The organism is Chitinophaga sancti (assembly GCF_034087045.1).
Lineage (GTDB): Bacteria > Bacteroidota > Bacteroidia > Chitinophagales > Chitinophagaceae > Chitinophaga > Chitinophaga sancti_B.
The window spans coordinates 6,795,255-6,852,925 of record NZ_CP139247.1 but is presented as its reverse complement, the minus strand read 5'-3'; the positions used below and the strand labels follow the sequence as shown (position 1 = coordinate 6,852,925).

58 protein-coding genes (2 of these 58 cut by a window edge) are annotated in these 57,671 nt (G+C 43.8%); 35 read left to right on the top strand and 23 right to left on the bottom strand.

Annotated elements, in window-relative coordinates; all coding sequences use genetic code 11:
* From coaE to nusB, 4 genes are all read right to left on the bottom strand, one after another.
* On the bottom strand, positions 1–175 hold the beginning of the coding sequence (coaE, locus tag SIO70_RS27550) for a dephospho-CoA kinase (protein WP_320576283.1). It extends 419 nt beyond the left edge of the window; 175 of the gene's 594 nt are visible here — the first part of the coding sequence; the start codon lies at positions 173–175; its stop codon lies beyond the left edge, outside the window.
* Positions 176–248: 73 nt separating this feature from the next.
* Complete coding sequence (yajC, locus tag SIO70_RS27545; protein WP_235643737.1) at positions 249–593, bottom strand: preprotein translocase subunit YajC; 345 nt, start codon at positions 591–593, stop codon at positions 249–251.
* Positions 594–637: 44 nt separating this feature from the next.
* A complete protein-coding gene (locus SIO70_RS27540; RefSeq protein WP_320576281.1) occupies positions 638–1,072 on the bottom strand; it encodes a DUF1573 domain-containing protein in 435 nt (144 codons plus the stop codon).
* A gap of 14 nt (positions 1,073–1,086) precedes the next feature.
* Complete coding sequence (gene nusB, locus SIO70_RS27535; RefSeq protein ID WP_320576279.1) at positions 1,087–1,983, bottom strand: transcription antitermination factor NusB; 897 nt, start codon at positions 1,981–1,983, stop codon at positions 1,087–1,089.
* 356 nt (positions 1,984–2,339) lie between these two features.
* Here nusB and groES point away from each other — a divergent pair, with 356 nt between their 5' ends.
* From groES to SIO70_RS27510, 5 genes are all read left to right on the top strand, one after another.
* Positions 2,340–2,621 carry a co-chaperone GroES gene (gene groES, locus SIO70_RS27530; RefSeq protein ID WP_072356767.1) on the top strand — a complete coding sequence of 94 codons (282 nt, stop codon included), beginning with the start codon at positions 2,340–2,342 and terminating at the stop codon, positions 2,619–2,621.
* 55 nt (positions 2,622–2,676) lie between these two features.
* Entirely contained in the window at positions 2,677–4,311 is a 1,635-nt protein-coding gene (gene groL, locus SIO70_RS27525) for a chaperonin GroEL (RefSeq protein WP_320576274.1), read from the top strand.
* 279 nt (positions 4,312–4,590) lie between these two features.
* Positions 4,591–4,788 carry an RNA polymerase sigma factor gene (locus tag SIO70_RS27520; RefSeq protein WP_320576272.1) on the top strand — a complete coding sequence of 66 codons (198 nt, stop codon included), beginning with the start codon at positions 4,591–4,593 and terminating at the stop codon, positions 4,786–4,788.
* A gap of 15 nt (positions 4,789–4,803) precedes the next feature.
* The gene (locus tag SIO70_RS27515) at positions 4,804–5,703 is read left to right on the top strand and encodes a FecR family protein (RefSeq protein ID WP_320576270.1); all 900 of its coding nucleotides are present in this window, start codon (positions 4,804–4,806) and stop codon (positions 5,701–5,703) included.
* On the top strand, positions 5,675–7,132 hold the full coding sequence (locus SIO70_RS27510; RefSeq protein ID WP_320576268.1) for a hypothetical protein: 1,458 nt from the start codon (positions 5,675–5,677) through the stop codon (positions 7,130–7,132). The genes SIO70_RS27515 and SIO70_RS27510 overlap by 29 nt, the downstream gene beginning before the upstream one ends.
* Before the next feature lie 240 nt (positions 7,133–7,372).
* Here SIO70_RS27510 and SIO70_RS27505 read toward each other — a convergent pair whose 3' ends face one another.
* Positions 7,373–8,158 (bottom strand): 2OG-Fe(II) oxygenase, encoded by a 786-nt coding sequence (locus tag SIO70_RS27505; RefSeq protein ID WP_320576266.1) that lies wholly within the window; start codon positions 8,156–8,158, stop codon positions 7,373–7,375.
* Between the two features lie 152 nt (positions 8,159–8,310).
* Here SIO70_RS27505 and SIO70_RS27500 point away from each other — a divergent pair, with 152 nt between their 5' ends.
* From SIO70_RS27500 to SIO70_RS27490, 3 genes are all read left to right on the top strand, one after another.
* A complete protein-coding gene (locus SIO70_RS27500; protein ID WP_320576264.1) occupies positions 8,311–8,796 on the top strand; it encodes an FKBP-type peptidyl-prolyl cis-trans isomerase in 486 nt (161 codons plus the stop codon).
* Between the two features lie 150 nt (positions 8,797–8,946).
* Positions 8,947–10,377 carry an L-serine ammonia-lyase gene (locus tag SIO70_RS27495; RefSeq protein ID WP_320576262.1) on the top strand — a complete coding sequence of 477 codons (1,431 nt, stop codon included), beginning with the start codon at positions 8,947–8,949 and terminating at the stop codon, positions 10,375–10,377.
* A 198-nt stretch (positions 10,378–10,575) separates the two neighbouring features.
* Positions 10,576–13,365, top strand: a complete 2,790-nt coding sequence (locus tag SIO70_RS27490; RefSeq protein WP_320576261.1) for a hypothetical protein — start codon at positions 10,576–10,578, stop codon at positions 13,363–13,365.
* 115 nt (positions 13,366–13,480) lie between these two features.
* Here SIO70_RS27490 and SIO70_RS27485 read toward each other — a convergent pair whose 3' ends face one another.
* From SIO70_RS27485 to SIO70_RS27475, 3 genes are read right to left on the bottom strand one after another with little or no spacing between them, the layout of a single operon-like run.
* Entirely contained in the window at positions 13,481–13,978 is a 498-nt protein-coding gene (locus SIO70_RS27485) for a hypothetical protein (RefSeq protein WP_320576260.1), read from the bottom strand.
* A gap of 58 nt (positions 13,979–14,036) precedes the next feature.
* A complete protein-coding gene (locus SIO70_RS27480) occupies positions 14,037–16,688 on the bottom strand; it encodes a valine--tRNA ligase (RefSeq protein ID WP_320576258.1) in 2,652 nt (883 codons plus the stop codon).
* 45 nt (positions 16,689–16,733) lie between these two features.
* On the bottom strand, positions 16,734–17,756 hold the full coding sequence (locus SIO70_RS27475) for a GntG family PLP-dependent aldolase (protein WP_320576256.1): 1,023 nt from the start codon (positions 17,754–17,756) through the stop codon (positions 16,734–16,736).
* 328 nt (positions 17,757–18,084) lie between these two features.
* Here SIO70_RS27475 and SIO70_RS27470 point away from each other — a divergent pair, with 328 nt between their 5' ends.
* From SIO70_RS27470 to SIO70_RS27435, 8 genes are all read left to right on the top strand, one after another.
* Positions 18,085–18,942: an RNA polymerase sigma factor RpoD/SigA gene (locus SIO70_RS27470; RefSeq protein ID WP_012793808.1), complete on the top strand. Its 858-nt coding sequence runs from the start codon at positions 18,085–18,087 to the stop codon at positions 18,940–18,942.
* Between the two features lie 167 nt (positions 18,943–19,109).
* Positions 19,110–20,063, top strand: a complete 954-nt coding sequence (gene trxB / locus SIO70_RS27465) for a thioredoxin-disulfide reductase (RefSeq protein ID WP_320576244.1) — start codon at positions 19,110–19,112, stop codon at positions 20,061–20,063.
* A 60-nt stretch (positions 20,064–20,123) separates the two neighbouring features.
* Positions 20,124–20,474: a dihydroneopterin aldolase gene (locus SIO70_RS27460; protein ID WP_179091158.1), complete on the top strand. Its 351-nt coding sequence runs from the start codon at positions 20,124–20,126 to the stop codon at positions 20,472–20,474.
* 56 nt (positions 20,475–20,530) lie between these two features.
* A complete protein-coding gene (locus tag SIO70_RS27455) occupies positions 20,531–21,286 on the top strand; it encodes a hypothetical protein (RefSeq protein WP_320576241.1) in 756 nt (251 codons plus the stop codon).
* Positions 21,287–21,355: 69 nt separating this feature from the next.
* Complete coding sequence (locus tag SIO70_RS27450; RefSeq protein WP_320576238.1) at positions 21,356–22,231, top strand: DUF3822 family protein; 876 nt, start codon at positions 21,356–21,358, stop codon at positions 22,229–22,231.
* Between the two features lie 44 nt (positions 22,232–22,275).
* A complete protein-coding gene (locus tag SIO70_RS27445) occupies positions 22,276–22,773 on the top strand; it encodes an RsmD family RNA methyltransferase (protein ID WP_320576237.1) in 498 nt (165 codons plus the stop codon).
* A 7-nt stretch (positions 22,774–22,780) separates the two neighbouring features.
* Positions 22,781–23,251 carry a pantetheine-phosphate adenylyltransferase gene (coaD, locus tag SIO70_RS27440; RefSeq protein ID WP_320576235.1) on the top strand — a complete coding sequence of 157 codons (471 nt, stop codon included), beginning with the start codon at positions 22,781–22,783 and terminating at the stop codon, positions 23,249–23,251.
* Positions 23,252–23,269: 18 nt separating this feature from the next.
* Positions 23,270–23,701, top strand: a complete 432-nt coding sequence (locus tag SIO70_RS27435; RefSeq protein WP_320576233.1) for a hotdog fold thioesterase — start codon at positions 23,270–23,272, stop codon at positions 23,699–23,701.
* A 76-nt stretch (positions 23,702–23,777) separates the two neighbouring features.
* Here SIO70_RS27435 and SIO70_RS27430 read toward each other — a convergent pair whose 3' ends face one another.
* Entirely contained in the window at positions 23,778–24,404 is a 627-nt protein-coding gene (locus SIO70_RS27430) for an NUDIX hydrolase (protein WP_320576231.1), read from the bottom strand.
* Positions 24,405–24,550: 146 nt separating this feature from the next.
* Between SIO70_RS27430 and pyrE the strand changes: the two genes are divergently transcribed.
* Together pyrE and SIO70_RS27420 are read left to right on the top strand one after the other, a co-directional pair.
* On the top strand, positions 24,551–25,189 hold the full coding sequence (pyrE, locus tag SIO70_RS27425) for an orotate phosphoribosyltransferase (RefSeq protein WP_320576229.1): 639 nt from the start codon (positions 24,551–24,553) through the stop codon (positions 25,187–25,189).
* Positions 25,190–25,228: 39 nt separating this feature from the next.
* Positions 25,229–25,606, top strand: a complete 378-nt coding sequence (locus SIO70_RS27420) for a heavy-metal-associated domain-containing protein (protein WP_320576227.1) — start codon at positions 25,229–25,231, stop codon at positions 25,604–25,606.
* A gap of 68 nt (positions 25,607–25,674) precedes the next feature.
* Here the strand turns inward: SIO70_RS27420 and SIO70_RS27415 are convergent, their stop codons facing one another.
* Entirely contained in the window at positions 25,675–26,085 is a 411-nt protein-coding gene (locus SIO70_RS27415; RefSeq protein ID WP_179091155.1) for an LEA type 2 family protein, read from the bottom strand.
* 370 nt (positions 26,086–26,455) lie between these two features.
* Here SIO70_RS27415 and SIO70_RS27410 point away from each other — a divergent pair, with 370 nt between their 5' ends.
* Positions 26,456–27,088 carry a WbqC family protein gene (locus SIO70_RS27410; RefSeq protein ID WP_320576223.1) on the top strand — a complete coding sequence of 211 codons (633 nt, stop codon included), beginning with the start codon at positions 26,456–26,458 and terminating at the stop codon, positions 27,086–27,088.
* Positions 27,089–27,325: 237 nt separating this feature from the next.
* Positions 27,326–28,723, top strand: a complete 1,398-nt coding sequence (locus SIO70_RS27405) for an arginine decarboxylase (protein ID WP_320576222.1) — start codon at positions 27,326–27,328, stop codon at positions 28,721–28,723.
* A 396-nt stretch (positions 28,724–29,119) separates the two neighbouring features.
* Here SIO70_RS27405 and SIO70_RS27400 read toward each other — a convergent pair whose 3' ends face one another.
* Positions 29,120–29,959, bottom strand: a complete 840-nt coding sequence (locus SIO70_RS27400; protein WP_320576220.1) for a hypothetical protein — start codon at positions 29,957–29,959, stop codon at positions 29,120–29,122.
* 123 nt (positions 29,960–30,082) lie between these two features.
* Positions 30,083–30,550, bottom strand: coding sequence for an Hsp20/alpha crystallin family protein (locus SIO70_RS27395; protein WP_320576218.1), 468 nt, complete (start codon positions 30,548–30,550; stop codon positions 30,083–30,085).
* A gap of 231 nt (positions 30,551–30,781) precedes the next feature.
* Here SIO70_RS27395 and SIO70_RS27390 point away from each other — a divergent pair, with 231 nt between their 5' ends.
* The 14 genes from SIO70_RS27390 (at position 30,782) to SIO70_RS27325 (ending at position 43,521) form a co-directional block, all read left to right on the top strand.
* Positions 30,782–31,195, top strand: coding sequence for a BrxA/BrxB family bacilliredoxin (locus SIO70_RS27390; protein ID WP_146966214.1), 414 nt, complete (start codon positions 30,782–30,784; stop codon positions 31,193–31,195).
* Positions 31,196–31,385: 190 nt separating this feature from the next.
* Positions 31,386–32,684, top strand: coding sequence for a prolipoprotein diacylglyceryl transferase (locus tag SIO70_RS27385; RefSeq protein ID WP_320576213.1), 1,299 nt, complete (start codon positions 31,386–31,388; stop codon positions 32,682–32,684).
* A gap of 2 nt (positions 32,685–32,686) precedes the next feature.
* On the top strand, positions 32,687–33,115 hold the full coding sequence (locus tag SIO70_RS27380; RefSeq protein ID WP_320576211.1) for a hemerythrin domain-containing protein: 429 nt from the start codon (positions 32,687–32,689) through the stop codon (positions 33,113–33,115).
* A 279-nt stretch (positions 33,116–33,394) separates the two neighbouring features.
* Positions 33,395–35,842 carry a TonB-dependent receptor domain-containing protein gene (locus SIO70_RS27375; protein WP_320576209.1) on the top strand — a complete coding sequence of 816 codons (2,448 nt, stop codon included), beginning with the start codon at positions 33,395–33,397 and terminating at the stop codon, positions 35,840–35,842.
* A 173-nt stretch (positions 35,843–36,015) separates the two neighbouring features.
* Positions 36,016–36,588: an RNA polymerase sigma factor gene (locus SIO70_RS27370; protein WP_320576207.1), complete on the top strand. Its 573-nt coding sequence runs from the start codon at positions 36,016–36,018 to the stop codon at positions 36,586–36,588.
* Complete coding sequence (locus SIO70_RS27365; RefSeq protein WP_320576205.1) at positions 36,588–37,139, top strand: hypothetical protein; 552 nt, start codon at positions 36,588–36,590, stop codon at positions 37,137–37,139. Before SIO70_RS27370 ends, SIO70_RS27365 begins: the two co-directional genes overlap by 1 nt.
* Positions 37,123–38,211 (top strand): hypothetical protein, encoded by a 1,089-nt coding sequence (locus SIO70_RS27360; protein WP_320576203.1) that lies wholly within the window; start codon positions 37,123–37,125, stop codon positions 38,209–38,211. The genes SIO70_RS27365 and SIO70_RS27360 overlap by 17 nt, the downstream gene beginning before the upstream one ends.
* Positions 38,212–38,235: 24 nt before the next feature.
* Positions 38,236–38,952, top strand: coding sequence for a head GIN domain-containing protein (locus tag SIO70_RS27355; RefSeq protein ID WP_320576201.1), 717 nt, complete (start codon positions 38,236–38,238; stop codon positions 38,950–38,952).
* 170 nt (positions 38,953–39,122) lie between these two features.
* Positions 39,123–39,614, top strand: a complete 492-nt coding sequence (locus SIO70_RS27350) for a YajQ family cyclic di-GMP-binding protein (RefSeq protein ID WP_320576199.1) — start codon at positions 39,123–39,125, stop codon at positions 39,612–39,614.
* 160 nt (positions 39,615–39,774) lie between these two features.
* Complete coding sequence (locus SIO70_RS27345; protein WP_083723668.1) at positions 39,775–40,026, top strand: type B 50S ribosomal protein L31; 252 nt, start codon at positions 39,775–39,777, stop codon at positions 40,024–40,026.
* 72 nt (positions 40,027–40,098) lie between these two features.
* Positions 40,099–41,352 carry a putative sugar nucleotidyl transferase gene (locus SIO70_RS27340; protein WP_320576196.1) on the top strand — a complete coding sequence of 418 codons (1,254 nt, stop codon included), beginning with the start codon at positions 40,099–40,101 and terminating at the stop codon, positions 41,350–41,352.
* A gap of 36 nt (positions 41,353–41,388) precedes the next feature.
* Positions 41,389–42,150, top strand: a complete 762-nt coding sequence (gene tpiA / locus SIO70_RS27335) for a triose-phosphate isomerase (protein WP_320576194.1) — start codon at positions 41,389–41,391, stop codon at positions 42,148–42,150.
* A 214-nt stretch (positions 42,151–42,364) separates the two neighbouring features.
* Positions 42,365–42,976: a 2'-5' RNA ligase family protein gene (locus SIO70_RS27330; RefSeq protein ID WP_320576192.1), complete on the top strand. Its 612-nt coding sequence runs from the start codon at positions 42,365–42,367 to the stop codon at positions 42,974–42,976.
* Between the two features lie 266 nt (positions 42,977–43,242).
* Positions 43,243–43,521, top strand: a complete 279-nt coding sequence (locus SIO70_RS27325) for an acylphosphatase (RefSeq protein ID WP_320576190.1) — start codon at positions 43,243–43,245, stop codon at positions 43,519–43,521.
* A 146-nt stretch (positions 43,522–43,667) separates the two neighbouring features.
* Here the strand turns inward: SIO70_RS27325 and SIO70_RS27320 are convergent, their stop codons facing one another.
* From SIO70_RS27320 to SIO70_RS27290, 7 genes are all read right to left on the bottom strand, one after another.
* Positions 43,668–44,801 (bottom strand): C1 family peptidase, encoded by a 1,134-nt coding sequence (locus SIO70_RS27320; protein WP_320576188.1) that lies wholly within the window; start codon positions 44,799–44,801, stop codon positions 43,668–43,670.
* Between the two features lie 277 nt (positions 44,802–45,078).
* Positions 45,079–47,067, bottom strand: a complete 1,989-nt coding sequence (locus SIO70_RS27315) for a M56 family metallopeptidase (RefSeq protein WP_320576186.1) — start codon at positions 47,065–47,067, stop codon at positions 45,079–45,081.
* Positions 47,068–47,078: 11 nt separating this feature from the next.
* Positions 47,079–47,471, bottom strand: a complete 393-nt coding sequence (locus tag SIO70_RS27310; protein WP_083723654.1) for a BlaI/MecI/CopY family transcriptional regulator — start codon at positions 47,469–47,471, stop codon at positions 47,079–47,081.
* A 254-nt stretch (positions 47,472–47,725) separates the two neighbouring features.
* A complete protein-coding gene (locus SIO70_RS27305) occupies positions 47,726–48,361 on the bottom strand; it encodes a hypothetical protein (protein ID WP_320576183.1) in 636 nt (211 codons plus the stop codon).
* Between the two features lie 90 nt (positions 48,362–48,451).
* Complete coding sequence (locus SIO70_RS27300; RefSeq protein WP_320576181.1) at positions 48,452–49,330, bottom strand: DUF4249 domain-containing protein; 879 nt, start codon at positions 49,328–49,330, stop codon at positions 48,452–48,454.
* Positions 49,331–49,335: 5 nt separating this feature from the next.
* Positions 49,336–51,714, bottom strand: a complete 2,379-nt coding sequence (locus SIO70_RS27295) for a TonB-dependent receptor (RefSeq protein ID WP_320576179.1) — start codon at positions 51,712–51,714, stop codon at positions 49,336–49,338.
* 130 nt (positions 51,715–51,844) lie between these two features.
* On the bottom strand, positions 51,845–52,060 hold the full coding sequence (locus SIO70_RS27290; protein ID WP_320576177.1) for a hypothetical protein: 216 nt from the start codon (positions 52,058–52,060) through the stop codon (positions 51,845–51,847).
* Between the two features lie 94 nt (positions 52,061–52,154).
* Here SIO70_RS27290 and SIO70_RS27285 point away from each other — a divergent pair, with 94 nt between their 5' ends.
* Positions 52,155–53,153, top strand: coding sequence for an AraC family transcriptional regulator (locus SIO70_RS27285; protein ID WP_320576176.1), 999 nt, complete (start codon positions 52,155–52,157; stop codon positions 53,151–53,153).
* Positions 53,154–53,211: 58 nt separating this feature from the next.
* On the opposite strand, the gene SIO70_RS27280 is transcribed toward SIO70_RS27285, so the two are convergent.
* The 4 genes from SIO70_RS27280 to SIO70_RS27265 form a co-directional block, all read right to left on the bottom strand.
* Complete coding sequence (locus tag SIO70_RS27280; protein WP_320576174.1) at positions 53,212–53,841, bottom strand: NAD(P)-dependent oxidoreductase; 630 nt, start codon at positions 53,839–53,841, stop codon at positions 53,212–53,214.
* 51 nt (positions 53,842–53,892) lie between these two features.
* Positions 53,893–54,306 (bottom strand): Rrf2 family transcriptional regulator, encoded by a 414-nt coding sequence (locus SIO70_RS27275; protein WP_320576172.1) that lies wholly within the window; start codon positions 54,304–54,306, stop codon positions 53,893–53,895.
* A gap of 221 nt (positions 54,307–54,527) precedes the next feature.
* A complete protein-coding gene (locus SIO70_RS27270) occupies positions 54,528–56,741 on the bottom strand; it encodes a sodium-translocating pyrophosphatase (protein ID WP_320576170.1) in 2,214 nt (737 codons plus the stop codon).
* A gap of 134 nt (positions 56,742–56,875) precedes the next feature.
* Positions 56,876–57,671, bottom strand: partial view of an NAD(P)H-hydrate dehydratase gene (locus SIO70_RS27265; RefSeq protein ID WP_320576169.1) — the 3' portion only. 719 nt of this gene lie beyond the right edge of the window; 796 of the gene's 1,515 nt are visible here — the last part of the coding sequence; the start codon falls outside the window, past its right edge — the gene reads right to left on this strand; the stop codon is at positions 56,876–56,878.

Below are 57,671 nucleotides of genomic sequence, written 5' to 3'. Positions count from 1 at the left end.
CGTACATGTCTTCGCCGAAGTGCTGAATGATACTGGCTTTGAGGAGCGTGTCAGTATGCATGATCTCTTTAGCGGCATCGTCCGCATAGTATACGGGGATACCAAGCAGGGAGAAGATCTTGCATACAGTACTCTTGCCGGAGCCGATGCCTCCTGTAATACCTATTTTTAACATATGTCCAAAGATCAAAAAAAATCCCAAACTCCGGTAAAGGAATTTGGGACCTGTCATCCTTTCGGATGTTGAATTATTTAGCAGCTGGTTCAGCAGCTTTCTGCTGAGCAGTGGTATATTCCATTGAGATTGCAGAACGTTCGATAGTCAGGTAAGTACCTGCGCTAACTTCGATCTTAACGGTATTGTTATCATTGAATTTATTGATCTTACCGTGTATACCAGCAATGGTGACGATTTTATCACCTTCTCTCAGGTTGGAGATAAAATCTTTCTGTGCTTTAGCTTTTTTTGTCTGAGGACGGATCATGAATAACCACATCACCAGGATCATACCACCAAAAAACAGCAGCTGCACCATACCACCGCTACCTCCCTGGGTTCCACCCGGAGCACCCATCAGTAAAATGTTAAGCATGTTTGTGTACATCGTAAATGTTTGTATTTGTTGTTGTTAGTTTATTATTGTTTTACCACGGTACAAATGATCGTTGGTCCCTGTACCAGCGCTGGAGTGGTATTGGCATGGAGTACGATCTGCTTTGTAGTGAAGCCGGACTTGCCTGCGCTGTTAAATGCTACTTTCAGGTAACTGCTTTTTCCGGCCTGGATTGGTTCTTTTGGCCAATCCGGGATGGTGCAGCCACAGCTGGAGGTAGCGTCTGTAATGACCAGCGGCGCATCGCCAGTGTTAGTAAATTTGAATGAATACTCTACTTTTTCACCTTCCACGACATTACCGAAGCTATGTTCCATTTCTTCGAAAGAGATGGTGGGGGTACCCTTTTTAATTTCGGTAACGGGTGTACCGGCCCCTTTTTTACTGCTTTGATTATTGCCGCCGCAGGCTCCCAGGAGGAGGGTACTGCAGGCTAGCAGGTAGAATACCTTCTTCATAGGTTCAAAATTAGTTATTTTTTGTTACGGTCTATTTTCTTTATCTGGTGAGCCGCATCCAGGTCTTTCAGGATATTGTCGAGTATGCCGTTTACGAACTGTCCGCTTTGTGGCGTACTGTAGGCTTTGGCCAGATCTATATATTCGTTGATTGTTACCTTGGTAGGAATAGTTGGGAAGAAGAGGAATTCGCACACGCCCATTTCCATCAGCAGCATATCGACAGCGGCAATACGCTCAGGATCCCAGTTCTGTAATTTTGGCTTGATGAGTTCAAGGCAGTAATCCTTCTTGTCCAGTACGGTAAGCAGGAGATCCCTGGCGTATTCCAGTTTTTCTCTGCTGATGAGCTGAAGGAAGTTGAACAGGTGAGGTTTGTGCATGTAGTTAGCAATGAGCAGGGACATCATCTCTGCGTCGTCACCCCAGTGCAGGAAGGTATCTTCCATGTGCTGAAGGAAGAGTTCCTCTTTGCTAAGTATTTCCTTATAGATGTATTCGATAATTTCTTTTTCAGCCTTTTTATCGCGGGAAGGTTCCTGGATATAAGTCTGATAGATTTCAGAGGCTACCAGGATGTGATAGAGCTTACGCAGCATATCCTGTTCCGGAATGTGTTTGAGCTTCCAGGTTTCCAGGTTTACCTGGAATCCTTTATCATTAATAATCTGGAAAATGAACTCGTTGCCTGCAATTTTGGTGTTTACGGTCAGGTCTTCGGCTGAGGGAAGATGTTTAGAAGCACGTTGTTGTGCGTCTATTTCCGCATATTGCGCTACCTGAGTAAGGCAATATAATAAATAGGTAAAGATCTGACTGGTCTGGTCCAGCTTCTCGTTCAGTAAGCTGGTAGCCGTACCTGGCTTAATAGTACCTGGCTCCATCGTTTCCAGGGCATAAAGGGTTTGCATGACCTTTACCCGGATATTTCTTCTGCTAATCATCTTATAATCAAGAACTGTATGAGGGCGCAAAGCTATGTAAAAAAAGGGGTAATCGAACAGAGGGGGGTACATTTTACGTAACAGTCTGATAGGGGGGAATAAAAAGGGGTGTACCTTCAGGCAGGCTAACAGGCTTTTAATCTGGTAGTTACTCACATTTTAGAATGTTTTGTCAGGTTTTGCTGAAAAATTGGCATTTTTGTCAGGTCTCTACAGGAAGAAAAACAGGGGTTCCTGAAAAAATGACCCGATCGGGGCCTTGGCACAATTATCGAGGACCAAGGATCAGAAAATCATCTTATCTTTTTAAAAAGTATAATTATATGGCAAAAGATTTAAGTATTAAACCCTTAGCTGACAGGGTGATTGTGAAACCCGCAGCAGCAGAAGAAAAGACCGCTGGTGGTATCATCATCCCGGATACTGCGAAAGAAAAACCACAGAGAGGTACTGTAGTAGCGGCTGGTCCCGGTAAAAAAGATGAGCCGGTAACTGTGAAAGTTGGTGATACTGTACTGTATGGTAAATATTCCGGTACAGAGATCAGTATTGAAGGTGGCGATTACTTAATCATGCGTGAGTCTGACATTTTAGCAATTGTTTAACCAATTAGCGCACACACAAAACAATCCGTAAAATTTAAAAAAATTCAAAGCTATTATGGCAAAGCAAATATTCTTTAACATCGAAGCCCGTAACAAAATGAAGAAGGGCGTTGATATTCTGGCAGATGCTGTTAAAGTAACCCTGGGCCCAAAAGGTCGTAACGTTGTTATTGAGAAGAAATTTGGCGCACCTGGTCTGACTAAAGACGGTGTAAGCGTGGCTAAAGAAATTGAACTGGAAGACCCAATTGAGAACATGGGTGCCCAGATGGTAAAGGAAGTGGCTTCCAAAACCGCAGATATTGCTGGTGATGGTACGACTACTGCAACCGTTCTGGCTCAGGCAATCATCAGCGAAGGTCTGAAGAACGTAGCTGCTGGTGCAAACCCAATGGATCTGAAACGTGGTATCGACAAGGCTGTTAAGGCTATCGTTGAAAACCTGGCAGGTCAGTCTGAAAAAGTTGGTAACGACATTCAGAAAATCGAGCAGGTTGCTGCTATCTCTGCAAACAACGACTTTACCATTGGTAAACTGATCGCTGAAGCAATGAGCAAAGTAACCAAAGATGGTGTAATCACTGTAGAAGAAGCGAAAGGTACTGACACTACTGTAGAAGTAGTAGAAGGTATGCAGTTTGACCGTGGTTATCTGTCTCCATACTTCATCACCAACAGCGAGAAAATGCACGCTGAGCTGCAGAATCCTTACATCCTGATCTACGACAAAAAGATCAGCACCCTGAAGGACATCCTGCATATCCTGGAAAAAATCGTTCAGAACGGCCAGCAACTGCTGATCATTTCTGAAGACCTGGAAGGTGAAGCACTGGCTACCCTGGTTGTAAACAAACTGCGTGGTCAGCTGAAAGTAGCTGCTGTAAAAGCTCCTGGTTTCGGTGACAGAAGAAAAGAAATGCTGCAGGATATCGCTACCCTGACTGGTGGTATCGTAATCAGCGAAGAACAAGGTTACAAGCTGGAAAATGCTGACCTGAGCTACCTCGGTCGTGCAGAATCCGTAACTATCGATAAAGACAATACTACCGTTGTAGGTGGTAGAGGCGAAAAAGAAGCTATCCAGGGTCGCATTAATCAGATCAAAGCTCAGATCGAAGTAACAACTTCTGACTATGATCGTGAAAAACTGCAGGAACGTCTGGCTAAGCTGAGCGGCGGTGTTGCTGTACTGTACGTAGGTGCTGCTACCGAAGTTGAGATGAAAGAGAAGAAAGACCGTGTAGACGATGCACTGCACGCTACCCGTGCGGCTGTAGAAGAAGGTATCGTACCTGGTGGTGGTGTTGCTTACATCCGCGCTATCGAATCTCTGGAAAGCCTGAAAGTAGAGAACGAAGATGAGCAGACTGGTATCGCAATCGTTAAACGTGCGATTGAAGAGCCGCTGCGTCAGATCACTGCTAACGCAGGTATCGAAGGTTCTATCGTAGTTCAGAAAGTGAAAGAAGGTAAAGGTGACTTTGGCTTCAACGCTCGTACTGAAGTTTACGAAAACCTGCTGGCTGCTGGTGTAATCGACCCTGCTAAGGTGACTCGTATCGCACTGGAAAATGCTGCTTCAATTGCTGGTATGCTGCTGACCACTGAGTGTGTGATTGCAGATAAGCCAGAGCCTAAATCCGCAGCTCCTGCAATGCCAGGTGGTCACGGTATGGGTATGGATTACTAATATTGGTAATTAATTATAAAAAGGAAGCTGTCTCATTAATTGAGGCGGCTTCTTTTTTTTATGGGGTTATGAGGGTTGGGGTTGTTTTGTGGGGTATAGGTTGATGAGGGTTTGGTTAATTATGGGAAGGTTTGTTCATTTTGTGGGTATGGGGGAGTATGTCGGTATGGTTATTTGAATATTGAGTGTATTTGCTTTTACACGGGTATAATTATTTTTATAAGGGTATACCTGCCCCACAGTTGTCTACCTATCAGATACAACTATCCACTTTCGCAATTGAAAGCAATTATTACCAATACAGATGTACTAGCAGGTTACCTCAATGAATATTTTGAGATATTACACCGATATGCTTACACTATTCTGAAAGACAGCGACGAAGCAAAAGATGCCGTACAGGTGATCTTCATGCAACTATGGGAAAAGAGAGATGCCTGGTTATATGTACCTATACTTATTGACCGAATTTCATAAACTCTTTCATTAATTATGGCACAGGGAGCATTAAACTTTAACATCTCGGACGATCTGCTAACAAAATATTTTGCGGGGGAGGCTCTCCCGGAAGAAGCAATGGCCATTGATGGATGGAGGTCCAGTCATACAGATAATGAGGGGGTCTTCAATGCCAGCTGGGTTGCATGGAATGCTACCAGCCACCGGTCCTATTTTTTACCTGATAAGGAGGTCGTATGGAAGGCGATTGCCGGTAAATCAAAACAGCCCGTACGCTATATTCCATGGCTGGCTGCTGCCTCCCTGATAACGTTTATTGTGTTGTTATCTCAACAAAAAGTTGTTCATCATAGGGGTACTGCTGCGATACAATCCCTGCCAGATGGCTCTGTTGCCCGGATTGCTCCCGGCAGCGAAATAAGGTATGCTGAAAAATTTAAAGGGAATACACGTACTATTATATTGAAAGGAAACGGTGCTTTTGATGTAACCTTCGATCCGGATAAACCGTTTGTTGTAGAAACAGGGCCTGTTACCATCACTGTATTGGGTACAAGTTTCCATGTATCTGAAAATGATAGTCTTATTATGGTGCAGGTGACTTCAGGTAAAGTGAATATGGAGGAAGGAGGGAAGAATATTGTGATCGGGGCTAACCAAATGGGATATTACTACAAGCAATGGGGTACATTATTTCTGGAAACGTATCACTTTGTGTTCGATGACGAGCAGTTAGTGGATATCATCACAAGGTTGTCGATCGCATACCAGAAAAAGATCAGTATCAAAGATACCGCCCTTGCACGGCTCCGGATTTCCAGTGTGTTTGACAATAAACGTTTAGAGTATGTGCTGGATGTTATTACTTCTACACTTAATTTAAAATATACTTATCTGAATTCTGATGAAATATCTATTGAAGCAGAAGAGTAACTTCCTGCTATACTGTATTGTAATGATCCTGTCCAATCTGCCGTTGTATGCCCAGTTAACTCAACGTGTTATTACTATTACCCAACCCTCGATGGATATACCCGAGCTGGCAAAGGCGATAGCTGCTCAGACGGGGGTGGAGTATTCATTGAATATGCAGAATACTTCGTTGAAGAAGAGTGTACATCTGAAAGCCGGAAAATGGAAGCTGGAGGATGTGATGAGGGAGGTGCAGCAGCAGGTGGGGTTGGAGTATAGGATATTGGGGGATCATATTTTATTTACAGATTATAAGCCTGGGAAGAAGGTGGATGGAGGGCAAGGTGGGAAGTATACAGCTAAAGGGACGTCCCGGGAAGTATTGTCAGTGGCTGTGAAAAGGGAGGCAGGAGGTAAGCAAAGTGAGTCGGGAGCTGTGAAAAGGGGAGTGGTAGTTGCGAAAAATGAATTGGGAGCAGTGAAAAAAAGGACGGTGGCTGGGAAAAATAAATCGGGAGCTGCGAAAAGGGGAGTGGTAGTTGCGAAAAGTGAATTGGGAGCAGTGAAAAAAGGGACGGTGGCTGGGAAAAATGAATCGGGAGCTGTGAAAAGGGGAGCAGTAGCTACGCAAAGTGAATTGGGAGCTGTGAAAAAGGGGACGATAGTTGCGAAAAATGAATCGGGAGCTTCGAAAAAGGAGACGGTAGTTACGAAGGAGGAGTCGATAGCTACTAAAAGTGTATTGATACCTGCTGAAAGTTCGATGGTGCCTGCTTATCCGGCGTATGTTTTAAGCCCGGTTCATGCTGATTACAACATCACCCCATCACCGGTTGCACCAAATGTGAAGCCACGACATATGATAATCAATGACCGGAAAGTGAGTGACACAAAAGAAGCTTCCCGGAAAAAGGAAAAACGGCATATTGTGCTACCACATTTGTGGGCGCCCCTACTGGCTGAAGCAGGATTTACAGCAAATGACATTGTATATGGCAGTGCCAGTGTGAAGGCGGGGATACAGTATTTTTATGGTATCGCAACATTGGGCGTTGCATCCAGAGGTATGCGGTTCAGATATGGAGCTGGTATACGTTTCCCGCTGGATGAATATACAGCATTGCATGCAGAGTTTACCACCGGTGCCCTATCAAGGAAATCTATAGATACAGTTCCGCAGGGAGGACTGTTGCGCGAGCGGATGAATTCTTACGGTGTGTCGTGGTCGAAGACGATCCGCCCTCGGTTGAACCTGCAGGTGGAAGTGAATTATTCAACATTGAAAAAGTCGAATGATTCAACAGTGAATAAGTTGAATATGGAAACACATTATTATGGATATGGCACCCCTGTCTATAATGCGAAGATTGGCGGGAATGGGAATTATTATGAATTAAATACCTGGATAGGCGTTCGGGTATCCTTGTTCTATAATTTAAGAAGGAAATAGATTGTAGTATAGTTAAGGAGGGGATAAATGGGCGTACTTTTTAATACGAGCATAGAAGGTCGTATTGTTTAGATAAATGGTTGGTTTTACTTTTTAATACGAGCATAGAAGGTCCTACTGTTTAGATAAATGGTTGGTTTTTATTTTTTTAATACGAGCATAGAAGGTCATATTGTTAAACAGGAATAAGAGGTAGCACTGCTTTGGTTGCAGGCAACAGCAGTGCTACAGTATATCTTTTTATTTGGTAAAAGTTCTTAATAAAACCGGCGGAATCCAATCTCTTAATGTTTGCTTCAAAGTACTTTTAGCATCTTCTTTCCTCAATTTAAATATGGTGTTATGGCTCGCAGTGGCTTCTTCTAATGGCCTGCCATTGGTATAATAATATAATGCTATTGATTTTCGGGTACGATTTTCAGGACACATTAATGGATCAGGATGTCCATGGTAGGAATGCGAAGTCGTTGAAAAGATAGCCATCCTGTTATATATAGGCAGGATCTTTACCATGGACTTTTCCATATTCTTGTCCCACAACTCCAAATGTCCTCCATAAGATTCTTCCCATTCCTTATTTAAATAAATAAGCACATTCAATCTTCTGTCAAGTCCGGTGTTAGGATGCTTGTTAAAGTCTGCATGCACTTTCAACATACCACCACGTTTAATCATATGGAGGCCACCTCCTTCCAGGTATGGATCGGGCAATAATCCGGGGATGCCTGTGAGGGTCTCTAAAAAATCAATAAAAGATCTTGAATTGAGCATATGAATAAAATGCCGGGTAAAATCCCCGAAATCCTGTTCATTTTTAGCTGCGAGTTTTACTTCTTTATTATTATTAAACTGCTGCCAGTGGGCCTGTTTGGTGGTGGGAAACTCTTCCAGAATAGTTTCTAATGCCAGATCCGGAAATACATTATCAAGATAAATGTGAGGAAATGGTGCTGCAGTAGTATACTTTTCACGGTTTAGCTTTGCAATAGCTTGCAATTGATTTGTGTCAGGCTTAAAATAAATCATAGAAAAGTTGTTTTATACTCTTTAGACATTTGCCGGATATTTATACCCTTACTTCATATTTTCACCTTCCGGTGAGTATTTTTCGTCGACACCGGCTCATCTTTTACCGACAGGCTTTGTAACTTTGCATAAGCATATGCCGTTATATAAGCATGAAGATATTTTTACAATCTATCCTTTTCTTACTGTGCCTATCTGCCTGTTCAGCGTCGGCAGACGATGATTTGTATTCCAATGATCCATCCAGTATTGGATCACAGGAATATGCTATACAATCTTATATTTCCGATCATGGCCTGACCATGAAAAGAGACTCCAATGGATTGTACTACAAAATCATGGACATGGGTGACTCTACTCAAATGATGAACCTCTTTAATATACCTACCCTCATTTATACCCGTAGCAACCTGCAAGACACGCTGCTGGATGCCAGTTTCGGTTCTACCGATTTCGACGGCCGTCAGCTCAAAGATCACATTGCCGGTTGGCAGATCGGTCTTCGCAAAATAGGCAAAGGTGGCACTATCTTCATGATCATACCCAGCCGCCTTGGATTTGGCGACGTAGCCGTAGGCAGCATTATTCCCGCTAATACCGTACTGGTGTGCACCGTACAGCTAGTAGATTTTAAATGATTGAAGTAAGCATTCCTGGATCTGGCGATGTAGCCGTAGGCAGTTTATTCCCCCTAATATTTCGCACTAATACCGTACTGGTGTGCACCATAGCACTAGTAGATTTTAAATGATTGCAGGAATGCATTAATTTTGGTGAAATTACTACTAGTGGCACACGAATGCATATCCGTTTTTGATATTTTCAAAATAGGCGTCGGTCCTTCCAGCTCTCACACTTTAGGCCCCTGGCGGGCTGCATTACAATTCCTGGCCGAACTGAAAAAAGCAGGCCGGACACTTTCCGAAGTACAGCATGTAAGCGTTTTATTGTATGGTTCCCTGGCTAAAACCGGTCATGGGCATGGTACTGATATTGCCGTACAGCTGGGACTTTGTGGCGATGATCCCGTGACCTTCGATGTCAATAAGATCAATGAGAAAACGGACGACATCCGCCGCAGCAAAACCATGCTGCTGGGCGGTGAAAAATTAGTCGCATTCGACCCATTGGAAGACATAAGTTTTCTCTACGAAGAATCGCTTCCTTTTCATCCCAACGCACTTACTTTCTTAGTTACTTTTGAAGATGGCGGTCAGCAAGCTGCTACTTATTATTCTATAGGTGGTGGCTTTGTTGTGAAAGAAGGAGAGGTGGCAGGCGCCGCTTCGCAGGTGGATCTGCCTTTCCCTATCGATACCGCCCGCCAGTTGTTGCAGTTTTGTATCAAGACGGGGTATTCTATATCTGAACTGGTCATGGAAAATGAACTCGCCTGGAGATCGGAAGCAGCTACCCGGGAAGGTGTGCTGAATATATGGCGGGTTATGAAGGAATGCACGTACCGCGGCATTCATACCGCCGGCGAACTTCCCGGAGGATTGCGGGTAGCCCGCAGAGCTGCTGCGCTGAATAAGAAATTACTAAAAGGTAATACCTATACTGATTACGATAGTTGGATAATGGCCATCCGCCAGGGGGGTAACCATTTTGCTTATACGCTTGACTGGGTGAGCTGTTTTGCGCTGGCAGTGAATGAAGAAAATGCATCCTTTGGCCGTGTGGTGACAGCACCTACGAATGGTGCAGCAGGGGTAATTCCTGCTGTGTTGCAATACTTCATTATTTTTTGTGATGGCTATTATGAAGACAAAATCCTTCAGTTTATACTTACTGCTTCCGAAATAGGTAGCATTTTCAAAAAACGTTCTACTATCTCTGCGGCCATGGGTGGTTGTCAGGCAGAAATCGGCGTCTCTTCTGCTATGGCAGCAGCAGCGCTGACAGAGTGTCTTGGTGGCTCTCAGCGGCAGGTATTGATGGCTGCTGAAATAGCTATGGAACACCATCTGGGTCTTACCTGTGATCCGATTGGGGGGTTGGTGCAGATACCTTGTATTGAGCGGAATACCATGGGGGCGATTAAGGCTATTACGGCTTCGCAGTTAGCTTTACAGAGTAATCCTGAACTGGCTAAGGTATCGCTGGATGCGGTGGTGAAGACCATGTGGGAGACAGCACTGGATATGAACAGTAAATATAAGGAGACCTCTGATGGTGGCCTGGCGGTGAATATTCCAATTAGTTTACCAGAGTGTTGATAGCGTAAGAAATTGGCCTGCAGAGGTAAGAAAAAGATCTTTTAATTTTTAATATAGGGATTGGTTTTGCCAGCAGGTACAACCAATCCCTTTTTTTATGGATTGTTTAATTTGCCTGCGGCAGACTCTATCCTGGCGAAAGGTCGCATGGCGTAACGCAATAATTATGTATATTGTCAGGCTATACCTACAAATGTTATGAGATTATTCGCGTATCTCTTCCTGTTACTTTTTCCTGTCAGCCTGTTTGCCCAGGTATTTGGCGGAAACCCGCCTTCGTTGAAATGGCACCAGATCAATACGGACACTGTTCGTGTGATCTTCCCCGCAGGTCTTGAAAAAGAAGGCCGCCGGGTAGCCAACATTGTCAATTACCTGGATGCCAATACCCGTGGTTCGATTGGTACCAGAAGGATGAAAGTGAACATCGTTCTCCAGAACCAAACCCTGGAATCTAATGGTTATGTGGCACTGGGGCCTTTCCGCTCAGAGTTTTACCTGACACCTCCGCCCAATCCTGATCTCGGTTCCCTGAAATGGGAAGAGCAATTGTCCATTCATGAATACCGGCACGTATTACAGAACAGCAACTTTGATCAGGGAGCGAGTAAAGTTGTTTCCTATGTATTCGGACAAATGGGACTGGCAGCAGCTACCAGCATCGCAGTACCCAACTGGTTCTGGGAAGGGGATGCCGTCACAATGGAAACAGCACTCAGCAATCAGGGGAGAGGCAGACTACCTTCTTTCTTTGATGGCTTCCGCGCTTTGTCTTTAGAAAAGAGAAACTACTCTTTTATGAAGGTGCGGAATGGTTCTTATGTAGACTATACACCGAATCATTACCCGCTGGGTTACCTCATGAGTATGTACGGCCGCGAACATTATGGTCGTATGTTCTGGAAAGACATTACCACCGATGCCGTTCGGTACAGAGGTCTGTTTTATCCCATGAGCCGTAGTCTGAAAAAACATACAGGCAAAAACGTGGTAGGGTTCTATCACAATATGCTGAATGAATACGCGTCACAATGGAATACTTATGCAAAGGACTCCGCTGTTCCCGGCGCCCCTTTGATGAGCGCACCGCGCACTGTGACTGACTATAAATACATTTATACCGTAAGACCCGGTCAGTGGATCGTTTACAAATCTTCTTACAAAAAAGTACCTGGTTTTTACCTGATCGACAGCACGGGCGGTCAGGCTTTGCTGACAAGACCGGGTATTCAGTTTGACGATTATTTCGGATATAAAAATGGTCGCCTGGTTTGGACAGAAGCCCGCTACGACCCTCGTTGGGGATGGAAAGATTATTCTGTCATCAAACTATATGACCGGGAAACCGGGAAGAAAAAAACACTGACCCGCGGCACCCGTTATTTCTCTCCTGATATCAGTGCAGATGGTAAAAAGATCATTGCGGCTTACACTTTGTCTTCGCAGGCATTCGGTTTACAATTGCTGGATGCAAACGATGGCAAAGTCATTGCTACTTTACCCAATCCACAAAACTGGTATTACACCTATCCCAAATTCTCTGCGGATGAACAAAGTGTGATCAGTGCGGTTCGCAATTCAAATGGGGAGATGGCTATGATCAAACAATCACTCAGCAGTGGTGAAGCAGAATTGCTCACGCCTTTCAGCTTTAACATGCTCAGCATTCCGAATGTACAGCATGATACCATCTACTACACGGCCAGCTATAAAGACGTAGATAATATATATGCCCTCACCCTTGCTGACAAACAGATACACCAGGTCACCAATCATGACAACGGTGTACTGCATGCTACTATAGAAGACAGGGGTGTTGTATTTAGTGGGTTTACATCCAGAGGTTATCAGTTATATACTGATAGCATTAGCTGGAAACCAGTCGATGCCAGTGTAAACTATCACAGTAGCTGGCTCAGACCTGATTTCCAGGAAGGCGGTAATATCCTCTCCACTGTGCCTGACAAGGATTACACTATTACAAAATACAGGAAGAGTACGAAGCTGATCAACCTGCATAGCTGGTTACCTACCTTCGATGATCCTGATTATAGTCTGACGATTTATGGGGATAATATCCTGAATACAGCGTCTACTTCTTTAGGATATACTTACAACAGGAATGAAGGTAGTTCTGCTATTACAGGCAACTTCATTTATGGTGCGCTGTTCCCATATCTGCAGGCAGGTGCTACGTATACTTTTAACCGCTCGGACCTGTATGCTAACAGAGGAAGATTGTATTGGAATGAAATGGATGTACATGGCGGGATTACAATACCATTGAATCTGTCTGAGGGGATGTATAGCCGTAGCATTTCCTTTGCTTCCACGTACCATTATCTGGAAAGATATCCACAGGGGAATTTCAAATTCCTGCATCCTTCATTGCAGTACATTGGTAATTCATTTGTATTCTACAATGCAAGGATCAAAGCGACACAGAACCTGTTCACCCATTTTGGTCAGTATTTAGTACTCTCTTACAATCATTCACTGGACGATCTTTTCGCAGAGCAGTTCTATGGAAAATTTGACCTCTACTTACCAGGTTTGAGTCAGAACCATAACCTGATTTTGCAGGCAGCGTTCCAACAGCGGGATACCATGAGGAATTATTCATTTTCTGACAATTTCGCTTATGCAAGAGGGTATAATACGCCGTATTATAAATGGGTGTATAAATTGGGCGTGAACTATCATTTCCCGATTGCCTATCCTGACTGGGGCTTTGGGCAGATGCTTTACCTGATGCGGGTGAGGGCGAACTTATTTTATGATTATAGTAAGTCTTATAACTACCTCAATAATTCTCATAGCCAATTTACATCAGCGGGTACGGAGGTGTTCTTTGATACGAAGATTGGGAATGTGTTGCCTTTCTCTTTCGGGTTTAGGTATAGCAGGTTGTTTGATAAGGATCCGGCAGATAATGCGAAGGATAGGTTTACGTTTATTATTCCGCTACAACAGTTATTTAACTATTAATAAAAAGGGGCTGTCCAACTTCGAGACAGCCCCTTTTTATTCGGGTACCTGATGGAGAGAATTTTCGTACTTGCAATTCTCAGAGCCTTCCGGCAACTTATGATACATCCCCTTTTTATCTTACAATAAATTGCAATTTCGGTACTCTGTACAATTTATCGCCTGTATAATTCACTATAATATTATCAAAGTAAAATACTTCTCCTTTATCCAGCATCTCCTTAATCCTTGTGACCCACAGCGCAGGCAGTTTATCTCCTTTAAAACTATCACCTACATACTCCGTATAGATACCTGGTTTACCTGTAGAATCATTCAGGTAATATTCCTTATTCTCATAAGTAAAATCAAACGATACCACTGGATATTTCACATTCTTCTCGTCTCTCACTACAAGTGCAGAATCCAGTAATTTCACGATCTCCGGACGGGGAATGCTATCACTCAGAAAAATGCCCCAGGTACTTCTGAAACGTAATTTAGTATGGGTAGTAGTTGCTTGAGTTGCCGCCGGTTTTTTGGCTGGCGTAGCCTTTGGTTTTCCTGACTGTGCATACAGTGAGAAAGCAGACATGACAACGAGGATACCTGATAGTATAAGGTGTTTGTGCATAGTACTGAAGGGTATAAAAAAATCGCCCGGAGAATTAACGTCCGGGCGATGTCTAAAATTATAAGGATTTTAAACTTTCCGTAATAGCGGCAATCTTTGCTTCGGCATCAGCTTTCTTTCTGCGTTCCAGCTCAACAGCTTCCGGCTTGGCATTCTGTACAAATTTTTCATTGCTTAGCTTCTTGTCTACAGAGGCAAGGAAGCCCTCGTTGTAGGCAAGGTCTTTCAGCAACGCTTCTTTTTGTGCAGCAGGATCGAGTGCAGTTTCTGTTTCCAGGTAGAACTTATCCTTTTGTATTACCAAGGCAATACAGCCACTTACTGGTGCATTCACATAACTGATCGCTTTTGCATTTACCTGCTTGATCAGCATGTCTTCAATTTGTTTGAAGGCTTTCTGTTGTGCAGTATCGATGTGCAATGCAATCGGATCTTTAGGCTTGATCTGGTTCTTGGCACGAGCATCGCGGATGCTGGTGATCACTTCTTTGGCCAGCTCGCCCTGTGCCAGGATGTTGGCATCAACGGTGGCAGGTGTTGCATATTGTTTTATAGTCAGGTCGTCTCCGGCTTCGCGGGTAGCGAGGAGCTGGTAGATCTCTTCCGTTACAAATGGCAGGAACGGATGTGCTAACTGCATCAGTTCTTCGAAGAAGTAAACCGTCTTTTTATAGATAGCAGCATCGATTGGCTGTTCAAAACCAGGTTTCACCCATTCCAGGTACCAGTTACAGAAGTCGTTCCTGATCAGGTGGTTACAGATCAGGTTCAGGGCTTCGCTCAGTTTGAAATCCTTGAACAGATCGATTACCTGTGCTTTTACTTCATTCAGTCTGTTTTCAAACCAGTTGACTGCAAAGTGAGCTTCTTCGCTGTAGCTGGCGCCTTCAGCCACACGACCTTCCCACATTTTCACCAGTCTCAGGGCATTCCAGATCTTGTTATTGAAGTTACGTCCCTGTTCACAGCTTGAATCGTCAAACAGCAGGTCATTACCGGCAGGGGAGGCGATCATGATACCGAAACGAACGGCATCGGCACCAAAGCGGTCGATCAGTTCCAGCAGGTCCGGGGAGTTACCCAGTTGCTTACTCATCTTACGCCCAAGTTTATCACGCACCATACCGGTGAAGTATACATCACCGAATGGCTTTTCATTTTTATATTCCAGACCTGCCATGATCATACGTGCCACCCAGAAGAAGATGATATCCTGACCAGTTACCAGTACGTTAGTAGGGTAGTAGTAGTTGATCTCTTCGTTGTTAGGGTTGGAAACGCCGTTGAACACTTCCATGGGCCAGAGCCAGCTGGAGAACCAGGTATCCAGGCAGTCTTCATCCTGGCGGAGGTCTTCCGCTTTCACTTCCACACCTTTTGCTTTGAACTGTGCGACAGCGTTGTCAAGGCTGGTAGCCACTTCAAAAGTACCATCCGGTGCATAGTAAGAAGGAATGCGCTGTCCCCACCAGAGTTGACGGGAGATACACCAGTCCTTTACATTTTCCATCCAATATTTGTAGGTCGCCATGAAGCGATCGCCGGGGTGGATCTTAACATCACCGTTTACAACTGCATCGAGGGCAGGTTTTGACAGTTCTGCCATCTTCACGAACCATTGGGTACTGATACGGGGTTCAACTACAGTGTCCGGGTTACGTTCGCTGTAACCGAGGCGGGTAGTATATTCCTGTTCTTTTACCAGCAGGCCCTGATCAGCGAGGGCAGCCACCACCAGTTTACGTGCTTTGAAGCGGTCTTCGCCGATGAATACGCCGGCAGCGACGCTGAGGGTACCGTCGTCATTGAGGGTATCAACAACTTCGAGGTTGTGTTTCAGGCCCAGGTTATAGTCATTGATATCGTGTGCGGGTGTAACCTTCAGTGCACCGGTACCAAATTCCTTGTCAACGTAAGTATCGAAGATGATGGGTACACGACGGTTGATCAGCGGAACAACAGCGAAGTGGCCGATCAGGTGTTTGTAGCGTTCATCGTCAGGGTTTACGCAGATAGCGGTATCGCCCATGATGGTTTCAGGACGTTGGGTTGCGATGGTGATAGATTCGCCGGTGAGGTTACCATCGCCATCTTCCAATGCATATTGTACATGGTACAGTTTACCCTGCAGGTCTTTGTACAGTACTTCTTCGTCACTGAGTGCGGTTTTAGCTTTAGGGTCCCAGTTGATCATACGGGCACCCCTGTATATTTTACCTTTATTATAGAGGTCTACGAATACTTTGATCACTGCTTCATAGTAGTGGTCATCCATGGTGAAGGTGACACGATCCCAGTCGCAGGAGCAGCCGAGTTTTTTGATCTGGCTGTAAATGATACCGCCATATTTTTCCTTCCACTCGAAAGCGTGTTTCAGGAATTCCTCGCGGGTGAGTTGTGATTTTTCGATGCCCTTTTCAGTTTTGAGCATGTTTACCACTTTGGCTTCTGTGGCAATGGAAGCATGGTCGGAACCGGGCACCCAGCAGGCATTAAAGCCACTCATGCGGGCACGGCGTACCAGAATATCCTGTACAGTTTCGTTCAGGGTATGTCCCATATGCAGGACGCCGGTGACGTTTGGCGGAGGTATTACAACGGTAAAAGGAGGGCGGTTGTCCGGTTTACTACGGAAATACCCTTTGTCCATCCAGTGTTGGTACCACTTGCCTTCAACTGAAGCAGGTGTATAATTTTTAGAAAGTTCCATGCTAACGATATATCTGATTATATAAGAGTGTGCAAAAATAAGAGATTATTCCATTTCGGCTATTACAGCGCAGGTTTTTGCTACCATAACAGGTGAAATGTCAAGGTGAGTGACCATCCGGACCGCGGTATCAGATACAGGGTTGAGCAGAATTTCTTCTTTTTTCAGGTAATCGCAAAAAAGACGGGGAGTCCAGTCGTGGCCTATCAGGTCAAAGCTGATAATGTTAGTTTCCACTGGCAGCATATGGCCTACGAAGGATTTTTTGAGTAGTTCCCCGGCGATGTCTTTTGCATGCAGGTGATCTTGTGCTAACCTTTCAATATGGTGTTCCATGGCATAAATACCTGTAGCTGCCATAAAGCCTGCCTGGCGCATACCGCCACCGATCCTTTTGCGAACCCGGCGGGCTTTGCGGATAAAATCGGTGCTACCTATTAAAACGGAACCAATTGGGCAACCCATTCCTTTATTCAGGCATACTGACAGACTGTCAAATATTTCCCCATAGGTGGCAGGGTTTTCCCCGGTTGCAACGAGTGCATTGAAGAGCCGGGCACCGTCCAGGTGGAGTTTGAGGTTATTTTGAAGGCAGACTTCTTTGATCCTGACAATTTCTTCCATGTCATAACAGCATCCGCCGCCACGGTTCATGGTATTTTCGAGGCAAACGAGGCTGGTAGCGGCTTTGTGCACATCGTCAGGGTTGATGGCTGCCAATACGTCGGAGGCAGTGATCATGCCTCTGTCACCTTCCAAAGGGCGGCTCTGGGCGCCGGAAGTGGCAGCGATACCGCCGCCTTCGTAGATATAGATGTGCGCTAAGTTGCTGTGAATCACCTCATCACCTGGTTGGGTATGTACCTTGATCGCGATCTGGTTACTCATGGTGCCGGTAGGGCAGAACAGGGCGGCTTCTTTTCCAAAATAGGCAGCCATCATGGCTTCTAATTTATTCACTGAAGGGTCTTCTCCGTATACATCATCTCCGGTGGCTGCAGTGTACATGGCATCAAGCATGGCGGGCGTTGGGCGGGTAAAAGTGTCGCTCCTGAAGTCAATTATCATTATTGAAGAATTTGCAATCTATTGAAGAATAAATTAGTGAAGTTATTAATTTGAATGAGATTCTTTTTCAAACGTTAAAATTTATATAAACCATTAAAAATACCTACTAAAGGGCTATAAACTTTCGTTTATATAAAGTACTTTGTTATACGAATGGTGAGGTAAAAGAAGAATTTGGCAGTGTGGGGTATTAGCACGATCTTTGCAGGCTAATTTGTTATAACGAGAGTAGAGAGAGGTGGAATAGATTGTAAGATATATATTTTACTAATTTCAACAAAATAAATCTTCTCGTGTTATCTATTTTATAAACTAATACACTTTCAATATGAGGCAACTTAAAATTGCCACCCAGATCACGAACCGTGATTCGCAGGCGGTAGAAAAATACCTGCAGGAAATTTCAAAGATCCCTTTGTTAACACCTGAGGAAGAGACTGTATTGGCGCAACGTATCAAAATGGGCGACCAAAAGGCTCTTGAACGTTTAACTACAGGAAACCTGCGTTTCGTTGTATCAGTTGCAAAGCAATATCAGCACCAGGGCTTAAGCCTGAGCGACCTCATTAATGAGGGCAATTTAGGGTTGATCAAAGCTGCGCAAAGGTTCGATGAAACGAAAGGGTTTAAATTCATCTCCTATGCTGTGTGGTGGATTCGTCAATCCATCCTGCAAGCTTTAGCAGAACAAGGACGTCTTGTGCGTCTGCCGCAAAATAAGATCGGCACTTACAATAAAGCGAACAAAGCCTACATGGCATTTGAGCAGGAGAACGAGAGAGAGCCATCAACAGAGGAGTTAGCAGAGATCCTGGAAATGTCTGAATCAGAAATTAACAATATCTTCCAAAGCAATACCCGTCACATGTCACTCGATGCACCAGTACACGAGGCAGAGGACGTAGCAATGGGTGACCTGCTGGAAGGTGGAGATATTACTGATGATGACGTAATGCGAGATTCACTTCGTGAAGAGATTCGTCGTGTTCTGAAATCACTCAGCCCACGCGAAGCAGAGATTGTGAATGCGTATTTTGGTCTGGATGGGGAAAATGGAGCAACGATCGAGCAAATCGGTCAGAAGTACGACCTTACAAAAGAAAGGATTCGTCAAATTAAAGAACGCGCCATCAAGAGGCTGCAAAAGGCCCGCTACAGCGGAGCGCTCAAATCTTATCTGGGATAATAGTAAAGTGTGCACAGAGGACCTCTGTCGTCAATATTATAAATCTATTATGTCTATAACTGCACCGGCTGTAATCTTTATAGCCGGTGTTTTTTATTATATAAGTAAGTGTACCTTTGCAAGTCAAATGAATTTCGAGCCACACTTTATTAATTTATATAGCAAGTATGGAAACTAATCAACAGCAAGAGCATGTGCATTTATTGATCATAGGTTCTGGCCCGGCAGGTTACACCGCTGCCATTTATGCGGCCCGCGCAAACCTGAAGCCAGTGCTTTACCAGGGTATTCAACCTGGTGGTCAATTGACAATTACAACAGAAGTAGAAAACTATCCGGGTTATCCTGAAGGTATTCAGGGTCCTGAGATGATGGTGGACTTTGAAAAGCAAGCGACCCGTATGGGGGCTGATATCCGTTATGGCCTCGCCACTTCCGTAGATTTCAGCAGTCAGCCGTATAAAATTACCATCGACGAATCTAAAGTGATTACTGCCGATGCGGTGATCATCGCGACCGGTGCTTCTGCAAAATGGCTGGGCCTCCCTTCCGAACAACGCCTGAACGGTAGTGGTGTTTCTGCCTGTGCCGTATGTGATGGATTCTTCTTCCGTGGAAAAGAAGTAGCGATCGTTGGTGCCGGTGATACCGCCGCTGAAGAAGCGTTGTACCTGTCCAAAATGTGCTCTAATGTACACATGATCGTTCGCCGTCATGAAATGAGGGCATCCAAAGTGATGCAGGACCGCGTACTCAAGACTTCCAATATCATGGTATACTGGAATTCAGAAACCCAGGAAGTACTGGGCGATAACAAGGTAGAAGCTGTAAAACTACTGAATACCGCGAAGAACGAAGAGCAGACGATCCCTGTCAGCGCTTTCTTCGTAGCTATCGGTCACCAGCCAAACTCCGACATCTTCAAGGATTACCTGGAGCTGGATGAACAAGGTTATATTAAAACGATCCCAGGATCTTCCAGAACTAACCTGGAAGGTGTATTCGCCTGCGGAGACGTTCAGGATAAAATTTACCGCCAGGCAGTAACAGCTGCAGGTAGTGGTTGTATGGCCGCCCTGGATGCTGAAAGATATTTATCTGCAAAAGAACACCAGGCGTAATTATATTATTATTGAACAAGCCAGCCGGATGCGAGTCTGGTTGGTTTTTTATTTTTTCCCATGCTGACAATCGGACTCGAACAAGTACATTTTCATGCTTTCCATGGTCTTTACCCTGAAGAAAAGATAATCGGGAACGACTTTATTATTGATGTGTATGTAACGATACCAGGTGTCTCTCCAATCGACAAGATTTCAGAAACCGTTAATTACCAGGGCTTACTAAATGTGATCAAGCCCATTATGGAAATTCCACAGCCCCTGCTGGAGCAGGTAGTGTATGCTATAACCGATGCTATCAAGCATAAATACCCCGAAGTACAGAAAACAGTTATTTCTTTGCGCAAAATGAACCCTCCGATGGGTGCTTCCGTACGTAATTCTATCGTTTCCCTGGAAAAGACTTATTAAAATCTACCCGGATTTTATTAAATTTATTTATTTTACTATATGAAAAACACCTTCCTATGTTGAATAAAGCACTGGTACTTGCTTTTATACTACTCATTCAGGGGATTGCGTATGGACAAACGGCCGATGAAATGATCGATCAGGCCCGGACACTGGAAAAACAAATGAAAGAGGCGCCGGCACTCGGCCTTTACAAAGATGTGCTGAAAATTCAACCTGATAATATTATTGCACTTATAGGAGCCAGCGAGATCTGTAGCCGGGTGGGCAATCGTGTGACTGACAAGGACGAAAAATTAAAGAATTATAACGACGCCAAGACCTATGCCGAGCAGGCTGTAAGACTGGCGCCGGAAAATGCTGATGCTAATTATGTGATGGCAGTAGCTATGGGTCGTCAGGCCCTGATAGCAGGCGCTAAAGAAAAGGTAACTGCCGCAAGAGAGGTAAAGCGGTATGCTGAACTGGCCATTAAGTTTAATCCTAACTATGCGAAGGCCTATCTGGTATTGGGAAAATGGAACTATGAAATGGTAAACCTGAGCACGCTGGAAAAAACGGCTGCGAAGCTACTTTTCGGTGGATTGCCAGAGGGTACGCTGCAACAGGCTATTAATAATTACGAAAAGTGTCGTCAGCTGGACCCCTCTATTGTGTTGAATTACTTTGAACTGGCCAAAGCCTATAAGGATAATGATGAGCAGGACAAATGTATTGAAGTGCTGAAGAAAGCCGTGGGCCTGCGAAATGTATACCTGGACGATGCGAATATTAAGGTGGAATGCAGGAAGATGCTCGACGCATTGCAGTAGCCCGATTACTACATAGGGCTAAAAGTCGCTATTTTTGGTTATTATTGTGCCATATCTAATGTATTAATAATGTCTGTGACGTATAACATACATCCTGCTTTTGCCGCGGATGATGCATCGCTGCTTGAAACAGACCTCACTACCTGTCAGTTGCTGGTATTGGTGGGGAAGGGCTCCTTTAATTATGTGGTATACAACCCGGCTGCCAGAAAGTTTCTGGCCCTGAAGTCGTACCGCTTCACGCCCCAGAAAGCCACGATAGCGGATATCGAGGTTATAGAACAGGTGTTTGATACAGATAAGCTGCTTTTTACCAACTTTAGCGATGTATTGCTGGCATTTGACGGGGGCAACAGCACCCTGGTGCCTGAAGTGCATTTTGACGCTGCCATCAAAAAAGACTACCTGCACCTGATCTACCCTGAACAGGCACAGGAACTGATTATGGCAGACACGATCTCCGACCAGCAAATGGTCAATGTCTATTCAGTAGATAAAGACCTGTTTGGGTTCCTGCGCAAAGAGTTTTCTACCGACAAGTTCGCGCATGTGAATACCGGGCTGCTGAAAGGTTACCGTTTTGACAATGACTATTTAGAATTGAATGGGATCATTTACCTTGATATTCAACAACATAAATTTACACTGACCGTTTACCGCTTCGGCAAATTGTTATTGCAAACAGAAATGAATTCCCAAACCGGTCTGGATGTGGTGTATCACCTGATCAATACCATTCGCCAGGCAGGATTGGACGAATCGCAGGTAAAAGTGAAAGTAGGAGGGCCTGTGACGCCGGATTCCCAGATCTATGAGGAACTGCACCGCTTTGTTCCAAAACTGGAATGGGTACCTCGTCTTACAGGTTTCTGGTACATTAATAAAATGGAAGAAATTCCTGGCTATTACTTCAACAATCTTTATTCCCTGGCATTATGCGTATAATTGGAGGAGAGAAGGGGGGATTACGATTTCAACCACCCGCAAACATGCCTCATACCAGGCCCACCACAGACATTGCAAAAGGTGGCCTGTTCAATATCATTGAGAATAACCTGGATCTGCCTTCGCTGAAAACACTGGATATCTTTGGTGGCACCGGTAGTATCAGTTATGAGCTGAACTCACGTGGCGTAGAAGATCTGACAATCGTGGAGAAGGACAATGAGATGGCAGACTTTATTAAAAGAACAGCAAAAGAACTGAATGTTCCCCTGAAGCTGTATAAAATGGATGTGTTCCAGTACCTGAAGCAATGTACCGAGAAGTACAACTTCATTTTTGCCGGACCTCCATATGCACTTACCACTATCGACCAGCTACCTCTTTTGGTTTTTGAAAAAGAATTGCTGGAACCTGAAGGTTGGTTTGTGCTGGAACATACTCCCCGTAATAATTACAAATCGTATCCGTACTACCGGGATGAAAGGAACTATGGTACTACCATATTCTCCATTTTCATTAACCGGCCGGAACTGAAGAAATAATTACAACATGCAACGCATTGCTTTATTTCCTGGCACTTTTGATCCTATTACATTGGGTCATACTGATATAATAGATCGTGCCCTGGACCTGTTCGACGAGATTGTAATCGGTATCGGTACCAATTCCAGCAAGACACCCATGTTCAGCCTTGAACAACGTATTCAGTGGATTAAGGACATTTATGTTCAGATTCCAAAGGTGAAGGTACACACCTATGCCGGGTTGACGGCTAAGTACTGTGAGGAGATCGGCGCCCGGTTCATATTAAGAGGGATCCGGGGTGTGGTGGATTTTGAGTATGAAAAGGCGATTGCGGATGTAAACAGGATGATGGATACTAAACTGGAGACTGTATTTTTGAGTTGTACACCGAAATACTCTACGATTGCCTCTTCACTGGTACGGGATGTATTGAAGTATGGGGGAGATGCAACGCCACTTTTGCCTGAGCAGGTGTTAAAACATATTAATCGATAACTATTAATCAGAACAGCAATGAAACCGATCTGGCGTTCTTTAAATATATCCCTTGACCAGTTGAATGAGAATGGGGAGAACACGATGGCCGCTTTTCTTGGCATGGAGTTTACGGAGATTGGGCCTGATTATCTGCGGATGATGATGCCGGTGAATGAACGTACCCGTCAGCCATATGGTTTATTGCATGGAGGTGCTTCGGTAGCACTGGCTGAGACGGTAGGTAGTGTGGCTTCGGCACTGATAATAGATCCTGAAACTCAGATTTGTGTTGGGTTGGATATTAATGCCAATCATATCAGGGGTATAAAAGAGGGGTATGTGCATGCGATAGCAAGGCCTTTGCATCTTGGGGCGACCACGCATGTGTGGGATATAAAGATTTGTGATGAGCATAATAAGCTGGTATGTATAAGTCGCCTTACGGTGGCGATACGGGATAAAAGATAAAAAGACGGGTCGACCCGTCTTTTTATCTTTTATCCCGTAGGTATTTTATCTTTTATATAGCGTAGTGTGTTATTTTTTAGACCGCATAACCATCCTGCTTAAAGACAGCGATGATATTCAGGTAAGAGAACTTGAGGTACTTGCCCAGGTGTTCCGGTTTGATCCATTGAATATCGACAATACCTTCTTCGATCTGAGGAATGGTCAGTTCCGTACCGGTAAACTTCATTTTATACCAGTAGGTGTGTTTTAATATCTTCTTTTCCTTGTAGGTGTAGTAGTGAAAGGTCTCCGTGATCTTGTGTTCGATGTGCACGTTGTGAAGCCCTGTTTCTTCTCTTACTTCTCTTAAAGCGCAGGTTTCGAGACTTTCTCCTTCGTCAAGTTTTCCTTTTGGCAGGTCCCATTTGTCGTTTCTGAACATCATGAGGACTTCTTCTTCCGGGTTGGTAATGAGGCCGCCGCCGGCTACGAGTACGGTGAAATAGCCTTTGATGGTTTCCAGGAGTTCATGTGGGTCCGGATGAATGAAGATGGCAGAAGGGGATTTTCCTGTTTCCAGGGCTTGTAAGGTTTCTTCTATTGTGTTTGTATCTGGTTCCGTGAACAGGGCTGCTTCCTTGTATTCAGCTGGTATGGCCTGATGGGTGGCAAGGATGAACAGCGGGCGTTCGTTGAGGTAAATAACAGTATCCTTTTGCATGGGGCAAAAATAAGGAAACGGGGGTAATTAAAGTTGACTCTGAATGTTACCAAATAACTGTTAAATGTTGATTTGTTAATAAGAAATGTCGAGAAATTAGACAAAAAATACGCGCTGTTGCACTTAATTACGCAATTTTGCGAATTATGAGTAAGATCAGCGAAAAACAGGTAGCAGAAAAACTGCTCCAGATACAAGCCGTTAAGTTAAGTCCGGCAGCCCCTTTCACCTGGGCATCCGGTTGGAAATCACCTATTTATTGCGACAACCGTAAGATCCTCTCTTACCCTTATGTACGCGACTACGTGAAATCGGAGCTGTGCAATGTGGTTTTTGAGACATTTCCTGAAGCCGCGGTACTGGCAGGTGTAGCCACTGGTGGTATTCCCTTGGGTGCGCTGGTAGCTGACCAGCTGAAGCTGCCTTTCATCTATGTCAGGGCGAAAGCAAAGGAACATGGTATGGGTAACCTCATTGAAGGGGTATTGCAGCCAGGCCAGCCTGTGGTTGTGGTAGAAGACCTGATCTCGACTGGCAAGAGCAGCCTTGAGGCTGTGAACGCCATCCGTGCAGCAGGAGGGGAGGTAATCGGTATGGTTTCAATCTTTAACTATGGTTTTGATATCGCAGTGAAGGCATTTGAAGCTGCGGGGGTTCCTTTTTACTCCCTGAGTAATTATGGTGCGCTGATTGAACTGGCTGCTGAAAAAGGTGTGGTATCCGGCGATGATCTGGCCCTGCTGGAAGCGTGGAGAAGTGCTCCTGACCAATGGACTGGTAAATAAGCAAAGTTTTTGCTATATTAGAACTATAAAACGTAAAACATGCGTATTGCTAGATTAGTAATGGTATTAATGCTGGGTTGCTTTGGAATGACTGCCATGGCCCAGGTAAAGAAAGGTACACTGGTGACTGCTAAGATCGCTACACCCACTGTACGTTGTGAACAGTGTAAGAACCGTATCGAAAGATACCTGTCAGGAGAAGAAGGTGTGCAATCTTCCAAAGTAGATTTCAAAAAAGGAGAAACAACTGTAAAGTTCTACAGTGATCGTACCAATATCGAAAATGTGAAGACTGCTATCGCAAATGCGGGTTATGATGCGGATAATGTGACAGCTAACGAAGAATCTTACAAAAAACTGCCTACCTGCTGTAAAAAACCAGAAGATGGCGGTACACCGGACAAGAAGAAACATTAAGTGTTAGTAAGTAGATACAAAAAAAGCCACCGTGAATGTGGCTTTTTTTATTTTCTTTGTATAAGAACTTAAAAGAAGTTTAGCGGCTGTTTTGTCTCACATTTTATCGGAAAAGGCAGAAAAACGCCCCCTTTACCAACTTTACAATTTCCCGAAGCCTTGATAGTCACTTCCTTATTCATGAGTGCGCCAAGCGCATTTTTAAACACATTTTCCATATTCACTTCCAGTTTTACGGGAAAGTAAAAAGTGTCCTTTGCAGGAATCATGATCATGGTATCCTGGATAGAATGGCCAACCTGGGTATCGTCAAAGTAAAGGTCAAAATTGGCGTCTTTCAATTTCAGGTTAAAACCGTTTGGATTGTAATATGCCAACGTCATCCGTATGATGCTCTTTTGAAAACCGAGGTTGTCGAGATTGATACCGGCTACTCTCACAAACTCAAGATCTTTAAACTTTTCACAAGAGCTTGCCATTCCCCATATCAGGAAAATGCATATCGAAAGACGTAAATACTTCATGATGTCTAAATGGATTTTGCCAAAGTTAATGCATTTTCTTCCCCTTGAAAGACGATTTAACGTTCTCTAAATACCTCCTCAGCTTCAGATTTTACTTGAAGCAAGATTCCCCTGAAAATGAATACAAAAGCTACTAAACTATTTAGTAAATTTGCAGTTTCCTGAATTTTTATGTCAAAGGTGAAATGCTAATTTTACTAGCATATTTTTGAGAATGCTATGAGCTGTTTAACAATTACTTATAATAATCGTTAGACAATAATTCATAAGTAACTTCGCATCTTAAAATAAGTGTATTCAGGTTTAAAACAACAAATTCGACAACATGGCAGCTGATGCAAATCAAAAAACATTATTGATTGAATCTCAATACTTTCCAAACTTATTCTTCTATAAGACTTTAACTGAGCACGATATATTATTGATCGAGAGATATGAGCACTATCAAAAGCTTAGTTTTAGGAACCGTTGCTACATAGCCGGACCTAACGGAAGTATATTATTAAGTGTTCCCCTGGCCCGCGGCAAGAACCAAAGGACGGTGATGAAAGATGTGAGAATCAGCAATGAAGAAAAATGGCAGGCACAGCACTGGAAGACTTTGGTTTCTGCCTACCGTCGTTCACCCTGGTTTGAATACTATGAGGAAGAGCTGGGTCAGCTGTACGAACGTCCATTTGAATACCTGATGGACTGGAACCAGGCTTGCTTCGAGTGGGCTAACAAGGTAATTGGGTTATCCTCCCCTACTACCTATACTACTGAATATAGGAAGATTTATACCGAAACTAACCTGACAGATGCCCGTGATAGCATGGTACCGGGTAAAGAAAATGCCAAAACCGATCTGCCGGAATATACCCAGGTGTTCCAGGAGAGGGTAGGCTTCCTGCCAAATCTTAGCATTCTGGACCTTATTTTTTGCGAGGGAAAACGCAGTCTGACGTTATTAAAATAAGGGAAAATTTACATATATAAATGTATTTAACATATTGAAAGCGTTAGATTTAGCTTAATATCTAACCGTTTAAAAAAAAAAGAAACTTTTTGTCCGGCCAATTGGACAAAATATTTAGCTTTGCAACCAATTTTGCTGGGCTTTTAAAGAACTGACGTAGGTGTGTAAACCAGGAGTTTTCCAGCGAGGGTTGTGATATGCTTTTTACTAATCCTTAAACATGTATCGCAGGTTTAAATGAACAGCACCTACACAGATCTCGTCAACCAAACCTTCGAGTTTCCCCAGGAAGGGTTTGATGTACAGGATAGCTACCTGGAATTTAATGGGGTGAATATCAAAGCGTTGATTGATAAGTATGGAACACCTTTTAAATTGACCTATCTGCCTAAAATAGGCATGCAGATCAATAAGGCCAAAAAGATGTTCCAGGATGCAATCAAGAAAAACAGGTACGATGGTAATTATTACTATTGTTACTGTACCAAAAGTTCTCACTTTTCCTTTATAATGGAAGAGACCCTGAAACACGGGATACACATTGAGACGTCTTTTGCATACGACATTGATATTATTACCAAGTTGTATGAAAGGAAAAAGATCACCAAGGAGACCAAAGTGATCTGTAATGGTTACAAAACCAAAGCTTACACAAAGGCGATTTCCAAATTGGTCAACACCGGGTTCAAAAATGTAATTCCGGTTCTGGATAACAAAGAGGAGCTGGAGGATTACCAGAAATTCATCCGGACGAAGGAAAGGGTAAAGTTGGGGCTGCGTATTGCGGCTGAAGAGGAACCTACCTTTGATTTTTATACCTCCCGTCTGGGGATCCGTTCCCGCGATGTGCTGGAATTTTATATTGACAAGCTGAAAGGCAATGAGAAGTTTGAGCTGAAAATGCTGCACTTCTTCATGAATAAGGGGATCAAGGATGACGTTTATTACTGGAGCCAGTTCAACAGAGTACTGCAACTGTACTGCCAGCTAAAGAAAATCTCTCCTGAGCTCGATAGTATTAATATAGGAGGAGGTTTTCCTATTAAGCACTCCCTTGGTTTTGACTACGACTATAATTACATGGTAAATGAGATCGTAGCGACCATTAAGAGTGTTTGTAAAAAGAACAAGGTACCGGTACCGGACATCTATACCGAGTTCGGTTCGTTCACAGTGGGTGAGAGTGGTGCTGTGATCTACAGCGTGGTAGGTGAGAAGATGCAGAACGACCGTGAGATCTGGTACATGATTGACAGTTCTTTTATTACCACACTGCCTGACACCTGGGGCATCGGGGAGAAATTCCTTATGCTACCCATCAATAAATGGGAACAGGAATACCAGGAAGTGCACCTGGGAGGGTTGACCTGTGATGGATATGACTTCTATACCTCTGAAGAACATATCAATGCAGTGTTTCTACCTAAAGTGTCTGAGGGTGAGCCGCTATATATCGGGTTTTTCCATACGGGCGCTTACCAGGATCAATTGAGTGGATATGGTGGTATCAAGCACTGCCTTATCCCGTCGCCAAAGCACGTGATTGTTGGTTATGATAAAAATGGGCAGCTGAAAGACTGGCTGTATGCCAAGGAACAAACTGCCCAGAGTATGCTGAAGATTTTGGGTTATTAAAAAAATGGGTTAGTAATCCACTGAAACACCCCGCGATTTTTCGCGGGGTTATTTTTTTATCAGGTGCTTATAAATAAAAAAAAGGCTCCCCCAGCAATTTAGAGAAGCCCAATTCCATAGCATAGGTTTATCGTCAAAAGCATAAAGGAAAATAAGACAAGTAGGGATATAAGGTTCGTTCGTATAGGGAAGAATGAGACAAATTAACGTTGTGGTGTATCAGGAGAATAGAATTCCTGTTCTATCATGATACAAAGATAGTCTGGACTAAGTCGTAGAAAAATACCCGAAAGTTGTAATTTTTTAACCTATTTATGGGTCTGGGTTTCTAAAATTCTGTTAAAACCACACCTGCATTCATTTCGTAATGCTCACACAGACGTGTAGGCTGCGTACTCAGCTTTCTGGCAACTTGCCGTTATCCAGGTAGTCAATAGCACTTTCACACTGTTTTTCAATCTCCACCAGGCAGGCTTCCAGCAATTCCTTGTTTCCATCCAGGTATTTGGACTTACCGGAACGGCTCAGACCTTTCAGAATGATGAACTGCTTAGTCAGGTGTTGATTTAATAAAGATGAGTGCTGTTTCTGTTTTTGAATGGTCTGCTCATGCTCGAGCATAAATATATTCCGGTAGTGCCTGCCAAATACCCGCATCAGAAATAAAATGTACATACCGGCATACAATGCCATGAATGGAGACAACTGCTCCGGTACATAACCTTCCGAAACCGGAAATGCCAGGTGATGAACTTTGATCCAGGATACCATACCCAGGTAAGCGCATAATAAACTTCCTAAAAACAGCGTCGTCTTCCTGTTGATAGTAATATAACAGAAGAGCAGGCTGAGTAGCCAGGTCATGGTATACTTAGGTGATACATCCTGGTTATTAAAAAAGGAAGAAGCCATAGGGAGCATCAGGGTAGAAAGGGCTACCATGAAACTAACCATTTTGGGGGATGTCCCGTTTTTCAACAGGAACATAGCGGCAGGTAATATTATAATATATACTGACAGGAGTAACAGGTCCGTGCTATTCTGATAATAAAGTGCTACAAGTAATTTTGGTATCAGCAGGAGTATATGGAAAAAGAGATAATCAAAAATCAGCTTGAGTCTGCACTGTAATCTTGTGTTGGCGGTAACCTGTAAAGCGTTGCCTATCACTGCAATTTCTGTAGTGACGTATATTTTTCCTGCCAGGGATCGTATACTTTTAAATAGTTGAGGCATAGGCCATATGGTTATATGGCAAATTATCCCATAAAAACAGGATAACCCTTAAACGTTTGTGTGAATTATAAAAAAATCCCCCCTGTAAACACAGAGGGGATTTATAGCTATTACGTTTAATCCTTATTCCACAACAATCGCTTTGGCAGCGGCTTGTATAGTTTCTTTTTTAGGCAGTGCTAATTTGAGTATACCATTCTCATATTTAGCATGGATCTTTTCGGCATCAACCTGTTCGTTGATGTTGAAAGAACGTTTGAAAGAAGAACGTATTCCAAATTCCTTACGGGTTTGTTTTGGGGCTTCGTCCTTGTTTTCAGCAGCTTTTTCTGCTTTCTCAGCACTGATAGTCAGGGCTTTGTTTTCAACGTTGATCTTAATTTCTTCTTTTGCCCAACCGGGTACGAGGAGTTCGATGGTATAACCATCTTTACCTTCATAAATATTTACTGGGGGATGTGCACCAAAAAAGTCATTTGTTAAAAAGTCGTCTTTCAGGGCTTGCTTAAATCCATTATTATTAAAAATGTCTTCTACTAAGCCGCCAAATGCTTTTGCTGCAGGATGTTGATTAAATTTTACGTATGTCATGGTTTTATGAGTTTTAGTTTTTGTTTTAAAAATTTGAACAATTAGGTATGTGCAAATGGAATACCATGGCACAAAAACTGCTATTTTGCTAGTAAACTCAAAAAAAACAGGACAAAATGGCTTTTATGGTTAAAATAACCAGTCAAAAAGTCATATTCATTCAAGTTTTTCTATTTATCCGCTGATTGTTTAACTTTGTAAAAATTTGACGAACAATAAAATTATATTCATATGTATCCAGCAGCATTAGTAATGCCAATGAAGGCAGAGTTAACAGATAATGGTTTTGAAGAATTGCTGACACCAGATCAGGTAGATGAAACATTAAAAGGTGCTGGTACTACACTGGTGATGATCAACTCTGTATGTGGTTGTTCCGCTGGTAGTGCACGTCCAGGAGTATTATTGGCTGTGGCGCACAGCGAAAAGAAACCAGACAGGCTGACTACCAGTTTTGCAGGTTTTGATACCGCTGCCATCCAGCAGATCCGTACTCATTTGCTGCCTTATCCTCCATCTTCTCCAGCTATCGCACTGTTTAAAGATGGACAGTTGGTGCATTTCATTGAGCGTCACATGATCGAAGGTCGCCCTGCACAGATGATTGCAGCGAACCTGGTTGACGCTTTCGAACAATATTGTTAAGATCAGCTTACGTAAGAAGTAAAATGCCTGGCGCTAAATTTATTTGATTTTTGTGTCAGGCACTTTACATTAAACGTAAATATGATTTGGAATTTGCGATTTTTACAGCTTACTTTGGTGGTTTGATTTTCCTTCCTGACTAATTCGGCTTTGTTCATAGGAAAACTCAGATCACCAATTTTTTTTGGCTATGTATCCTAATTTATATTACGCATTTAAGGATCTGTTAGGTTTAGAGCTTCCTTTTTTTAAACTGTTTCAGACCTTCGGTTTTTTTGTAGCTATTGCATTCCTTGCAGCCGCCTATACCCTGACCAGTGAATTGAAAAGGAGAGAGCGCCTTGGGTTATTGAAAGGTATTCCTGAAACAATTACAAAGGGTAAACCTGTAAGTACCACTGACATCCTTATTAATGGAGTAGTTGGTTTTATTCTTGGTTTTAAAATAATAGGGATCATTTCCGATTGGGAAAATGTATCCCAGGATCTCCAGTCATTTGTTTTATCTACCAGAGGTAGCTTCATAGGTGGTGTCATCGTTGGTGCTGTTGTTGCTTACTTTAAATATAGAAGTGGTCAGAAACAGAAATCTGAAAAAGAAGTGACTGTTACTGAACTCGTATATCCTCACCAACGTGTACCCGATTTCACTGTGATGGCTGCCATTGCTGGTCTGATCGGCGCAAAGGTGTTTCACAACCTGGAAAACTGGGGCGACTTCGTACAGGATCCGATTGGTGCCCTGTTATCCTTCAGTGGTCTGACTTTCTATGGTGGTCTGATCGTAGCGAGTTTTGTGATCATCCGTTACGCCCGCAGGAAGTCGATCAATGTACTACAACTGATAGACAGTGCTGCACCTGGTCTTATGCTCGCTTATGGCGTAGGTCGTATGGGTTGTCACTTCTCCGGCGACGGTGACTGGGGGATATACAACAGTGCTTATGTTACAGATGCTACAGGACATGTAGCCCAGGTAGATCCTTCCAAATTCCAGGAAGTACTCAAAGCAAATGAGCAATTCTTCGCACGCCAGTATGGTAGCCTGGAACATATTCCACACGCAGCTTTTGCCAAACCTCAGGGTCTCAGCTTCCTGCCTGACTGGTTCTTTGCCTACGGCTATCCACATAATGTAATCAATGAAGGTGTACTGATGCCGGGTTGTACCGGTAAATATTGCAGTGTGCTGCCGATCTCTGTTTATCCGACAGCCCTGTATGAAATCATTGCCTGCCTGCTGTTGTTTGCATTATTATGGAGTATCCGTAAAAAGATCAGGGTGCCAGGTATGGTATTCGGTATCTACCTGATCCTGAATGGCGTTGAAAGATTCTTCATTGAAAAGATTAGAGTGAACACTAAATATGACATTTTCGGGTTTCATCCTACCCAGGCTGAAATCATTTCTACACTCATGGTAATAGGCGGAGCTGTGTTGATCTGGTATTGCCGTAAACTTTATACATCGGCTAAAACCATATCCTGATCATGCAACGTCATTCTACCTTAGTGCCTCTTTCGCAGGAGCACCAGCGATTATTATTCGTATGCCGCTATCTTAAAAAAGATGCTGCTCCCTATGAAGGCTTTCCACTTGAAACTGATGCAAAACTGGCTTATATCGTAAAAGTATTCCAGGAAGTAATGGTACCACACATTCAAAAAGAAGAATACCTCTTTGAATTGTGCCTGGGCAAAAAACCGGAAATAGACGGGCTCCTGACAGAACTATACCAGGAACACTCCACTATCTCCCGCATGTACAGCGCACTCACTGTTACGGAAGAGAAAGATATGATAGACGCGATGGACCTGCTGGCACGTAGCCTTGAAGACCATATCCGCAAAGAAGAAAGAGTTTTCTTCGAGAAAGTACAGGCCGAACTGCCCGATGTACTGGAAAGCATCAAATGGTAAAATTGATACTACATTATTATAAATCGCTTCTACATTAAAAGTAGAAGCGATTTTTTTTTGCAACCTTTTCGCCCCTCCCTCGTCTTCTTAATACAGCCTTTAAAACAGATTTTACCAATCATCCCTATCTGATTACCGTTTATGTAAAGTTATGTACTATGCAATGCAAACTACCTACCTTTGCACTGTAGTTGATAAACAAAGGAACTATACTATTAAAGGTTCTATATTATTAACTATCTAAAAAACAGATACTTAGAAATCCTTAATCCGCCTTATATGAAGACAGTAACTTTTCTTTTATCAATCATGACCCTGGGTATTGCTTCCCAGGCTCAAAATCCTGGCTCAGGAAAAGTTGCCGGCCAGGTATTCCAGACCGGCAATAAGCCGGTCGAGTTTGCCACCGTTACTTTATTAAAAGCTTCCGATTCCTCCCTTGTAAAAGGAGCGATTGCAGATATAAATGGTAAATATGAAATAGAACCTGTAAAAGATGGTAAGTACCTCGTTGCTGCCACTTATGTAGGTATGACCAAAGCATATAGCCAACCCTTTGAAATAAAAAATTCACCTGTTAAAGTGAATGCCCTCACCTTAAGCACTGATACCCGCAACCTGAAAGCCGTAAACGTGACTGGTAAAAAGCCATTCGTAGAACAGCGCGTAGACAAGATGGTTGTAAACGTTGAAAACAGTGTAGTAGGAGCTGGCGCCAATGCCATGGAGGTATTGGAAAAATCACCAGGTATCACTATAGATAAAGATGATAATATCAGCCTGAAAGGTAAAAACGGTGTTGTCATCATGATTGATGGAAAGCTCACCAACATGAGTTCCCAGGACGTTGCCGCGCTGCTGAAAAGTATGCCCAGTAGCAATATTGAGCAAATAGAACTGATCACCAATCCTTCCGCCAAATACGATGCAGCGGGCAACGCCGGGATCATCAACATCAAACTGAAAAAGAACAACACTGTAGGTACCAATGGTAGTATTTCTCTTGGTGGTGGCTATGGCGCTACCCCTAAATATAATGGTAGCCTGAACCTGAACCACCGCAACGCGAAGTACAACGTATTCGGTTCCTACAACTACAATCACCGTCAGAATAACCAGACCCTGGACCTGTATCGCAGTTATCCTGCAGAAGGCAATGTGAATGTGGTCGACAACCACAATAAACATAACCAGTCCTCTGATTACAATGGCGCCAAAGTAGGTCTCGATTATTTCATCAATAAGAACCATACCATCGGTGTTATGATCGATGGCGCGCTGAGAAACTATACCATGCCTTCCAATTCTATCACCTATATTGGTAAAAATGATATCGTTGATTCTACGCTGCACACCGATTCAAAGAACCCTGGAGACTGGAACAGGATGGCTTATAACCTGAACTATAAAGGTACCCTGGATACTACCGGCAAGGAACTGAGCATTGACCTGGACTATGCCCGTAACCACGACAGCAAACGCTTAAATACTTATTCAAACGTGTTTGATGCCACTGGTAAAAACTTTACACGCGGCGATACGACCCGTAATATGCAGCCGTCTACAATCGAAATCAAGACCTTCAAAGCAGACTATGTCAATCCTTTGAAACACCAGGCAAAACTGGAAGCAGGGGTGAAGCTCAGCTTTGTAAAATCTGATAACGATGCACGTTTCGACTCTTTGCGCTATGGCAACTGGGTGTATGATAATAACCGTTCCAACCATTTTATTTACAAGGAAAATGTAAATGCAGGTTATATCAACTTCTCCAAACAGTTTAAGAAACTCACGCTCCAGGCAGGGTTGCGCGGTGAACTGTCACACATCGAGGGGAACTCTGTGACCATTTCCAAAGTGACGGATACCACTTACTTTAATCTGTTCCCAAGTCTGTTTGTGAGCTACAATGTGGCAAAAGATCATCAGTTGGGCGTTTCTTACAGCCGTCGTATACAGCGTCCGGATTACGAAGACCTGAACCCTTTCGAATTCTACCTGGACAGGTATACCAAGATCGCAGGAAACCCTTACCTGAAGCCTTCTTACAGCAACAACTTTGAAGTAAGTCATACCTTCAAACAGTTCCTGACTACTTCAGTGGCTTACTCACATGCATCAGATAAACTCACACAGGTAGCAGAGTCAGAAAAAGATCCGGCAACCGGCGATACATCCATCCTTCGCTACAGGTACCTGAACATTGCAAAGTCTGACAACTTCACCTTCAGTATTTCTATGCCTTTCCCGATCACGAAGTGGTGGAACACTTACACCTATCTTCAGGGATTGTATGCTAAGTACGAGACAATGGTGGACAATAACCTGGTGAGTGTGGAATCTGGTGGTTTTATGGGTCGTACCCAACACACGTTCACACTTCCTTACGGCATTACAGCAGAAGCAACTTTCTTCTACATGTCTTCACAGATTGCAGATGAGGGGCTCATGAAAATGAAACCGATGTATGCATTCGATTGTGGATTATCCAAATCCATCCTGCATAAGAAAGGTAGTCTGAAGCTGAATGTAAACGACGTATTCAATAATCAGCGTTTCCGCGGCACGTTTACCAACGCCGGTCGCTTTATGTCAGTGAATTCCAAATGGGAATCCAGACAGGTCCGCCTCGCATTCAACTACCGCTTCGGTAATACGAATATCAAGGCAGCCCGCAACCATAAAACCGGCCTGGAAGACGAACAAAACCGTGTGAAGGCGAACTAACACCGACCTGTTTTTTAGGTATATATAAGGATGGATAGGACGTAGCCCCTTGGTTACGTCCTTTTTTTAAAATCCTAATCATTTGATTGTTAATCGTTTGACTGCTTTAATTCATAATTCCCCGAATTTTTCTCACCAGCGGTGCAACCTTTTTTAAAAATATTGTCTTTATTATGCAAGCATCAGCCAACAACAACTTGAATCAGACTATCATAACAGACCACCTGGTAGCCCAGTGCAAAAAGGGAGAGGTTCGCGCATTCCGCGAGCTGTACAATGCTTATTCAGCAGCAATGTACAATATCTGTTTACGTATGACTGGTAACGCAGCTGATGCGGAAGATACACTGCAGGAGGCCTTTATGCAGGTATTCCGGAACATTGACCGCCTCGAAAATGCGGGTAGTGTGACGGCCTGGATCAAAAGGATTGTGGTCAACCACTGTTTGAGCCACCTGCGCAGGAAGAAAGTGTATTTCGAAGAAGTAGACAATATAGATGTCGCAGAAGAGAAGGCAGGATTGGACGAAGATAGTTTTGCCTGGACAGTTTCCGCTATCAAAGATGCCATACAGTTATTGCCAAATGGTTACCGTACCGTGCTGAACCTCTACATCTTTGAAGAGTACTCCCACAAGGAGATAGCTGCCATGCTGGATATATCTGAATCTACTGTGAAAACGCAATATATGCGTGCAAAGGACAAGGTGCGGCAGATCATTAAACAAAAAAATGCAATACGCTGATGCCAGAAGAGAGTTTTGAGGAATTTATCAGGCAACACCGTTCTGATTTTGAGCAGTCCGGACCCAGACCCGTTTTGTGGGATAAACTGGAGAAGGAACTCATGCCACAGAAAAAAGGAAAAGTGTTGCAGCTATTAGGGCGCAATTGGCTTAAAGTAGCAGCCGTACTGGTACTGGTGGTGAATACATTTTTCATCTTCCAGTTCCTGCAAATGAAGAAACAGCAGCAGGTAGCGACTGTTTCGCCGGAGATGCAGGAGGCCGGTATATACTATACTTCCCAGATAGAGAAGCGCCTGTCTGAAATCAATGCCTATCCGCCAGCCGTACTGGGCCTGGATAGCGCTGCCCGCAAGGAACTGGAACTACGCAACGATACCTACAAGGTGTTGGAAACTGAACTTGTCCAGAACCCGGGAAATGAAAGAATTAAAGCAGCCATGGTCCGCTATTATCAATTGAAGCTGGACCTTCTTGATAAAATACTTGATGAGTTGAGAGAGAAACAGCCCGTTAAGCAAAAGCAGTCAAATTATGAAAGGGAAATTTAAAATACTACTACTACTGTTATTGCCAATAATGGCATTTGGTAAAAAAGGGGACAGTGAATTCAAGCGCATTATTTCGAAAGATTATGCGAATGGAAGTAATTCAGTATTGTCCATCTCGAATAAATACGGCAAGATCATTATTCATACCTGGAGGCAGAACCATGTGAAAGCGACCATTACCGTCACTGGTTTTGGAAAGAATGCCAGCGAAGCGCAGAACTCAGCAAACATGGTAGACATTGATGAGAGCAATGCGAATGGCGAGATCTCGCTGCAAACCAGTTATCACCCGTTGGGTTCCACTGGCAGACTATTCAACTGGGGAGCCAAAAGAGATAGTAAAGACTATGTGAATATTGATTACGAAGTATACGTGCCTGAAGATCTGCGCAAACTGTCATTGGATAACAGCTTTGGAGACATATTGACCGATGTGCTGAGTTTTCCTGTTACTATGGGATTAAATTATTGTACCTACGATATTAAGGAAGTGCAAAAGTCTTTGACGCTGAGCTTGAATTACTGCGATAAAGGCCGCATTGGTAAGGCAGATGCACTGACAGTACGTGCTAATTATTCCAACCTGAAATGTGATAATATCGGCTCGCTCACTACACAATCCAATTACTCCGAGTATGAACTTGGTACAGTAGGAGCATTGGATTCAAAGTCAAACTATGATGACTACAAAGTAGCAAATGTGGGTTCACTCAATATCTCCTGCAACTATTCAGATTTTAATATCGGAGAATTACAGGCAGAACTCAATGCGAGGCTGGTGTATGGCGATCTGAAAGTAAAGAGCATTGGGAACAGTTTTAAAGGTGGAAGGATCGGGCTCACCTATGCAGATCTCAAATTGCAGGGAATGCCTGCCCGCATAGGTTTACAGTTTAAAATCATTTTGCACAACGGAGATGTGCACAACGGTGGACTGGCTATGAAGAGTGTGAGTTCTGTGAAGAAATCTTCCAACCTCACCTATACTGCGATTTCTGCCGGTGGCAATGATCAGTCGCCTTCGCTGGTGATAAATGGCACCTACAGTGATGTTTCATTCAGTACGAATTAATTTCCATCCAATAAATACACAATTATGAAAACAACAGCTATTGCATTTCTCATGCTCCTATTCGCAAGTGCATCTGTATTTGCACAGAAAGAACTTGTGACCGGTAGCGGCACATTGAAGAAGGAATCAAGATCTGCATCTTCTTTTAAAAGCATTTCAACTTCAGGTAGTTTCAATGTATACATTACGCCTGGTTCAGGTAGTAACATTGAAATAGAAGCAGAAGATAATTTACTGCCATACATCGTAACAGATGTAGAAAACGGGGAATTGAAACTGCATGTGAAGAAGGGATATAATATCAAACCTACGCAGAAAATTACGGTGAATGTGAGTATGGCAGAAGTGAAATCTCTTGCAGCAAGCGGCTCTGGTGGCTTCTATAGTAAAGGTACACTAAAAGGGGATAAAGTTGAGTTGGGTATCAGCGGTAGTGTGATAATTGATATGGACCTGAAAGCAGAAAAGCTGGAAGTAGGGGTATCTGGTTCTACTAAGATTTCGCTGAAAGGAAATGTTACTAAGGTAGAATATGGTATTTCAGGATCAGCCAGTGTAGATGCATTGGCATTACAATCAGAGTCGGTAGAAGTAGCGGTGTCTGGTAGTGGGGATCTGGCTGTATTTGCAGAAAAGAAACTGGATATCAGTATAAGTGGTGGCGCCAAAGTACGTTACAAAGGTAATCCTTCCATTAACCAGTCTTCTTCAGGATCTGCAAAGGTGACGAAGATAGACTGATAAAGAAAGAGAGTTGTTGGTCGCTTGTAGATTCAAGTGACACTGTTCCCTGCCTAGGAAGGGAATTACCCCGGGAAACGTCCCGGGGTTTTTCATTTTATGGGCTACAATGGTCGCTATGTCCTAATTCATATTTATATTTGCCTTCTGTCACAAAAAAATACTCAATTATGCCATCCTTTGATATTGTTAGCAAAGTGGATACACAGACACTTGACAATGCGATAAATACGGTAAATAAAGAAATCACTAACAGGTACGATTTCAAAGGCTCTCATGTCAATATTGCGCTCAATAAAAAAGATCTGAGTGTGGCTATTGAAGTGGAGAGTGAGATGAAGCTGGACCAGGTAATTGACGTACTGATCAGTCGTACCATCAAGCAGGGCCTGGATGCAAATATTTATGATCTGGCCAAGGAGCATTACCAGAGTGGTAAAGTGGTAAAGAAAGACGTTGCCGTTCGTAATGGGATCAAGCAGGAAGATGCCAAGAAGATTGTCAAGATGATCAAAGACTCCGGATCTAAGGTGCAGGCGGCCATTATGGACGACATTGTACGCGTAACCGGTAAAAAAAGAGATGATCTTCAGGAGGTTATACAGCTGCTCAGAACGGGCAACCTGAATATACCGCTTCAGTATGTAAACATGAAAGATTAAAAAAAATCAGTCTTAAAGGCTGGAAAATTAAAATAAATATTTACCTTTGCAGCCTGTATTATAAATATTGGTATGAAACCTAGCATGGGCGTTCATCGATTGTAGAAGAATGAATATGCGCGGTTGCATCTGGTAAAAAACAAAGAAAACTAAAATTCTGATGAAACAGGGAATCCATCCGGAAAGTTACAGGTTTGTAATATTCAAAGATATGTCTAATGGACATACTTTCTTGAGCAAGTCTACCGCTCCTACTAAAGAAACTATCAAGTGGGAAGATGGCAACGAATATCCAGTGATCAAGCTTGAAATTTCCAATACTTCACATCCTTTCTATACTGGAAAGAACGTGCTGGTGGATACAGCAGGTCGTATCGACAAGTTCAACAAGCGCTACGGAAAGAAAGCCTAGTACAGGCCTGTCAAATAATTTAATGAGAATCCCATCGACTTTTTCGATGGGATTCTCTATTTTTATCCCCTTATGGAGCGGCATTATATTCTATTTGACACTCCTGCACGCGATTTGTTGTACCCTTTTACTCATACCCGGCCGGTGGCGGCGATTCGTGTAGGGATACTTACCATAAGAGAAAAATGGGAGCGGTGGTTTAAGACCAGCGCCAGCTTCCTGACCCTTCCTTATTTGCAGGAAAAATTTCCTCTACAGTCTGTTTTTGCTGATGATCAGTGTGTGCTGATCAATGGGAGTGTATTGCCGGATGGCGGGTTGGTGGAGGCTATTCGGGGGTTGAAGATGGGGCAGAGGTTGTATAAGGATGAGATTTTGGTGGCGAAGATGGTAATGGGCGGAGATTTGGGGCAATTGGTAGTTGAGGTGGGGCTGGGTAGTGATTTTGAGCAATTACTTGCAGAAGGGGGAGCGGGTGTTGATTTGGGGCAACCTACGGCTTGTGACCGGATTAACTATCAGGAATCATTACTACAGCTGATTTATCCATGGGATATATTTCGATTAAATGATAGTGCTTTGCGCCAGGACTTTGCTCTTCTGACGGCAGGTCGAACGTCTGCCCCGATTTCGGCATCCAACCATGTCAGTGGGGTAGAAAACATCTTCCTGGAGCCTGGAGCTGTTGTAGAACACAGCATCCTGAATGGAAAGACAGGGCCGATCTATATTGCAAAAGGAGCGGAAGTGATGGAAGGCTGTCTGATCAGGGGGGCGTTGGCATTGTGTGAAGGAGCGATGCTGAAGATGGGGACTAAAATATATGGTGCTACAACGCTGGGACCTGGTAGTGTGGGGGGAGGAGAGATCAAGAATGTGGTGATGATGGGCTATTCCAACAAAGGTCATGATGGCTACCTGGGAGATGCGGTGCTGGGTGAATGGTGTAACCTGGGGGGGAATACAACGAACTCAAACCTGAAAAACAACGCCAGTACGGTGCGGGTATGGGTTGAGGCAAAAAAAGAGGCGATACCCGCTGGTACCAAGTGTGGACTGATCATGGGCGATTACAGCAGGAGCGGTATTGGCACAATGTTTAACACAGGCACTGTAATTGGCGTTTCGTGTAATATCTTTGGAGGCGAATTCCCGCCTAAGTTTGTGCCTTCCTTTTCATGGGGTGGGGTGCAACCTGCACCTTACAGGGAACAGGAGGCTTTACGGGATGCCCGTCAGTGGATGCAGTTCAAAGGGCAACAGCTGGGCGACATAGAAGAACGTTTGCTAAAAGCAGTCTATGCAGCAGTAAGAGGAAAATCTTAGATTCAATTCAATATATCATTAACAATAGCGATAAACATGAGAAAAAAAATCGTTGCAGGAAACTGGAAAATGAACCTGACCCTGGCGCAGGGTGAGCAACTGATCAATGACGTACTGGCGGCTGGTCTGCATCTGAAAGAAGGACAGGAAGTTGTATTTGCTACACCTTTCCCTTACCTGGTGAAAGCGAAAGCATTACTGAAGAATAATCCTGGTTTCTTCCTGGCATCACAGAACAGTGCGTCAGAGAAATCTGGTGCTTACACTGGTGAGGTATCAGCTGAAATGCTGCAGTCTGTAGGCGTAGACTACGTGATCCTGGGTCACTCTGAAAGAAGAGAATATTTCCAGGAAACTAACGCAGTACTGGCTAAAAAGATTGACCTGGCACTGGCAAACGGTTTGAAACCTCTTTTCTGTTGCGGTGAGCCACTGGAAGTGAGAAAAGCTGAAACCCAGAACGAATATGTTGCAAAACAACTGGAAGAAAGCCTGTATCACCTGACAGTTGAGCAGCTGAAGAATGTAGTGATCGCTTATGAGCCAATCTGGGCGATTGGTACTGGCCTGACTGCAAGTGCAGCACAGGCACAGGACATGCACGCATTTATCAGAGCGCAGATCGCTGCTAAATATGGTCGTGAAGCTGCCCTGAATATCTCTATCCTGTATGGTGGTAGTGCGAAGCCTTCAAACGCTGTTGAGCTGTTCTCCTGCCCTGATGTGGATGGTGGTCTGATTGGTGGAGCATCTCTGGTAGCTGCTGATTTCGTAGCAATCGTGAAAGCACTGGCATAAGCCAATTACATATTTATTTTACTCCGGTATGGTAGCCGTTTAAATGGCTGCTGTACCGGTTTTTTTATACCTGTGATTGCTAGTTATTTTAGTATTAAGTAAAAAAGTTAGTATTTAATGCTAATTAAATTAGCAAAATCGGAATAAAGATTTTATATTTGTAATGTCAATATTCAAATAACCAATACACTTTAAGTTCAAAACTTATTTGGTTATGATTACAAATAATAACGTTATTCCTGAACAGGAATTATTGTATGACTACTTATTAGTAGTTAATCCCGGTACTCATATCAACAATGATGTAATGGCTTTAAAGCGGATGATCGCGCAGGAACTGGGTATCGCCGATACCCAATTCTCACAGGCTAACATCAGTCTATTCCGCTCTGTATTTCCAGTGCGTTTTGAGGATGATTTTGTCAACCTGTTAGATAATATAGCCGGCAGACAATCAGGGTTTACATTATATACTTCCCGTTTTGATCATTTCGAGCAGCAGCAGGATAAGCGCACAATCTTTATCAATGTGGCGAATCCAAAGCCGATTGTAGAATTGCATAAAAGGATCCTACAGGAATTTGATATCAAATCCAGTCCATACAAACCGCATATTACGATAGCGAGAGGGATGAATACCCGTGAGTTTGATCAGGTATATGATCAATTTTACAATCAGGTATTTGTGCGGAGTTTTCAGTGTAAGAGTTTTACGCTATTGAGGAAACCAGCGGCTGGTGGGCAGTATGAGACGGTGAAGGAGTTCTTCTTTGGAGATGAGGCGGTGAGAGGGAATGAACATACATTGTTTAATTATGCGGCGTAAGGTGTACGGGGGGAAGTGTGCAGGGTACCGGCTTGTTATGTGGGGGAAGGATTGAGGTTTGTTGGTTCGTTGTGTGGGAGAAGGTGTGAGGCTTGTCGGTTTGTTATGCGGGGGAAGGTCTGATGCTTGTCAGTTCGTTGTGTGGAGTGAGGTGTGACATTCGTCAGCTGCAGCTACTTCCTTGCAGAATAATTTTATATTTTTCCTGACTGTTCGTAGATTTAATATGTTCACAAAGCATATTTCACAACCGTAACAGCATAACGATGCAAAAGATACACAAAGTCATTATTGTAAAAGGCAAGGTGCAGGGTGTCTTCTTCAGAACTAATACCAAGCGGGCCGCCGATGGGCTTGATATCAAAGGCCAGGTCAAAAACCTGCCCGATGGTAGTGTCTGGATTGCCGCAGAGGGAGATGAGGCGCCAATGGAAGCTTTTATCGCCTGGTGCCGTCAGGGCCCGCCGCTAGCCAAAGTAACAGGGGTTACTATCGAACCTGGGGAAGTACAAAACTTCAGGAACTTCGAAGTCTCGCATCATTAATATTTCAATCATTATAGGCGTAAATATATTGTCTTTTGCAGCCTATGCCAGCCAATAAAAAACCGCTTTTGTCCGGGACAGAAGCGGTTTCTTTATTGGAATTACTTCAACGCCAGTTTGCCCCAATATCTCCCTACACAGAATAATTACTTCAACGCCAGTTTGCCCAACATCGCCTTATCCAATACAGCTTTCGGCACCACCATCGTAATCGTATTCATCGCAAAATAAGGAATAGACACATGCATATATCCTTCAAAAGGTCCAGCCTTCGCTCCCCATGAATTCTTCACAATGAAAAACTCCTTACCACCGGCTGACTTACCCAAGCCAGTAATCTGCATCAGGTGATCATCTTCTGTCACCAGCTCTTCATATAGTCGTTGTCTGTCATCTGCATTATATGCCTTCTCACTCAGATCAGGATTAAAAGGTACTTTCTTCAGCAGGGAATCTTCAGTTGGATACAATCCATATCCTTTGTCCAGCTTCCATCCCCTGTTACTCATATCTGTATCCCACAATACTGTGTAGCCTTTGTTCACTGTTGCTTTTGCCACATTCACCAGCTCTTCCAGCGGCAGGTTATAGTAGGCACCATTAGAATAGTTATCGGGCACCTGCACAATAAAAGGTGCATAGTAAGGATGATCTGTAAATGAAGTGAGGTTCACATAATCATCTTGTGAAAACTTTACTACCTCCTTTGCAAAAGTCAGTGGTGTATAGTTCTTGCCATTGTAAGTGAATGACGCAGGAGCTGCACCTAAATACTTGTCCAAAATACTGCTCACACGTGCTGTCCAGTTGTCTGGCAAAGGTCTTTTTACTTTCAGCAAACTGTCAAGGTAGTTTTTCATTTCCTCTACCATTGGTGCATGATCATGGCTGGTACGTCCATTGGTCAGACCGCTGTACACATTCTCCGGCACCAGGCCATAGATCGCTGCTGCATGCAGAAAATCGTGTGCCAGGCCGCCTTCGTCAAAGCGGGTAAATCCTTGCCTGTGAATGTAGTTCTTCGCCTTCTCCATGTAGATATTACGTACAATGTACATCTCAGAAAGATCCAGCGCAGGCAGTCCTTTTCTCAGGCACTCAGATTCCACTACCGATGTAGAGGAAAAGCACCAGCAGGTACCAGTTTCACCCTGATTCTTTACCGGTGTGGCGGCATTATTTTTAATGACAGTAAAGTCCTGAAGCGTTTTATTTAAGTCCTGCGCTACAGCACCCGTAGCCAATAGCATCATCAGTATCCCTTGGGAAATCTTCTTCATCTATGGTGGTTTTGTACATAAAGATAAGGGGGATAGATCAAAAAAAACGCCACTGCCGTAGGAACGGCAGTAGCGCAGTATAAATGACAGGCTTTGGCGGAAAGCCACTTATAAATCTTATACTTTTAATGCTATCGTTGTTGATCAGTTGTAGCTGGTAACGAATAATCTTACACTTTCAAAGCTATCGTTGTTGATCAGTTGTAGCTGGTGACGAATAATATTCATTCTCTTAAGGCTATTATTCTTTACCCTGAATAGCGAGCAACGGTTACTCTTATTCTTCTACATTTATGCTCAGGCTATCTTCTTTACCAACTATGGACAGTTTCTTTGCATTTTTCAGGTAAATTTTATATTTATCTGTTACTTCACCTGATTGCTTCACATCATTGATATAAAGATCCCCATCTTTTTTCTCGATCTTATACCCCTTGTCCGCATCAATCAGCTTATCAGCAGCCATTTTATCAATCATTTCCTTATACTGACCATCAGCTTTTGCATGCGCCATATCTTCGCGCATTTTAGTTTCAGCAACCCGCTGTTTTTTCATCTCAGCTTTCGCAGTAGCCATCGCAAACTCCATTTGTTTGCGGGATTCTTTCATTGCCTTTGCAGCTTCCTGGCGTCCTTTATCCATCGCTGCCTTAAACTCCTGGCTATTCATAGCTGCTCTGGCAGCATCCATGCCCATTTTGGCTGCAGGAATAGCTACATCCTTCATGGCAGTTCTGGCAGCATCCATGCCCACACGGATACTCTCCTGAATAACGTTGGTGTCGATATTGATGTTTACATCAGGGTTAAAATTGATGTTAGGGTTTACGTTCACACCGGTATGGGCATTTACATTGGCTTGTCTCAAACTCTCTTTCACTTCCTTTTTAATCTGTTTCCAGTCAATTTCCTTCATGGCATTATCAACGTCTTTGTTGATCTGCTTCCAATCAATATTCTTCATCGCATTTTCAACCTCTCTATTAATATCCTCCCAGTTCACTTCTTTCATGGCATTGGCCACATCATTGTTTACATCTTCCCAGTTGATATTTGCCATTGCATCGTCAGTTGCTGCTTGAACATCCGCATCCAGCGCTTCCAGGTCAAACTCATCCTGTTTTTGTTTTTCAGTATGAACATTGCCTTTCGGGGCGGTGGTATCTCCCAGCAGTGTGCGGGATATTTTAGTCAGCACAGGTGCTGGTGATTTGCTGGCAGTCTTTTTTGCACGTGCCTGGATGGGATTCAACCATGCAATGGCAACGAGACTTACGGCGATAATCAGTACGGCCAGCAGTTTCTGTGTATAATTAATGTTTTTAGTTTTCATTTCCATGATGCGTTTAATGCGGTGAAATAGATGTTGTTTATTATCTGCCGCTGCCATGGCCAGTGCATTAACTGTTAACCGGTATTCTTCTAATGCTACCAGCGCTTTGGCATATTGCAGGGGTTGCACCTGACTTGCAATAACAAGGTCATCGCAACAGTGTTCCCTTTCCAGGCGGATGTTTTTAGTGATCCACCAGATGAAAGGATTAAAGAACAGAATTGTTTCAACAATAGATTGGAAGATATTGAGTAGATAATCATTGCGTTTGATGTGTGCCAGCTCATGCAGGAGAATGGCTTCCAGCTGTTCGGTAGTCAGGTTGTTGAACATGGCGACAGGCAGCAGGATCAAAGGTTTCAGAAAGCCGATCATCACCGGCACCTGAATTTGCGTGGAGATCAGCAACTGCACTTTACGGGGAATCCGTAACCGGGCAGCCAGCCGTTCCAGGTGCTTTTCCCATACTGCATCTATGGGCAGCACTTGTTTGTTGCGGATCTGTTTCAGTTGGACCAGATCCATAATTAGTTTGATACTCATGACAGCTACTCCCGTCACATATAGGCCGACCAGTACAGGGAACCACATTTCCAGTTGCGGAATGAAGTGTTTGATGGTGCTTTGGCTTTGATAGATCGGAGGAACTTCCAGGTGTCGCTGGCGAACGCCGGTTTCAATCATCACCCAGGTCGCCTGCCTGATGCGCAATGCAGCAGTTACCTGTTGATAGAGGGTGATGCAAAACCAGGCAAAGATACCAGTCAGGGACAGGTACGACAGGTTGTACTTAATCCTGGCGCTCATGTGCGACCATACGTACAATACGAGCCGGAGACACGCAAAGATCAGGAACCCCTGCCACAGGGAATGTAAAAGCGCCCATCCAAATGCCTGGATCAGAATCGTAGGGAGAACAAATTGTGCTGTCATAAACCTTGAGTTTACCTTTTTTGCTGGTCTTCTATATCATTCAGGTATTGTCTGATCTTGTCAAGTTCTTCTTTCGAAGAATTATGATGACCAAGGGCCTGCATGACTAACTGAGAAGCAGAACCATTAAATACGGTATCAATCATTTTGTTCAGCAATTGCTGTTGGGTATTTTCCTGTGAGATCGCAGCAGTATACACGTGCGTTTTGCTACTGGCATCTCTATTTAAATAGCCCTTTTCATGCATGATCTGCATTAACTTCAGGGTGGTAGTATACCCGGCATCTTTGCTTTTTGACAGCTCTTCGTGCACATCCCTTACCGTACAGTCGCCTTTCTCCCACAGGATTCCAAGAATCTCCAGTTCACTTTCCGTCGGTTTGTTATTTTTTGCTGTACTCATTTATTTTCAATGATTATTGATCTACGAATATCTTCGTAAGTAAATGTACGACACTTTTCGTAATTGCAAAATTTATTTTCAAAAAGTACAAAAAAAGGCCCCTTCCAGAAGAAAGGGGCCATACCCGTGGCTTATTTGAAAAAATGGGTAATCTGGTAAAAAACAGGCATGCCATCCTTCGGCCACCCATTACAGCAAGACAGAACAGATAGCAATGCCTGGCACAAGTAATTTTTAGAACATATAGGCTTTAATTAAAATTTACCAGCCTTAATTCCAAAATGGAAAGAAGCCATGCTCAGATCTCCGTTAGAAATATTTGGTGTATTAGATCCCTGTACAAAGCGGTAAGTTGCACCCAGGTCTAATCTCAGATAGCTGGTTACATTTAACTCTATATTGGCAAATGGTTCTGCCACAAACAATCCGCTCCTGTCGTAAGTATGATAATGTGTATCGTCGTCGTTCAGGTCAAAATTGGCTTTGTTCCTTCTTGATACGGCTCCGCCGCCTACGAGCGCACCTGCTGTCCAATGGATTAACTTATCAGTGTTGTGTATATATTCTACAGCAAGTCCGGTATACCAGAAATTCAGGTATTGTTTATACCCGGTGGTAGCACTTGGTGCATAGGTAGAAGTGATATTGTTCGCCAGCGAATAAGCACCCGCACCAAACATCCATTTCTTATTGATCAGCACTCCGCCATAACCACCGGTCATCACAGCGAAATTACCACCGATCGATGTTAAATTGGCCGCAGGCACTCCATACGCACCAATTTTTGTGTTAGTAGACTTTTTAGAGAATAACGTTTCCGTCTGGGCAGTCTGAGCCCAGGCCTGCTGCACTGATAACAGTACCAGCAGCGCCAACAGCGCTTTTTTCATAAAATGTAGTTTAAAGAAAAGTGAGAGAGAAGAGGGGAGTGGGCGGTCAGTTGTGTTGAAAACCGCCTCACTCCCTTATAAAGAAGAAAATCAATTCGTGGTAATGGAAGAATCACTTACTGCGGAGGTGCCAAACCATCCCAGTATCTTCCCTTTGCCGCCACCATCTGTGACGTTCTTATAGTTTGTGCCTACATTGGCCAGTACAGTAGCAAATAAGCCACCAGACTCCATCTGGGTCTGAACGGAGGTTACCCAGAAATAGCTTGGATAACTCAGAGAACGCAGTTTTACGATAGCGAGATCTCCCTGCAGGTAAGGATGATCACGATCATTTACACTTTCACCTACGAACTGTGGGAACTCCTGTCCGTCAGACAAACCTTCGGAGAAGCCACCATCGATCACGTAGTTATCTTCCAGAATATTGTCATCATTTAAATTATTCCTGTAAGACCTGATCCAGGTGTAATCTGTCTGCCCTGCCATATCAGTCGCATAGAATCGTACATAGTAACCATCCTTGGTCGCACCGTCATCACCTTTCTTCTTATACTTGTAGTCAATGTTTGTGATAGCAGCCACCGGCTTAATGGTATCAGTGGCTTCGTATACATTAGAATCGTATTCTACACGGAGGCGGTAAGTATGGTTCAATTGACCAATCTGGCCGTTAGCCGGATCACATTTGTACAATGAATCTGCAAACACAAACGGATAAATATCGCCTGTTGTTTCGTCATACAGTGTGATGGTTGCATCGCTGATAATAGGAGCATCACCTGACTCTGTATAAGATACTGATTTTGTAAATCTGATATACTGTGTACCTGGTTCGTTGGTAATCCATGCATCCAGTACAGGATAAGAAGTACCAGCTGGAACGTCCAGGTCTATCACATCCGTACAGGCGCTAAGCCCTGTTACGAAAGCGGCTAATATGCTGAGTCGGAAAAATTTCTTCTTCATGACGGTTAAAATTTAAAGTTGTAAGTAATACCTGGGATGACAGAACCGATGATAGACAGGCGCACTGCTTCTCTTTTGTTCTTGTCGTCTTCATTCTGCTGGAAATAGATGGAATAAGCATTGCGGCGTGCGTACACATTGTACAGCGAGAACACCCATTCGCCTTTCCAGCGTTTCAGCTGTTTGCCTTTCAGTGTCAGGGATACATCCAGACGATGGTAGTCTGGCAGGCGGTAAGTGTTACGCTTGTCAGTGCTGTTGTATGGAATATCCCAACCCTGGTATTCCAGGCGGCTGTCTGCATACGTAGTAGGCGTACCTGTTGCATACGTCCAGTTAGCAGAGAAAGAAGTACGTTTTGAGAATTCATGGGTTGCTACGATGGTAATGTTGTGTGTACGATCATAGCGGTTCAGGAACCATTCATTCTGGTTGATGCCCTCAGTTTTACGTTCAGATTTTGACAGTGTATAGCTGATCCAACCTGTGGTGGTACCGATTTCTTTCTTTGCCATCAGTTCCAGGCCATAAGAGCGGCTTTTGCTTGGCAGCAGGTCTGCTTCAATGTACTGGTTCAGTTGCAGGTTCGCATTATCAATATAATCCAGCTGGTGGTTCATATTTTTATAAAACACTTCAGCAGAAATTTCATACTTACCATTAGTCGCATCGTATGCATAACCTACGGTGTACTGATCAGCTACCTGTGGTTGTACATTGTTGGTACTTGGTGTCCATATATCGAGTGGCGTAGGAGAGGCGGTGTTTGACAACTGGTGCATGTATTGTGTAGTACGGGCATAAGATGCTTTCACGGCATTGTTGTCGTTGATACCATAGCGAACGTTTATTCTTGGCTCCAGGTAGTGGTAAGCTTTAATCAGCTCATTGGTACCATAAGTTTTGCTGCCTATGAGTGTTTTACGTACGCCGGGTGTGGTATCATTGTAGTAATACGCAGTACTGTTACCGAGGTATTGGTATTCAGAGAAACGAAGACCATATTGCACACCAAATTTCTTGCTTGGTTTCCATTCATGATCGATGTAGGCAGCAGCTTCGAGGCCATGTTGGAGTGTCAGGTTCTTCACGTTTGTATTCTCACCGTCCTGGCTCACACCTTTACCCGGTTTGAAAATGTAATAGAGGCCCTGTACCCCGAAGTGTACGCTGTTTTTTGTATTCACATAGTAAGTAAAGCCAGGTTTCACACCGTAGTTGATGATGTTGGAAGTCCAGTCATAAGCCTGGTAATTATCACCGGCATTTTTGGTACTACCGTTAGTGAATTCAAGGCTGTAGTCATAGTTACTATAAAAAGTAGTCAGGTTCATGAACAGCTTACTGTTGAACACATGGTTCCATCTTACAGTAGCGGTTTTATTTCCCCAGTTCATATTCACATCTGATCCGAAACCGAATACGTCTCTTCCCAGGTAACCGCTTACAAAGAGGGTATTGGTCTTGTTCAGTTTGAAGTTTGCCTTGGCAGTGATATCGTAGAAATTCAGTTTGGTGTCTTTCATATCCCCGCTCAGGAATGGCTTCATGAGGATGTCGATATAAGAACGTCTGGCAGCTATAATAAAAGATGATTCGTCCTTCACTATAGGCGCCTCGATAGAAAGACGGCTGAATACATTGCTTATACCACCATTTACAGCCAGATTCTGGTTGTTTCCATCCTTCATACGTATGTCGAGTACAGAAGATGTCCGACCTCCGTATTCAGCAGGAAAACCACCTTTAATAAGATTCACGCTTTTTACCGCATCCGGGTTGAATACAGAGAAGAATCCGAGCATGTGGGTAGAGTTGTAAACAGGTGCCTCATCCAGCAGGATGAGGTTCTCATCTGCAGCACCACCACGTACGTTGAAGCCGCTGGCGCCTTCGCCCACCGTTTGTACGCCGGGCAATGTCTGGATAGAACGCAGTACGTCTACTTCACCCATGAAGGTGGGCATTTTTTTCATCTGGGCAATATCCAGACGGTTGATGCTGGTATTCAGCGTATTAACTGCTTTCTCTTTTTTGTCACCGATTACGGTGACGGTGTTCAGCGTACTGCTGGATTTATCTAATTTGATATCCAGCGTTTGGTTGCCTTTCAGGGAAATATGTGTCTTAATAGGTGTGTACCCTACATAAGAAAACTGAATGTCATGGTCGCCGGCAGGCAGTGTGAGAGAATAAAAACCATATTCATTGGTCACAGTACCGATGCCTGTTCCTGCTTTGGAAACGGAAATGCCGATCAGGCTTTCCCCGTTTTGCTGGTCTTTTACATATCCACTTACTGTAAACCGTTGCTGCGCATTTGTCTGTAGCGCCCAAAGCAAAAGGATGCCAATGGACATGAGCTTTACTAGCTTTGTCTTCATAAAAGGATTTGATAGTTATAAATTTTACAAAATGTTGAAAGGTGCGCTAGTGTGATCTAAACACGCATATATGACGTGGGATAATGGGGTTACCCCTATAGGTTGACGGAGAAATATTTAAAATTAATCTTTATTCCAGTATATCGCATTGATAACCCATGCGTTGTAAAAGAAAAATAACTTCCCCTTCATCCACGGGAGAACCCTGGCCTACAATTCTTAATACTTTATCGCAATCTTCAATATCTACAGTGCAGGCTTGAATTGGGAATTCCTGATGGATAGCGGAAATTACTTTTAACTTATCCAGGTCTGTATTGATGTTTGTTTTGAATATCCCGATCATTTAATTAAAAAATTTAGCTTTGTGCAAAGGTGAAGCACATCGTCTGGTTAACTGTTACACGAAAAGGATTAAATTTTATATTTAACGGATTATTATGGCTTTCCAGATCAGGAATGATATTAATGAGTTATTGCTCGAAGAAGGGATGGGGGATGACCTGCAGGAAAAGCTGGTGTCTACCCAGTTGGTAGAGGAGCAGCAGGAAATCAAATACAATTTTGGAGAAGCGGTATTTCGGGAAACCTTTTTTGACGGGTATCATATTTTCTCTGGCGATGCTTCTGTATATGAGAACCTGCATGTGAATGCGACAGATACCATACCGGCAGTTTCCCTGTTTTTTCTGGTACGCGGGCATTTTAATACCAATGTCGGACAGGAGCGGCAGCGCCTGTTTGGTTCGCTTGAGCACAACCTGTATTATAGTCCCGGAGGTGTGGAAAATGCCCATATCCTCAAACAGGAGAACCTGGCTGCAGTTGGGATGAACTTCAGCAAAGAACGCTTCCTGCAGCTGGCGGACAATAATGGCCGGATATTGGATATGCTGGCGAACAATGTGGCTGGAAACAGACCTATTATACTAAATAAGAAGAATAACCACCCTATTACCACCCGTATGCTGATGATCCTGGACGAGATCAGGAACTGCCAGTTTCAGGGAGGGCATAAAAAATTATACCTGCAATCTAAGGTGATAGAGTTGCTGGCCCTGCAATGCGAGCAGCAGGAGCAGGCAGAATCCTTACGGAAAGAGCGGTTTGTATTATCTGCATCGGATAAAGAGAAGATCTTTTTTGCAAGAGATTATTTATTGACCCAAATGCACGCACCCCCTTCGCTGACGGAATTATCAAGGGCAGCGGGGCTAAATGAGTTTAAACTGAAGAATGGGTTCAAACATGTATTTGATAATACTGTGTTTGGCTACCTGAATGATCATAAAATGGAACATGCGCGGCAGTTATTACACTCAGCTGCGCAGTCAGTGACCCAGATAGCAGAGCAACTGGGTTTTTCATCTGTACAGCATTTCAGTACTGCTTTCAGAAAGAAATTCGGGGTGAGCCCGATAAAACTGCGGAACGCATAAAAGCATTTCAAAAGAGGGTGTACCAGGAGTATGATACGCCCTCCTTTTATTAATTAGCTTAGTAAGCAGCAGTGAACCTTGCTTTTACATGCTGGTTTTTCTCCACTTCGTCGATCAGCGCTACTGCATAATCCTTATTTGAAATCTTGCTGTTACCTTCTGCATCAGTTACCAGGGTATCCTTGCCCAGGCGGAATTTACCTGTACGCTCACCTGGGAAGATGTAAGCCGCAGGGCTCATTACTGTCCAATCCAGGTCGTTCTGTTCTTTCATCCAGTAGAAGCCTTCACGGGCAGCAGTGGCACCACCTTTCCACTCAGCCGGGAATTCGGGGGTATCCAGAAGTTGCTTACCCGGAGCAATTTCCAGGCTACCTGCACCACTTACCACCAGTACACGTTTGATTCCAGCTTTTCTTACGCCGTTTGCCAGACCCTGAATCAGTTTCAGGTAAGTGGGGGTATCATGTGCATTGAAAGAGCTGATGACAGCTTCGGTACCTTTGATCAATTCAGCGAGTTGGTCTGCATCTGCTACGTCACCCTGCTTTACGGTCAACTTAGGATTGGAAATGGTGATCTTTTCAGGATTACGTACGATAGCGGTTACTTCATGTCCTCTTTCCAGTGCTTCAGCCAATAATGCGCTTCCAATAAAGCCAGATGCGCCTACGATAGTTAATTTCATGTATTAAGTTTTTATTGTTATTAAAATTGTTACAGTTTGGTGTAAAAAAAATCAAGCCACGAACTGAGCGCTGAACTGCGCCAGTGTGGAATGCTTCAGTTTCTCGTGTACGGCCTGGTCGATGGTATCGAAAAGGGTTTCCAGCGCGCCATTGATATCCCTGCCTACCGGGCATTCAGGGTTGGGAAGGTTGGGAGAGAAGCCGAAGATGTGGTTTTCCTTTACAATCTGGAAAACATCAGATAAGTAGATATTGTCCGGTGATTTAGTCAACCTGCTCCCCCCGTTTTTGCCTTCCTTGCCTTCTACGAGACCGGCTTCTTTTAGTGCTGCGAGTTCCTTGCGCACCAGGGCGGGGTTGGTATTGAGGGAGCCTGCAATGAGATCGCTGGACATCCATTCTGTCTCAGAAAGACTGAGCAGACTGAGGATGTGAACTGATATTGCAAACTTACTTTTGACCATACTGTAATTAAAATGATTACAGTACAAAGATAAAGCGTTTTTTCATTCTACCAAATAAATTGATAATTGGTAGTGTATCGGATTCATTAAACTAGCCGGGTTGTGTTTCTATAAGCTTTCTTCGATGCTTGTTCGATGCTAGTTCGACGCTTGTTCGATTACTGTATAATTAAAAAGCCCCGGCTATTCAGCCGGGGCTTTCCTAAATAAGCTTCAAATAATTATTTTTTAACAACCACCTGTTCCATTTTCACTGGTTGCTTTTTAGCAGTCTCAGGTTGTCCTGTATGGTGTAAATCCGCTAATGTTGGTGCAATCACCAGACTCACGATCGACATCAGTTTAATCAGGATGTTCATGGAAGGACCTGAAGTATCCTTGAATGGATCACCTACGGTATCGCCAGTTACAGATGCTTTGTGTGGTTCTGACTTTTTGTAGAAAGTCTCGCCATTGATCACCACCCCTTTTTCAAAGGATTTTTTCGCATTGTCCCATGCACCGCCGGCATTGTTCTGGAAGATCCCCATCAGTACACCACTTACTGTTGCACCTGCGAGGAAACCACCCAATACTTCCGGACCAAACACAAAGCCGACCAGGATTGGTGAGATCAGGGCAATCGCTCCAGGCACCATCATCTTCTTAATAGAAGCCTGTGTTGAAATTGCCACGCACTTATCATACTCAGGTTTGCCTGTACCTTCCATAATACCCGGAATGGTTCTGAATTGTCTTCTTACTTCTTCCACCATGCTCATAGCCGCTTCGCCTACAGCCCTGATAGCCAGGGAGGAGAAAATAAAAGGAATCATGGCGCCGACGAACAGACCAGACAGTACATTCGCTTTATAGATATCAATACCATTAATTTTAGCTACGCCAACGAATGCTGCAAACAGTGCCAGCGCAGTCAGTGCTGCAGAAGCAATGGCAAAACCTTTACCTGTAGCTGCAGTAGTGTTACCAACGGCATCAAGTATATCAGTTTTCTCTCTTACTTCCTTGGGCAGTTCACTCATTTCAGCGATACCACCTGCATTATCTGCAATAGGGCCAAAGGCATCGATCGCCAGCTGCATCGCAGTGGTGGCCATCATACCGGCAGCAGCAATCGCTACGCCATAGAGACCTGCGCAGGCATAAGATCCGTAGATCCCTGCAGCCAGCACAAGGATTGGCAGCATGGTAGATTCCATACCTACAGCCAGACCACCAATCACGTTTGTGGCATGACCAGTTGAAGACTGACGGATAATGGATAGTACCGGACGCTTGCCCATCGCGGTGTAATATTCAGTGATAATACTCATGAGCGTACCCACAGCCAATCCTACGAAGATGGCTCCTACTACACCACTCTGTGTGATCGCTTTGGTACCTTCACGTAAATCAGATGTTCCTGGTAAATAATCACGTTTCAGGTAAATAGATCCTTCAGGCAGGATCCAGTAAACTAACGCTGCACTGGCGATAGCGGAGAGTACGATTGACCCCCAGTTACCCATATTCAGTGCTCTCTGTACCGTGCTGGTGTTCATACCCGCTGTATCAGAGATCCTTACAAAAACAGTTGCTATCATAGAGAATACGATACCAAAACCTGCGATCATCATTGGGAGGAGGATTGGTCCAAGGCCACCAAACTTGTCGTTAGATATGATTTCACTGCCCAATACCATTGTTGCCAGTACAGTGGCTACATAAGAGCCAAAGAGGTCAGCACCCATACCGGCTACGTCACCTACGTTATCACCTACATTGTCTGCAATGGTAGCGGGGTTACGCGGATCATCTTCGGGGATGCCGGCTTCCACTTTACCTACGAGGTCAGCGCCTACATCCGCAGCTTTTGTATAGATACCACCACCCACACGGGCAAACAGAGCGATGCTTTCTGCACCCAATGAGAAGCCGGTCAATACTTCGATGGTTTTGATCATCTCATTGGTGTTGGGTATTGCACCAAAGTAAGCTTTCAGGATAATGAAGAGTGAACCCAGACCTAATACAGCCAGTCCGGCTACCCCCATACCCATAACAGATCCACCGGTGAAGGAAACTTTGAGCGCTTGTGACAGGCTGGTACGTGCAGCCTGGGCAGTACGTACATTTGCTTTCGTTGCGATTCTCATTCCAATGAAACCGGCTGTAGCAGAGAATACAGCGCCAATGATAAATGCAAGGGCAATAGTCCAGTCAGAGTTTTCATGAGAAGCACCCATGATCCCCAAAAGGATAGCGGCGATAATTACAAAATAGGTAAGGATCTTGTATTCAGCCTTTAGGAAAGCCATTGCCCCTTCTGCTATGTAGCGGGCTATTTCTGTCATCCTTTCATTACCGGCATCCTGACGGGATACCCATGCACTGCGGACGGCAGTAAATAGCAGGGCAAGCAAGCCAAAACATGGAACGAGGTAAACGATATTCATATACGTGATTTTTTACAATTCTATAAATATAAACTTTATTCCATTACGAATTGTCTGATGGGAAATAGATAAATAACTGATAGAAAAAAGCCGTTATTTCGGGTTTTTTGGGGGTGTATGTTGATGTTAGTATCTCATTCACGCAGGCCCAGAAAGGTTTTGCCGAGATTGTCAATGATGTCTTCCGGTGTCATTGCTTCCTGGGAGAGGGTTTCAGCGGCATAGTCACCTGCCAGGCCATGGATATAAACGCCCATCAGCATCGCATCTTTGGAGGAGTATCCCTGTGACACTAATGATGTCAAAATACCTGTTAATACGTCTCCACTGCCGCCTGTTGCCATGCCGGAATTGCCGGTTGTATTAAAATAAATGTTGCCATCCGGAAATGCCATGGCGGTATACCGGCCTTTTAAAAGTATACAGAGGCGTTTTTCAATGGCGTTATGAGATAAGACCTGCAGTTGCTCCCTATTGTTGGCTGTCTTTCCAAATAAGCGCTCAAACTCTTTAGGGTGTGGGGTTAGCAGGCTTCCTTCAGGTACTTTGTCAATCAAACCAGGTGTAGCCGCGATGATGTTGAGGGCATCTGCATCGATTACCATTGGCTGACGATATTGTTCAAAAAGTCTTTCCAGTGCCCAGGCTGTACCTGCTGCGGTGCCGATACCGGGGCCGATTCCGATCACTTTATATTTTGAAGTATCTGTCTGAAAACCGGAACTGTGGTCATATTGGTCATCTATGATGCACATAGCAGGGGGCACTGCCAGTTGGATAATAGTATATCCACACTTCGGTACATGACAGGATAATAAACCTACACCCGCTCTCAGGCAGGCTTTGGCACTTAGTATCGCTGCGCCCATTTTGCCTTCACTGCCTGCAATGAGCAGGGCATGGCCATAGGTGCCTTTGTGTGCAAAAGGG

Bases quoted from the DNA above. Each gene is read 5' to 3' on its own strand.
- yajC (WP_235643737.1), bottom strand. From the start codon at position 593: ATGCTTAACATTTTACTGATGGGTGCTCCGGGTGGAACCCAGGGAGGT.
- SIO70_RS27540 (WP_320576281.1), bottom strand. From the start codon at position 1,072: ATGAAGAAGGTATTCTACCTGCTAGCCTGCAGTACCCTCCTCCTGGGA.
- nusB (WP_320576279.1), bottom strand. From the start codon at position 1,983: ATGCAAACCCTTTATGCCCTGGAAACGATGGAGCCAGGTACTATTAAG.
- groES (WP_072356767.1), top strand. From the start codon at position 2,340: ATGGCAAAAGATTTAAGTATTAAACCCTTAGCTGACAGGGTGATTGTG.
- groL (WP_320576274.1), top strand. From the start codon at position 2,677: ATGGCAAAGCAAATATTCTTTAACATCGAAGCCCGTAACAAAATGAAG.
- SIO70_RS27515 (WP_320576270.1), top strand. From the start codon at position 4,804: ATGGCACAGGGAGCATTAAACTTTAACATCTCGGACGATCTGCTAACA.
- SIO70_RS27510 (WP_320576268.1), top strand. From the start codon at position 5,675: ATGAAATATCTATTGAAGCAGAAGAGTAACTTCCTGCTATACTGTATT.
- SIO70_RS27505 (WP_320576266.1), bottom strand. From the start codon at position 8,158: ATGATTTATTTTAAGCCTGACACAAATCAATTGCAAGCTATTGCAAAG.
- SIO70_RS27500 (WP_320576264.1), top strand. From the start codon at position 8,311: ATGAAGATATTTTTACAATCTATCCTTTTCTTACTGTGCCTATCTGCC.
- SIO70_RS27490 (WP_320576261.1), top strand. From the start codon at position 10,576: ATGAGATTATTCGCGTATCTCTTCCTGTTACTTTTTCCTGTCAGCCTG.
- SIO70_RS27485 (WP_320576260.1), bottom strand. From the start codon at position 13,978: ATGCACAAACACCTTATACTATCAGGTATCCTCGTTGTCATGTCTGCT.
- SIO70_RS27480 (WP_320576258.1), bottom strand. From the start codon at position 16,688: ATGGAACTTTCTAAAAATTATACACCTGCTTCAGTTGAAGGCAAGTGG.
- SIO70_RS27475 (WP_320576256.1), bottom strand. From the start codon at position 17,756: ATGATAATTGACTTCAGGAGCGACACTTTTACCCGCCCAACGCCCGCC.
- SIO70_RS27470 (WP_012793808.1), top strand. From the start codon at position 18,085: ATGAGGCAACTTAAAATTGCCACCCAGATCACGAACCGTGATTCGCAG.
- trxB (WP_320576244.1), top strand. From the start codon at position 19,110: ATGGAAACTAATCAACAGCAAGAGCATGTGCATTTATTGATCATAGGT.
- SIO70_RS27460 (WP_179091158.1), top strand. From the start codon at position 20,124: ATGCTGACAATCGGACTCGAACAAGTACATTTTCATGCTTTCCATGGT.
- SIO70_RS27455 (WP_320576241.1), top strand. From the start codon at position 20,531: ATGTTGAATAAAGCACTGGTACTTGCTTTTATACTACTCATTCAGGGG.
- SIO70_RS27450 (WP_320576238.1), top strand. From the start codon at position 21,356: ATGTCTGTGACGTATAACATACATCCTGCTTTTGCCGCGGATGATGCA.
- SIO70_RS27445 (WP_320576237.1), top strand. From the start codon at position 22,276: ATGCCTCATACCAGGCCCACCACAGACATTGCAAAAGGTGGCCTGTTC.
- coaD (WP_320576235.1), top strand. From the start codon at position 22,781: ATGCAACGCATTGCTTTATTTCCTGGCACTTTTGATCCTATTACATTG.
- SIO70_RS27435 (WP_320576233.1), top strand. From the start codon at position 23,270: ATGAAACCGATCTGGCGTTCTTTAAATATATCCCTTGACCAGTTGAAT.
- SIO70_RS27430 (WP_320576231.1), bottom strand. From the start codon at position 24,404: ATGCAAAAGGATACTGTTATTTACCTCAACGAACGCCCGCTGTTCATC.
- pyrE (WP_320576229.1), top strand. From the start codon at position 24,551: ATGAGTAAGATCAGCGAAAAACAGGTAGCAGAAAAACTGCTCCAGATA.
- SIO70_RS27420 (WP_320576227.1), top strand. From the start codon at position 25,229: ATGCGTATTGCTAGATTAGTAATGGTATTAATGCTGGGTTGCTTTGGA.
- SIO70_RS27415 (WP_179091155.1), bottom strand. From the start codon at position 26,085: ATGGCAAGCTCTTGTGAAAAGTTTAAAGATCTTGAGTTTGTGAGAGTA.
- SIO70_RS27410 (WP_320576223.1), top strand. From the start codon at position 26,456: ATGGCAGCTGATGCAAATCAAAAAACATTATTGATTGAATCTCAATAC.
- SIO70_RS27405 (WP_320576222.1), top strand. From the start codon at position 27,326: ATGAACAGCACCTACACAGATCTCGTCAACCAAACCTTCGAGTTTCCC.
- SIO70_RS27400 (WP_320576220.1), bottom strand. From the start codon at position 29,959: ATGCCTCAACTATTTAAAAGTATACGATCCCTGGCAGGAAAAATATAC.
- SIO70_RS27395 (WP_320576218.1), bottom strand. From the start codon at position 30,550: ATGACATACGTAAAATTTAATCAACATCCTGCAGCAAAAGCATTTGGC.
- SIO70_RS27390 (WP_146966214.1), top strand. From the start codon at position 30,782: ATGTATCCAGCAGCATTAGTAATGCCAATGAAGGCAGAGTTAACAGAT.
- SIO70_RS27385 (WP_320576213.1), top strand. From the start codon at position 31,386: ATGTATCCTAATTTATATTACGCATTTAAGGATCTGTTAGGTTTAGAG.
- SIO70_RS27380 (WP_320576211.1), top strand. From the start codon at position 32,687: ATGCAACGTCATTCTACCTTAGTGCCTCTTTCGCAGGAGCACCAGCGA.
- SIO70_RS27375 (WP_320576209.1), top strand. From the start codon at position 33,395: ATGAAGACAGTAACTTTTCTTTTATCAATCATGACCCTGGGTATTGCT.
- SIO70_RS27370 (WP_320576207.1), top strand. From the start codon at position 36,016: ATGCAAGCATCAGCCAACAACAACTTGAATCAGACTATCATAACAGAC.
- SIO70_RS27365 (WP_320576205.1), top strand. From the start codon at position 36,588: ATGCCAGAAGAGAGTTTTGAGGAATTTATCAGGCAACACCGTTCTGAT.
- SIO70_RS27360 (WP_320576203.1), top strand. From the start codon at position 37,123: ATGAAAGGGAAATTTAAAATACTACTACTACTGTTATTGCCAATAATG.
- SIO70_RS27355 (WP_320576201.1), top strand. From the start codon at position 38,236: ATGAAAACAACAGCTATTGCATTTCTCATGCTCCTATTCGCAAGTGCA.
- SIO70_RS27350 (WP_320576199.1), top strand. From the start codon at position 39,123: ATGCCATCCTTTGATATTGTTAGCAAAGTGGATACACAGACACTTGAC.
- SIO70_RS27345 (WP_083723668.1), top strand. From the start codon at position 39,775: ATGAAACAGGGAATCCATCCGGAAAGTTACAGGTTTGTAATATTCAAA.
- SIO70_RS27340 (WP_320576196.1), top strand. From the start codon at position 40,099: ATGGAGCGGCATTATATTCTATTTGACACTCCTGCACGCGATTTGTTG.
- tpiA (WP_320576194.1), top strand. From the start codon at position 41,389: ATGAGAAAAAAAATCGTTGCAGGAAACTGGAAAATGAACCTGACCCTG.
- SIO70_RS27330 (WP_320576192.1), top strand. From the start codon at position 42,365: ATGATTACAAATAATAACGTTATTCCTGAACAGGAATTATTGTATGAC.
- SIO70_RS27325 (WP_320576190.1), top strand. From the start codon at position 43,243: ATGCAAAAGATACACAAAGTCATTATTGTAAAAGGCAAGGTGCAGGGT.
- SIO70_RS27320 (WP_320576188.1), bottom strand. From the start codon at position 44,801: ATGAAGAAGATTTCCCAAGGGATACTGATGATGCTATTGGCTACGGGT.
- SIO70_RS27315 (WP_320576186.1), bottom strand. From the start codon at position 47,067: ATGACAGCACAATTTGTTCTCCCTACGATTCTGATCCAGGCATTTGGA.
- SIO70_RS27310 (WP_083723654.1), bottom strand. From the start codon at position 47,471: ATGAGTACAGCAAAAAATAACAAACCGACGGAAAGTGAACTGGAGATT.
- SIO70_RS27305 (WP_320576183.1), bottom strand. From the start codon at position 48,361: ATGAAAAAAGCGCTGTTGGCGCTGCTGGTACTGTTATCAGTGCAGCAG.
- SIO70_RS27300 (WP_320576181.1), bottom strand. From the start codon at position 49,330: ATGAAGAAGAAATTTTTCCGACTCAGCATATTAGCCGCTTTCGTAACA.
- SIO70_RS27295 (WP_320576179.1), bottom strand. From the start codon at position 51,714: ATGAAGACAAAGCTAGTAAAGCTCATGTCCATTGGCATCCTTTTGCTT.
- SIO70_RS27290 (WP_320576177.1), bottom strand. From the start codon at position 52,060: ATGATCGGGATATTCAAAACAAACATCAATACAGACCTGGATAAGTTA.
- SIO70_RS27285 (WP_320576176.1), top strand. From the start codon at position 52,155: ATGGCTTTCCAGATCAGGAATGATATTAATGAGTTATTGCTCGAAGAA.
- SIO70_RS27280 (WP_320576174.1), bottom strand. From the start codon at position 53,841: ATGAAATTAACTATCGTAGGCGCATCTGGCTTTATTGGAAGCGCATTA.
- SIO70_RS27275 (WP_320576172.1), bottom strand. From the start codon at position 54,306: ATGGTCAAAAGTAAGTTTGCAATATCAGTTCACATCCTCAGTCTGCTC.
- SIO70_RS27270 (WP_320576170.1), bottom strand. From the start codon at position 56,741: ATGAATATCGTTTACCTCGTTCCATGTTTTGGCTTGCTTGCCCTGCTA.